We start from the raw sequence: 56611 nt of genomic DNA on the forward strand, positions 1-56611 counted from the left end.
CAACAGGCAGAAGAACAAGCCAAGCAGCAAGCCGAAGAGGCCAAGCGGGCTGCACAGGTGGAAGCCGAAAATGCCGCCGAGCAGCAGAAAGCCATAGAAGAAGAGGCAAACCGCAAGGCGGCGGAAGCCGCGAAGGCTGCAGAAGCTGAAGCTGCCAAGCAGGCGCAGGAAGCCAAGCGCGCCGCTGAAGCCGAGGCGCACAAGGCCGCCGAACAGCAAAAAGCCATAGAAGAAGAAGCAAAGCGCAAGGCAGCCGAAGAAGCGAAGGCCTCGAAGGCCGCCGCGGAACAGGCGGCAGAGGACGCAGCGAAGGCCAAGCGCGACGCCGAGGCTGAGGCCAACAAGGCAGCCGAGCAGCAAAAAGCCATAGAAGAAGAAGCGCGAAAGAAAGCCGCCGCCGAAGCCGATGCGGCAAAGGCTGCTGAAGGCGAAACCGCAAAGCAGGCCGAACAGGCAAAGAAGGCAGCCGAGGCTGAAGCTGCAAAGGCGGCAGAAGCCCAGAAGGCCGCCGAAGAAGAAGCGCGTAAGAAGGCCGAAAGCACGCAGAAGGCTGCCGACAAACAGGCCGAACAAGCAGCGGAAGACGCCAACAAGGCTGCCGATGAAGCAGCCAAACAGGCCGCGCCCGCAACCGCGGCACCCGCGACGGCCGAGCAGCCCGCAGCGACGCCCAATCAACCCGCGGCTGAAACTGCGCCCGCCAAGCCGGCTGACGCCGCGAGCCGCCAGCCGGCAGCACCAGCGCCTGCCGAAGCCGCGAAGCCGGCGCCGCAGGAAGCCTCGCCCCTCCCCGCCAATGCCGCGCCGGTGCTTGACAGCGACAAGCCCGCTCCAGCGGCCGAAGCAAAACAGAAGGGCGGCAAGCGCGGCAACAAGGCTGAGCAGGCCGGACAGCCTCCAGCTCCAGCCGAGCAACCTGTCGCCCAGCAACCGGCGGCACCCGCCGGACCTCCGCCGAAGACCGATGCCGACGTGCAGCAGGCAATCGCGCCCGTCAAGATCGAGCCCGTGCTCGTCGAAAAGGGCACCCGCACCAAGCAGGCGCGGCGCGACGAGCGGCCGGCCGATGTGCAGGTCATCAAGCAATATGACAACCGCGCCATCGTCGAGGTCGACAACAATATCTTCGTCGAAAGTTCCGACCGCCCGCGCATGAGCCGCAACGCCCACGACGTCTATTATGAAGACCTGCCGCGGCGGCGCACGCGCGAGACCATCGTCCGGGAGAATGGCGTGCAGATCGTTACGATCCGCAATCGCTACGGCGATGTCATTCAGCGCTCGCGCATTACCCCGGATGGTCGCGAAGTGCTGCTGACCTACGCGCCGGATTATGACCGGGAGGAGCGTGTTAACTGGCGCGATCCCGGCGACGACTTGCCGCCGCTGCGCCTCGACATTCCGGTGCGCGACTACATCCTCGATGCCGAAGAGGCGCCGGAAGAAGAAGTCTATGACTTCTTTGCCCGCCCGCCGGTCGAGCGCGTCGAACGCATCTATTCGGTCGATGAGGTCAAGCGCTCGGCGCGCATCCGCGACAAGGTGCGCCGCGTCGATCTCGACACGATCACCTTCGCCTTCGGGTCGGCCGAGATCGGGGAAGATCAGATCACGCGCCTGGATAGCGTCGCCAAGGCAATGGCGCAGACCCTGAAGAAGAACCCGGCCGAGACCTTCCTGATCGAGGGCCATACCGATGCGGTGGGTTCGGACCAGGCGAACCTCGTCCTTTCCGACAAGCGCGCCGAATCGGTGGCGCAGGCGCTCACCAACGTCTTCGACATTCCGCCGGAGAACATGGCAACGCAGGGCTATGGCGAGCGCTACCTGAAGATCAGGACGGAATCGCCTGAGCAGCAGAACCGCAGGGTTGCGATCCGCCGCATCACGCCGCTTGTCGCACCGGTCGCCAGCAACAATTGATTGCAAGGAGACCGTTGAAGCAAAAAAACCCGGGCGATTGCCCGGGTTTTTTGTCGCTGCGGGTTGAGTTCGCAACGTCGATTGCTATGTGTTGGCTAAACCCCTGGAGCATTTATTGGCTGAGCCCAGTTCGAGAAATTGGACCCACACTATGAAACGCATTGAAATACTTGTCGAAAATATCATTCTCGCCTCGCGTTGGCTGCTGGTGGTTTTTTACCTTGGCCTCGCTCTCGCGCTCGCAATCTATGCATTTTCGTTCGCCGGTAAGCTGATCGATTTCGTAGCCAAGGTCACCGTACTCGACGAGACCGACACAATCCTCAAAATGCTTGGCCTGATCGATGCTGCGCTGGTCGCGAGCCTCGTCGTCATGGTTATCATCTCTGGCTATGAGAACTTCGTGAGCCGCTTCGACCAGGCGGACGAGGTGCACTGGCTCGGCACGATCGACGCCGGATCCCTGAAGATCAAGGTTGCCTCGACCATCGTTGCCATCTCGTCGATCCACCTGCTCCAGGTCTTTCTGAACCTGACGCAGTTCTCAACTTCGCAACTGACCTGGTTTACGCTGATCCACCTGACTTTCGTGTTCTCCGCGCTGTTTCTTGCCTATATCGACAAGCTCATGGTGAAGGACAAGGGCGAGAAGAAGTCCGATGAGCCTTCGCTTTAGACCCAACAGCTTCTGCTAACACCACAAAAACAAGACGGGATGGGTTTGCACCCATCCCGTTTGCATTTCTAGCAGTTTTATACGCGGCTCAGCTGTCCAAGAACGAACGCAGCTTGCGCGAACGGCTCGGATGCTTGAGCTTGCGCAGCGCCTTTGCCTCGATCTGGCGAATACGCTCGCGCGTTACCGAGAACTGCTGGCCGACTTCTTCCAGCGTATGGTCGGTGTTCATGCCGATGCCGAAGCGCATGCGCAGCACGCGTTCCTCACGCGGCGTAAGCGAAGCGAGAACCCGCGTCGTCGTATCGCGAAGGTTGGCCTGAATGGCGGCGTCGATCGGCAGGAGCGCATTCTTGTCCTCGATGAAATCACCGAGATGCGAATCCTCTTCATCGCCCACAGGCGTTTCGAGCGAGATCGGCTCCTTGGCGATCTTCAGTACCTTGCGCACCTTTTCCAGCGGCATGGCAAGCTTTTCAGCAAGCTCTTCCGGCGTCGGCTCGCGGCCGATCTCGTGCAGCATCTGGCGCGACGTGCGGACGATCTTGTTGATGGTCTCGATCATATGCACCGGAATGCGGATCGTGCGGGCCTGATCGGCGATCGAGCGGGTGATCGCCTGACGGATCCACCAGGTCGCATAGGTCGAGAACTTGTAGCCGCGGCGATACTCGAACTTGTCGACCGCCTTCATCAGGCCGATATTGCCTTCCTGGATCAGGTCAAGGAACTGCAGGCCGCGATTGGTGTATTTCTTGGCGATCGAAATGACGAGACGCAGATTGGCCTCGACCATTTCCTTCTTGGCCAGAGCGGCCTCGCGTTCGCCCTTCTGCACCTGATTGACGATGCGGCGGAATTCCGAGATCGAAATGGCGGTTTCCTGCGCCATGTTCTGGATTTCCGTGCGAAGGTTCTTGATCGTGTCCTTCTCGTTCTTGGTGAACTCTTTCCAGCCACGGGTCGTCAGGTTCGAAACGGCCTTCAGCCAGTTCGGATCGAGCTCGTTGCCCTGGTATTCTTTGAGGAAATCCTCGCGACGCACGCCGTAGGATTCGGCAAGGCGCAGCAGGCGCCCTTCGTTCTGCACCAGGCGCTTGTTGATGTCGTAAAGCTGGGCAACCAGAGCCTCGATACGGTTCTGATTGAGCGAAAGCGACTTCACCGCCTTGATCAGCTGGTCCTTGAGCTCCTTGTAGCGGCGCTCCTGGCTCGGCGAAAGCGAACCGGAGGCGGCAAGGCGGTTCTCGACCTGCTGGTCCTGCAGCTTGCGCAGCTTCTTGTAGGTATCGGCGATGACGTCGAGCGTTTCCATGACCTGCGGGCGCAGTTCGGCTTCCATCGCGGCAAGCGACAGATTGGCCTCGTCATCCTCGTCGTCTTCTTCCTCGACAGGAGCGTCGCCACCGACATTGGTGATGTCGTCATCGTCGCGCGAGCGGCGCGACTTGTCGTTGCCGCCTGCGGGCCGTTCTTCTTCAACGCGTTCGATGACCGGAGCCTGCTTGGCTTCCGGACCGGCATAGGTCGTTTCAAGATCGATGATTTCGCGCAGCAGAATCTTCGACTCGTTGAGATCCTCACGCCAGATGATGATCGCCTGGAAGGTCAACGGGCTCTCGCAAAGGCCGGAGATCATCGTCTCGCGGCCCGCTTCGATGCGCTTCGCGATGGCGATTTCGCCTTCACGCGACAGAAGCTCGACCGTGCCCATCTCGCGCAGATACATGCGGACTGGATCGTCGGTGCGGTCGGTCGGTTCCTTCTTGGTCGTCGTCGGAGCAACGGCGGTGCCGGTCGCATCCGCAAGCTCACGGGCATCGCTCTCTTCATCGGCGCTGCTGTCGGCTTCCTCAGCGTCTGCGTCCTGCTCGTCATCCTCCACGACATTGATGCCCATGTCGCTGAGCATCGCCATCGTGTCTTCGATCTGCTCGGAAGTGACCTCTTCGGATGGGAGAACTGCATTGAGTTCGTCCATCGTCACATAGCCGCGCTTCTTGGCGAGCTTGATCATCTTCTTGACAGCGTCATCGGAAAGGTCGAGAAGCGGACCGTCCGGCGCGCCCTCGCGCTCGACTTCTACTTCCTCGTTTTCCTTTGCCTTCGTTGCCATATTCTATATCTCCAAGCGGCCTTCGCCTTGTTCATGCATGGTGGAACGGTGCGGCGGCACCCCGGTTCCCCTGCACCATCAAGCTATTGAATGTTCGAGTAGCCGAAATCCTGTTAATGTCGGATTAACCTTGTTATCCCGGTGATGGCGAGCACATTGGATATTTGCCGCATTTGCAGGATTTTCTGCTGGACCCGCAAACATCAACGCAATATCTACAATTCCGCGCAATCTGATTCCGTCATTATTGACCCACGTCAACCCCGACTCAACTGATTCGCGGTAAAAAAGCGAATCAATTCGGTCAAAACCCCTTGCCCGACCGTCCCGAGGGTATTCCGAACCCTTCGATCAGTGCTTCGGTTGCCTGCGCACTTCGGATGGCATTCTGAATATCGAGCAGCCGGTTGAGATTTTCGTCGGTGGCTTCCGTAGCCAATGCAGTTTCAGCGACTTTCAGCTCCTTATGTAGGGTGCTGGCGCGCTGATGCAAGTGAATGGCCTGTCTTAAAGCTTCAAGCGCGTCTTCTTCCGCCGCCTCCGCCGTCGCCGTCCACATGCGGGCGCGCCTTACCAGCGCTTCCAGCGCCTCGATCAGCGCGCCGTGGCCGGTCTCGGTCATCGCCTTGCGCATTTCACGGCCGTCCGCCACGTGATGTTCGGCCATGGCGTTCAGCATAGCGGTATGGAAGCGCTTCAGATCGGGATGGCTGAATTCAAGCCGCACGATCGTCTCGAAATCATCCTCGATAAGCCGGGGATGGTTGAACAATGTCATAAGGATGGCGGTCTCGCGTAAGGGTAGCGTAGCGGAGCTTGTCTTGACGAGAACCGAGCGCGCTAGGCTCTCCGACACCGCGAGCCGCCCATTGGGAGCCCCTCGCCCCCGCTGCCCGTAGCCGGCTTGCGGGCCGAAGCTGTTGCGGTTGCTTCCCGCTTGTCCGGACCCGCGACGCTCATTGCCTCGCGTATTGGCGCTGAAAAACTGCTGGATGCGGTCACGAACGTCCTGGGCATAATGCCGGCGCACATTCTCGTCACCGATAAGGCTCGTCATCTGCTTCAGCCGCGCCTCGAGTTCGGCGCGCCGTTCGGGCGTGTCGAATATGCCGCCGCTCGTTTCGCGCGCCCACAGCATATCCGCGAGCGGACGTGCATCGTCGAGCACGGCCTGGAATGCCTGCGGGCCGGACGCCTTGACGAGATCATCCGGGTCCTTGCCCTCCGGCAGCACTGCAAAGCGCAGCGAGCGTCCAGGCTTCAACGCCGGCAAGGCGAGATCGATCGCCCGGTGCGCCGCCTTGATGCCGGCATTGTCGCCGTCAAAGCAGAGCACAGGCTCAGGCGACATGCGCCAGAGAAGATCGAGCTGATCCTCGGTCAAGGCCGTGCCGAGCGGCGCGACCGCCTGGGCAAAGCCAGCCTGCGCCAGCGCAATGACATCCATGTAGCCTTCGACGGCAATCACGGCTTTTGCCGGTTGCCCGCTTTGCGGCTGCGCCGCCTTGCGGGCGCGCAGCGCATTGAACAGGACCTTGCCCTTGTGGAAAAGCTCGGTTTCATTGGAGTTCATGTATTTGGCAATGGCGTTCGGCGTCAGCGCCCGCCCACCAAAGGCAATGATCCGGCCACGCAGATCCTCGATCGGGAACATGATGCGGTCGCGAAACCGGTCGAACGAGACCGGTTTGTCATCCCCGTAAACGACGAGGCCGCAGGCCTCGATCTGCTCCTTCGTCGCCCCCTTCAGTGCGAGATGTTCTTTCAGCGCATTGCGGCTTTCCGGCGCGTAACCAAGGCGGTAGGCATGCTGCGTTGCCGCGCTCAAGCCCCGATCGCGCAGATAGGCGCGTGCCTTGGCACCGCTTGCTGCCTGCAAACGCTCCTCGAAGAATTGGGTCGCCATTTCCATGACGTCATAGAGGGTCGCGCGTTTTGCCTCGCGAATCTCCGATTCAACGTCGCGCGCGGGCATCGGAATGCCCACCATGTCGGCGACACGCTCCACGGCCTCCGGAAAGCTCAACCCCTCGAGTTCCGTCAGAAAACGGAAATGGTCGCCGGTCACCCCGCAGCCAAAGCAATGGTAGCGGCCCTTCCGATCCTCGCAATGAAAACTCGGCGACTTCTCCCCATGGAACGGGCAGCAGGCCCAGAAATCGCCCTTCGGCGCATTGGTCTTCTTGCGATCGAACGAAACCCGCGTGCCGATCACGCTGGAAATCGGTACGCGTTCCCTGATCTCATCGAGAAAGGATGGCGAAAATCGCATGCTGCTCTTCGTTCGTCAGATTGTAGGCAAGGTCGGATCGCTGCGAACCCGATGTGCAGACCATACTGCAACAAATAAGGTTTGGGCGGAAGGGCGGCAACCCCGTCATCCCCTGTTCATCGCGTTATGGTGATTCGGTACGATTTTGCGTAGCCGGCAAACTTCTGCCGGAGCGACACAAATCTGTCATCAAACTGATAAATTGTGCCAAATGCGACATGATTTTTCTTAGCCGGAACATATTTTTTTCGCTTTTACCGCGATATGTTATCTTAACAATCGGCTGCTAGATTCTTCTGGCTGCTATACCGCAATCTCCAACACGAATGGATTGCACCAAGTGAACGGTTCCTCGGTTTTGTTGCATTTGGCCGGCGCTGTAGCGCTGCTCCTGTGGGCAACGCGCATGGTCCGCACCGGTGTCGAGCGCGCCTATGGCGAGCGCATGCGCCGCAGCCTGCGCGGCGTTTTGCACAATCCCGTGCTTGCCGTGCTTTGGGGTTTGATGTTGTCGATCGCGCTGCAATCCTCGACCGCAGTCAGCCTCCTGGTCGGTTCCTTTGTCGGGTCCGGCATTGTCAGCGGGATTGCTGGTCTGATGGCAGTGCGCGGCGCCGAGGTCGGCTCGGCGCTCGTCGTCAAGATCCTGAGCTTCGACCTGACGCTGCTGGTGCCACTCTGCCTCGTCGCCGGCACGGTAATCTTTATGTCGACCGAGCGCAGCAACTGGCGGCAGATGGGCCGCATTCTCGTCGGTATCGGACTGCTGGTGCTGTCGCTCGAAATGACCGGGCAGGCCACCGAACCCTTGCGCAACAGCGAACTCCTGCCGGTCATCGTCAGTTACCTTAATACCGACCCGGTGACGGCTTTCCTTCTCGCGGCCCTCATGACCTGGCTTTTCCATTCGAGCATTGCGGCGGTGCTGCTCGTTGTCACCTTCGCCTCGCGCGGCTTGATCCAGCCGGAGCTTGGCATCGTCATGATCTGCGGCGTCAATCTCGGCTCGTCGTTCATCGCACCGATCCTCACCCGCAACGCCGCGCCGAAAGCCCGCATCGTGCCGATGGGCAATCTCCTGATGCGGGGGCTCGGCTCCATCGTCATCCTGACGCTCTATCTCGCCTTCCGTCCGCCCGTTGCCGTTCTTGGCAGCACCCCGGCCGACCAGGTGATCAACGGCCACATCCTCTTCAATGTCATCATTCTTCTTGCCGGGGTGCCGCTGTCCTCGCTCGTTCTTAAGGCAACGCGGGCGGTGGTGGCACTCAACGCACCGGCCGAGCCGCAAAAGCCCATCGACCATGTCGAACTCAGTGCGCTCGATGAAAGCGTGCTCGATACGCCAAGCCTTGCTCTTGCCAATGCAACACGCGAGACGGTCAGCGTCTGCGAAACGGTCGAGATCATGCTGCGCGGCATTATCGACCTTTACGAAAATCCCGACCAGGCACGGATCGATGAACTCTCGGCGCTCGATGACAAGGTCGACCGCAAGCACGCCGCCATCAAGCTCTACCTCGCCAAACTGACAACGCGGAAACTGTCGGATTATGAGGTGGGCCGGGCGCGCGAACTTCTCGGCGCCTGCGTCAAACTCGAACAGGTCGGCGACATCATCGTGCGCAACATGCTGGCGCTCGTGCAAAAGAAGATGGACCGCAAGCTTCAGTTTACCGATGAGGGCTGGCGCGAACTCAGCGATTTCCATGCAAGGGTTTTGACCAATGCGCGGATGGCGTTCAACGTCCTCGTTTCACGAGATCGCGAAACCGCGCATCAGCTGGTACTGGAAAAGGATCACCTGCGCGACGCCGAGAAGCAAACCAGCGACAGGCATTTCAACCGCCTGCGTGAAGGAACGACCCGCAGCCTCGAGACGAGTTCGATCCACCTCGATACCATTCGCGATCTCAAGCAGATCAACTCGCTACTCGCCGCAATGGCCTATCCCGTGCTCGAGGAACAGGGGCTCCTGAACACCACACGTTTGCGTGCGCTGCACAGCTGAGCAGATTTCTTTGGGCAACAGGATCAATAGTCGCGATGGACGTGCGTGTTAGACCCGATGAACGCACCCATGGCCGAACCGATCAATAGGCCGAGCAATATATTTCCCATCATTGCTTCGCCCACGCCTGCACCCACAGACAACCCTGCCAGTATTCCGATAATTGTCGACCACCGATGTTCTTTCATTGTCGCCTCCGTTATTTGCTCAACAACGTAGATGTAGGCGGCTGGTTCCATCCGACATTAACTATCACCTTCAGTTGATCGGTGTTGTCCACCTGAGGTTGTCGCTTCGAAAATGCAGGGCGAATGCTCCTTCGAATATCCTGAACCGGGCAACGAATAGCCGACGAATACATTGTTCCTGACTCGCCAGTTTCGGGAATTTGCTCGGATTATTGAAGTAATTTCAAACATTTGACTGCGTATATTTATTGATTGAGATTGCCGCCAGCATCCAACGTGGGGAGTTCGGAAATGGCGAATGTCACAGGTTCTGAGAATGTCGATGTGCTCAAGGGCACGGCCGACGAGGACACCATGTCCGGCCTTGCCGGCAATGACCGGCTGATCGGCAGCGCCGGTGAAGACCGCATTGATGGCGGCGAAGGACGCGACACAGTCGATTATCGCGGCTCGGAGGCTGGCATCAATGTCGACCTTGAGATCGAACGGCAGGCCGTAACGCCGGGGCTCAGCTATTCCAGCGGCGATACGCTGATCGATATCGAGAACGTGATGGGCTCGGCCCATGATGATTTCATCACCGGCAATGCGAAGGACAACGTTTTTACCGGGGGCGCAGGAGCCGACCGCCTTTTCGACAATTCCACCACCGACCATGATCGGGCGAGCTATACGACATCGTCCGAAGCTGTGGATGTCGACCTCCGCCGCACGGGCCAGCAGTTCGGCGGCGATGCCGAAGGCGACCGCCTGCACGGCATCGAGAATCTCAGCGGCTCGGCCTTCAACGATCGTTTGATCGGCGATGCCGGCAATAATGTGATCAATGGCGGCGATGGCGCCGATTTCATGGATGGCGGCTCCGGCACCGAGGACATTGCCGAATATACCGGCTCAAAGTCGGGTATCGATGTCGACCTCAACCGTATCGTCCAGCACGGCGGAGCAGCCGAGGGCGACCAGCTCATCGGCTTCGAAGGCGTTTATGGTTCGAAGTTCGATGACCATATCGTCGGTGATGCGGGCGACAACTTCCTGACCGGCAACGCGGGTAATGACACCATTGTCGGTGGCGGGGGTTTCGACCGCATCAATGCCGGCGAAGGCAACGACACAATCGAAATAAGTAGCCTGTCGAAGGTGTCCGGCGGCGCGGGCTTCGACACCCTCATCGTCAACGTGACCGATTATGATCGCTATGAGAGCCACAGCGACGGTTTCAAGGCCGTTTACCAGGCCTGGAATCACGGCGATATCCAGCTTTCAACTTCCGAATACCCCTATGCGTATCCTTCACACACGAAGTATGCGACGGGCATAGAGCGTCTCGAATTCTACGGCAGTAAGCACGGCGATCTAGCGGTCGGCACGGACAATGACGACAAGCTCATCGGCAATGACGGCGACGATCTTCTGGTAGGCGGCCGAGGCGCCGACCATCTCGAGGGTGGCGCTGGCAACGATACTCTCTATGCGGGCGTACAGGGCTTGCAGAACGACATTCCCAACGCCGGAGACTATCTCGATGGCGGTAGCGGAGATGACATTCTCAACGCAGGCAATTCATTTGCGTTCATCGACGGTGGTGAAGGCGACGACCTTCTGCGGCTCACGGTCACCGAGCGGGATGGCGGATATATCGACGTGCGCACCACCGGGCTGCAAGGCCAGCACATCTTCAACGTCGAGCATTTCGAGCTCTATGGCGCCCAGGGCGACGACGTTTTGATCGGCGGACGCCATGCGGATCTTCTGGAAGGCGGCGACGGCAACGATCTGCTGCGCGCCGGCTTCAGCAACGATACGCTGCATGGCGGCAATGGCGACGACATGCTCTATGGGGAAGACGGCAATGATGAACTCACCGGCGGAACCGGTGATGACGTATTGTCGGGCGGGGCCGGCGGGGACTATTTCATCTTCAACAGCATCGCCGGACAGGGCCATGATGTCATCACTGACTTCAATGGAGCCGAGGGCGACATTATCATCGTCCAGCGCGACCTTATTTCGACTTTGCATTCCTTCGAGGACTTCATGCACGCCGCCACCCAGACGGAGAACGGTGTGCTCGTCGATCTAGACGGCGACGGCGCTTCGACATCGAGCATCCTCATTGCCAATGCCTCGCTTGAAGATTTGACGCCGGACAACGTGTACGTCTGACAGACCTGACCTTGAAATCAAACAAGGGCGCCCGACGGCGCCCTTGCGTTACGCTACATCAACCCTGCGCAGCGACATCCGCCCGTCGTCTTCGACAACCACGTCGAGATGCCGATAATCGAACACCACGGCATGCGCGGTCTCGAGCGCATGCTTGTGGGTTGCCGTGATGACAAGCACATCCGCACCGGCCGCATCGCCGGCCAGGATGCCGGGCACCGCATCCTCGAAGACGAGACAATCGCCGATATCGACGCCGAGCTTTTTTGCTGCGAGCAGATAGCAATCCGGATTGGGCTTGCCGTTTGCGACATCTTCTGCGGCCACTATCGTCTGCGGAAGCGGAACACCCGCCGCCGCAAGACGCCGCCTGGCAAGATCGAGCGGCGCCGACGTGACGATGGCCCATTGGGCTTGCGGCAGCTTGCCAAGAAATTCAACGGCGCCCTTGAGCGCGAAGATGCCGCCGACGTCGTCCATCTCGGCCCGCGTGATCTTCAACGCTTCGGCTTCCGGGTCGACGCCCGGCAGGCCGAGCCGGCGCACCGTGTCGACAGCGCGCGCGCCATGCATCGTCGGCAGGAACGTGCGGACGTCGATCCCATGACCTTCGGCCCACTTCGCCCAGACCCGTTCGGCGGCGAGGGTCGAACTGATGAGGGTGCCATCCATGTCGAACAGGAAAGCGGAATAACTCTTTTCGAACACGGCTGTTGCTGGCACTCTGCACGTCCTTTCAACTGCAATCATTTTGCCTGAGTTGTAGTGCATTTCCGTCATTGATTGCCAGTCCACGATCAGGTCTCAGTGAATAGGGGAGCACGTCCATGCCTAACGTCGAGCAAGTGAAGCGGGGATTGCAGGAAGCCGAACTCAGGCTCCTGCATCATCTGCGTGCAGTTCGCCGTGAACATCGCAAGGAGAAGCCGGCCGATCGCGCGCAACTGACCCCGGGGCAGAAGATCGCCGACACGGTCGCCGCGACCATGGGTTCCTGGACGTTCATCATCATCCAGACGACGATCCTGTTCTTCTGGATCATCCTCAACATCACGGCATATGTGCGCAATTGGGACCCCTACCCCTTCATCCTGCTCAATCTTGCTCTCTCGTTTCAGGCAGCCTATGCGGCGCCATTCATCATGATGAGCCAGAACCGGCAGCAGGATATCGACCGCAAGGAAGCTGAAAACGACTACAAGATAAACATCAAGGCGGAACTCGAGATCGAGCTGCTGCACGAGAAGATCGAACTCCTGCATCAGAAAATCGACCAGATGCGCGAAAAGGAAGTTGTGACCCTTGCCGAGACCGTGCAGGAACTGGCCAAGTCACAGGATACGGCGGACAAATCGGAATGAGGCAGAAACGAAAAGGACCGCTGCGGGAGGAGGTGCAGCGGTCCTGATTGTAAATGTACCGCGGGAGGAGGTGCAGTACATTCCGGGTTGGGGTTTCTGGGAGGAGAAGAACCCAACGGTTTGAAGATAGTGTTCACCCGAGGATATTGCAATGCACAAAATTGCATGCGAGCCATGCAATCTGGAGCGTTGACCTGGATCCGCCACCGGGCAGCAAATGTGGATCACGTCGATGGATTCGATTAAATTTTTGACACGGCTTTGCGTCTATCTAGCGGTTGCGCCGGCAACCGTTACAGTGCCACGTTGCCTAAACCTCTGATTACGGAACGATTTATTCCATGACGAACATCACGACAATCGCTTCCACCATGACGGCGGCTTTCCTTGGCTCCTTCGTCGAGGTCGTCGAAGCCTTCACAATCATTCTCGCCGTAGGCGTATCGCGCAGCTGGCGGCCCGCCATAATCGGCACGGTTCTCGCGCTCGTCGTCCTTGCTTTGATCGTCATAGTCCTCGGGCCGCTCCTTGGCCTGATTCCGGTGGAACTGCTGCAGTTCGTCATCGGCACGCTGCTGATCCTGTTCGGCATGCGCTGGCTGCGCAAGGCGATCCTGCGCGCGTCGGGATTCATTGCCCTGCATGACGAGACGGAAGCCTTTGCCAAGGAAACAGACTTGCTCAAGCGTCAGGCCGCCGAGCGCCGCGCTGACTTCATCGCCGGCACGGCGGCGTTCAAGGCCGTCCTGCTCGAAGGCATCGAAGTGGTCTTCATCGTCATAGCCGTCGGCGCCGGACGCGGGATGATCGGTTATGCGGCGCTTGGCGCTGCTGCTGCGTGCCTGCTGGTGCTCGCCATTGGCGCAGCGGTGCATAAGCCGCTGGCGCGCGTTCCGGAGAACACGCTGAAATTCGTCGTCGGCCTGCTGCTGACCGCCTTCGGCGTTTATTGGACCGGAGAAGGCCTTGGCGCGCATTGGCCGGGAGCCGATCTTTCGCTCATCGCCATCTTCGTCGTTCTTGCACTATTCTCGCTGATGGCAGTGCGTCTGCTGCGCAGCTATAACGAAGGTCAGGTAAAGGCAGTATTCCGATGAGCTTTCTCGCCTCCGCGTCGAAGGAATTGATCGGCATGTTCATCGACGACGGCGCACTGGCGCTGCTGTCGATCCTGCTGATCGCTATTATAGCTGCAGCCGTGGAATTTGCGGGGCTGCCGGGTCTGACTGGCGGGCTGTTGCTGCTTGCCGGATGCATTCTCATTCTGGCAGAAAGCACCTGGCGCGCCGCCAGAGGGAAGCGGCCGTCAGACACTTGATGGCATGACTACAACCTGTGGCACTTGTGGGAGGGCACCATGGGAACTGATGCGATGCGGGACGTTTCAGCAGCGGGCGATTCGTGGCCCGTCGTGGTCGGTGCGATCGCCGCGCAGGTGATCGGCGGACTGGTGCCGCAAATGGCGCCCTTCCTTATCAGCGGAATGATGGACGGGCTTTCGCTTTCAGAGCGTGACGCAGGCTTTGTCGCCTTCGTGGAGTTCCTAACCCTTGCTGCCACTGCGATTCTAATTGCGCCTGTTCTGCCCCGGTTTTCCTATAGGAGCGTCTGCCTCGCCGCCGTTGCTTTGACACTGTTGGCGCAAGGAGCGTCGATCTTTAGCACTTCTCTCGGATCGCTCGCATTTCTTCGCGGCTTCGCGGGTGTCGGGGAAGGCGCAATCTACGCTGTGTCGCTTTCCATTGTCGCTTCCCGGTGCAGAAACCCGGATAAGGTTTACGGCTACTTTCAGGTCGTCTGGGCGCTTGGAAGCGTTGGGCTCTTCGCTATTGGCGGCCAACTCACCGCCGCATTCGCACATCGGGGCATTTTTGCATTTATCGCGGGGGTCACTCTCGCACTCTCCCCATTGCTGCTCCTCATTCCGAGCGACCGCGCCCGAAACGTGCACCGATATTCGGCGGCCGGGGTGGCGGCCCCGCCTTTGATCGGCGTCATGACGTTCACGGCCATCGTGCTTTATCTGGCGGCTTCCGCTGCGGTCTACACCTTCAGCGCGCCTCTCGGCGAGCGCGCCGGTCTCGACACATCGCAAGTGAGCTATGCGCTGACCATCGCATCGCTGATCGGGCTCCTGGGCGCTGGTGCCGCCACCGTTCTCAACTTGCGCTGGGGCCGGGCAATTCCGATCACAGGGTTTTGTATCGGTTTCGCCATCATCACAATTGCGCTCTGCTTCTCGCAAAGCGCGATTGTCTATCTGGTCGCTCTCATCGCGTCGGTGGTGATCTACTATTTTTCAATCCCGTATCTTTTTGGTCTTTCAGCAGCACTTGACCGCAGCGGCCGTTGGGCGGCAGCGGCGGGTTCGGCCTATCTGCTTGGCTTCGCAGCAGGCCCGCTGATCGCTGGTGCGACGATCACGGCCGCGGGCTACGCCGGACTCGCCGCGGCTTGCGTGGCAATCACCGCCGGGGCATGGGCGCTGGCGATGGCGGTCAATCGCCGCCTTCGCGAAACGACTGGTACTGGAACGACTGAAGCTCCGGCTTGAAACTGCCGTGCAGGTTCGAGCGCACGCGCTGCCGAAGCCGCCGCCGCATTGTTCAAAATGCCATGGCCGGTCGATGCGAGATTGCGAGGCGGCCAGCATCCGCAATTTTGGCAGGATAGGGCTGAGCTTCCACGGAATTGCGCACGCCTTCAGGCAGCGCCTCCCAGACGTGAACGAGTTCGCCGACTGATGTGAGCTTCATCTTGCGCATGACGTTGCAGCGGTGAAGTTTTACGGTGATTTCGCTGATGCCAAGGCAGAATGCGATCTGTTTGTTCAGACGGCCAATCGCGACCTCCTGCATCACCTGACGCTCGCGTGGTGTGAGCAGCGCAAATTTGCTCAGGTGGTCGGTAACGATCCGCGCCTGGGCGCGCTGCTTGGCATCGCGGTCAATTCCCGCGGCTATGGCATCGAGCAACGTCTGGTCGCGTACCGGTTTGGTGAGGAAGTCTACCGCTCCGGCCTTCATCGCCTGAACGGACATCGGGATGTCGCCATGGGCGGTAAGAAAGATAATCGGCTTTTCATCGCCGCTTTCCAGGAGCCGATGCTGGAGATCGAGACCGCTCACGCCCGGCATGCGCACGTCGGCGACAATGCATCCCGGCCGATCAGAAAGCTCGGCTTCGAGGAACTCTTGCGTCGAACCGAAGCTGATTGTGTCGAGGCCAACCGACTGCATCAGTTCGTCGAGTGCTTCACGGACCTTCGCATCGTCATCGACGAAGATAACCAATGGACGCTCCGCCCCGCCCCAATCGCTCACGGTCTGCGATCGATCGGGTACGGTATGCCCCAGGCTTACATTTGCATGATAGCTTATGCTCATTTTGGAGTCCCCTTTCCAGTCAGTGCATCGCCGATCGCTGCAAGCAACGCTTGCCCGTCGAAAGGCTTGCGGAAGAACCAGCCATGTTTGGGCTGCATTTGCTCTGCAAGTTCGTGCCTGCCAGTAATCAGGATCACAGGCAGGTCGGGGTGTTTGTCTTTCATCAAGCGCTGCAGTTCAAGGCCATCCATACCTGGCATGCCGATATCGGTAATCAGGCAATCGATTTCATGCGCAGCGTTGCTCTCCAACAGTTTCCTGGCGGACGAAAACGCCCGCACGACATGTCCCGCGGATTCGAGGAGATCCTCGAGCGAGTCGAGCAGGCGCTGATCGTCATCGACGATCGCAACTACAGACTTCTGGTTGTACATTCGCGCGAGCTTCCGGATCGTCTGGAATGAGTGACTGGGATGCGCAGCTTCTCGGCGATCCTCACCAGGTCGGCGAGCGACGCCGCTTCCATCTTGTGCATGATCTTGCTGCGGTGGATTTCGAGGGTAATCTCACTGATGCCGAGTTCCGCTGCCGCCTGCTTGTTGAGAAGGCCGCTGACAACGAGTGGCAATACTTCTCGCTCGCGCGGCGTAAGCTGCGACAGCCGGCGCATAAGCTCAGCCAGTTCGGCGCGCGTCGTACGTTGTTCACGGTCGCGCCGGATCGCCGCCCGCACTGCCGCGATCAGATCAACCTCCCCGACCGGCTTGGCAAGAAAGTCGACCGCCCCACCCTGAATGGCCCTTACCGATGACGGAATATCGCCATGGCCAGTGATAAACACGATCGGAGGATGCGCGTCACTCGATAGCTGCTTTTGAAATTCCAGGCCGTTGACGTCAGGGAGTTCGACATCGAGGATCAGGCACGCGGGAAGATCCGGCTTCCGACAGGCGACATAATCGGTGGCCGCAGCAAAGGTCTCGGTTCGCCATCCGAGCGATTCCAATAGCTCGCCGAGCGCCTCGCGTACGCGTGCGTCGTCATCGACCACGAAGACGATTTCATCGCGCGGGTTCATGGCGTCTCGCTCGCCGCCAACGGCAGCTTGAAGGCGACAGTCGCCCCGCGCATCTCGTTGTTGGCCATCCAGAGGCGGCCCCCGTGCGATTCGATGATAGAACGGCAGATTGCCAGCCCCATACCCATCCCATGCGGCTTGGTCGTAAAGAACGGCTCAAACACCCGCTCGGCGTCCTTGAAGCCCGTTCCGTCATCTCGAACCTCGATCCGAACGGCGTCGGGGCCGTCGAAACAGGAAAGGATTTGCAGCACATGCTGGCTATCATCCGCGGCCTCTATTGCTTCGACGCCGTTGCGGATCAAGTTTACGAGTACCTGCTGTATCTGGACGCGATCGAGCGCAACCGACGGCAGGTCGGGGGCAAGTTCCGTCCTGATGCGTACGTTCTTGGCCGCGGCCTCATCGACCATCAGTTGGCAGACTTCACTGGTCAACCGGTTGACATCTTCCGGCGACCTGGCATGCGGCGTTCGGCGGAAGAGCGCGCGCACACGGCTCACGACATCCGCGGCCGAATTCGCATCGCGGGTGATGCGCTCGGCCGTGATCTTGGCACGTTCGACGTTTGGAGGGGTCGCGGAAAGCCAACGATAACATGCATGGGAATTGGCGACGATGGCTGCCAGCGGCTGATTTACCTCGTGCGCGATAGACGCGGACAGTTCGGCCAGGCTCGCTGCCTGCGTCGCCTGGGCGAGCTTGTCGTATGCGCGTCGAAGCGCATCTTCTGCGTGCATTTGATCATCGATATCGTGACAGAGGCCGAACCACTGGACAATATTTCCGTCCTCATCGCGCAAAGGCTCAGCGCGACCGGACATCCAGCGATATACGCCATCCGACCGGCGCAGACGATACTTCATCGAGAAGCGCTCGCCCGTGCGCAGACAGCTCCCGAGAACGGCCTCCACCTCCCCGGCATCGTCGGGGTGGAAAATAGTATCAAACACCACCGCCAGTTGTTGCGTGTCATCCAAGTCCATCCCGAGGAAGTCCGCCATGCGTTTGTTGACGAGGGTGGTCTCTCCCTGCGGGGTCAGCCGCCAGAGATTGCTCGGGACCATGTCGACGAGCAGCGACAGTTCCCGCTCCCGATCGTGCAGCGCCTCCTGGGCCGTCACCAGGTCGTCGATGTCATGGCAAAGACCGTACCATTGAACGATGCGTCCGGTGTGGTCGCGAAGCGGCTCGGCGCGGCTTGACATCCAACGATAGAGCCCGTCGGTTCGGCGCAGGCGATACTTCAAGGAAAAGGGGACGCCGGTTGCGAGACTGTTGCGGAGCGTTTCGCCAAACTCCACTGCGTCTTGTGGATGCAGCACCGTGCTTATGAGCACGTCCAGTCGGCTCATTCCGGGTTTGTCGGTATCTGGAACGTCCAGACCCAGAAAATCGGTCATGCGCCTATTGAAGAATGTTGGTTCACCCTCGGGCGTAAGGCGCCAGAGGTGACTGGGAACCATATCAACGAGCAAGGAAAGCTCGCGCTCCCGATCGCGCAGCGCCTCTTCGGCCTGCATTTGATTGGCAATTTCCATCTGCATAATCGGCTGCTCCTCCCCGACAAAGAAAACCATCGGGCCGCCTACGCTTCCTATACCATTGACTATCGATTTCAGAGCTGCCGACGTCATACGATAGTGTAATCTAGCACTACGCTTATCGCACCTCATGGAAATCCATGATTGCAGAAGGTTGTGGCGAACCAAACGTTTTCGTCCGATCCAAAAGTTTTACAACAAAATGCGGGGGTTCCTCCAGAGCAAGGAGGCGCCCGTCAATGAATATGGCCGAATAAACGGCGACAAGCCGCCAGCGATCTACTGCACGAGGCCGAGATAAGTGACTGATGACGCTGTTAACTTGCCTTGGCAGATCGATGGCTCATCCCACCAGGGCGCCTCGCTAAAATCGCGTGACTTTGTGTTGCGATATGCCAATATCAACTTCGCTGGCAAACTTCGCCGCAGCGTGACACCCGATTATGTTCCCTTTCAAAACGGAAAGCCTCACCATGAATCTGGTCCCAGACAATCGCGTTCAGCAGAACCAATATTCAATGCCAAAGTTCGTACTGACAGTCGTCCTCATCATGGGGTTGGCCGGCTGCACAACGACGGAAAAGGACCTCAGCGTCGGCACTGCGGCGGGCGCGATAATCGGTGGTATTGCTGACGGCGGCAAAGGTGCGCTGATTGGCGCGGGCGTTGGCGCGCTTGGCGGCCTTTTGGTCCGCAACCTCCGCAACGGGTATTGTCAGTACCGAGACCGGAACGGCCGCATTTATACGGCGCGCTGCCGTTAGAGGGGCGACCCTTTCTCGAGACACAGGCGATGGCGACACTGAACCGGGTTCGTGCCGCAGTAGCCTGGTGCTTCTTACTCGTAGGGCCCGGGTTGGGGGCCGGAAAAGCCGCCGTTCCGGCTACGTCGTAACAAGGCCCCCGTCGACGGCAATGACCTGCCCCGTCATCCATGTGGCGCGCGGATCGGCAAGGTGCACGATCCACATGGCCACGTCGTCCGGCACCCCGCGCCGGCCGAGCGGGATTGCCTTGCGTTCCTGCTCAGTGACCGCAACGATTTCTTCAGGCGACAGGTTCATGCGATCACGCAGGAAATCGGATTCCACCGGCCCCGGAGCGATGGCATTGACGCGTATCCCCTGCGGGGCGAGTTCCAGTGCCCAGCAACGGGTGAGGTGCTCGACCGCCGCTTTGCTCGATCCATAGATGGAAAGCACCGCCGCTGCCTTGCTGCCGAATGTGCTCGACATGTTGATGATCGTGCCTTTGGTCTCCGCCAGGTGCGGGACTGCCGCCGCGGCAAGAAGCAGCGGTCCCGTCACATTGACGGCGAACACACTGGAAATGGTGTCGGCATCGCTCTCGATCAGCGGCCTGATTGCACCAGCTCCGGCATTGTTGACGAGAACATCGAGGCGTCCCCAACGTCTGATGGCAGCATCGACCGTCTGATGTGCTGCTGCCGGATCGGCTGCATCCGCCACAAGGCCCTCTATGTTGGGATTAGCGGCAGTGATTTCCTGGAGAACGCCAGGGCGGCGTCCGGTAATGAGGACTTTAGCGCCCTGCGCCGCAAATTGCTTGGCTGCCGCCAAACCGATGCCGCTGCTGCCACCAGTTATGATGACAACCTTGTCGTGAAAACTTTCCATCTAACACCTTCGATTATTGGCGACCCATCATCGACTTTGATGTCGGCAGCGACGCCCGGTTGCTGCCGACGCATCGCTCAGCTTCTTATGAACGCAAGCAGATCGGGGTTGATGACGTCCGCATTGGTCGTGCACATGCCATGGGGAAAGTCCTCGTAGACCTTCAGTGTGCCATGCTTCAAAAGCTTCACGGTCAAGAGCGCCGAATCGGCAACCGGAACGATCTGGTCGTCGTCGCCATGCATCACCAGCGTCGGAACATCGATCGCCTTCAGGTCGCCGGTGAAGTCGGTTTCGGAGAAGGCTTTTATGCAGTCATATTGAGCCTTCGCTCCGCCCATCATTGCCTGCCGCCACCAGTTTGCGCGCACGGGTTCAGACAAAGTCGCCCCCTCGCGGTTGAAGCCATAGAACGGGATGGGAAAATTCCAGTAGAAATCCGCACGGTTGGCAGCGAGTTGATGGCGCATTCCGTCGAAGACATCCAACGGGGTGCCGTTTGGGTTAGCTGCAGTTTTCACCAATATTGGTGGAACCGCGCCTATCAGGACGAGCTTTGCAACACGCCCCTTGCCATGACGCGCCACATAGTGGGCTGCCTCGCCGCCGCCGGTCGAATGGCCGACATGAATGGCATCGCGCAGATCAAGAGCCTTTGCGAGCTGAGCGAAATCATCGGCATAGGTATCCATGTCATTGCCGGTCGCCGTTTGGGTCGAACGCCCGTGGCCGCGACGATCATGGGCGATGACCCGGTATCCCTTGTCCAGGAAGAAGAGCATCTGCGTATCCCAATCGTCACTGGAGAGCGGCCAACCGTGATGGAAGACGATGGGCTGTCCCGTTCCCCAATCCTTGTAGAAGATTTCTGTCCCGTCCTTGGTTTTCAGCATTCCCATAGTGTAGTTCCTTTCTGTCTGGTTCGCGGTCATAGGTGAAACCCGCTTTGCGCTGAACGCCGTCGACGGCATGGCAGCAAAGACTGTCGCGCTCGCCGCAAGCAGCAGGACGTCGCGGCGGGATGCTTCGATCGCTTCAATCGGAGTGGGTTCTTTCATGGAGTTCTCCTCGATGGATTGGGCCGGACAGGTTGGATGCTCGCCTGCCAATTCGTCGGCTGCAGGAAGAAACCGGAAAAACTCCTGCATTCATCATCCCTGTCGCGTCCGGTTAACACGGCTCGCACTTGAAAAATTAGCGGCTGAGTCGAGCTCCTGCATCCCATCCATAGGTTTGGATGGCTCATACCGAGGGTGACATTGAGCAGTTTGAAATTGAGGGTCGCGGCGGTTCGGTTAGGCGCGATCGGCCTCGATCAGCGATCGTTTGCCGAAACGGGCGACCAGGGCCGCGCGGCTCCTGGCATTGCGGGATGGTTCACCTGAACGAAAGAATAGGATCGCTCCCCATCCGGTACGATAGCGAACGCGCCTGCGAGGGTCATGATGGGCGCGCAGATCATTTTTAAGGAGGACCCGAAATGTCGCCCCGCTTCATGCCATTCAAAACTGCTCCCGAACTCATTGAAGCTCTTACCAAAGTGGAGAAGGTCCTCGCCACCGGCGGGCTCGAGCCCAGCCTGGGGGAACTCGTCAAGCTGCGCGCTTCCCAGATCAACGGCTGCGCCTACTGCATCTACATGCACGTGAGTGACGCCCGCGCGCGCGGCGAAACAGAGATGCGGTTGTTCATGCTCGATGCATGGCGCGAATCTTCGCTCTACACCGATCGCGAGCGCGCGGCCCTCGCGTGGACCGAGTCCCTGACCAGGGTTGCGAAGACCGGTGCCCCAGATGAGGATTATGCCCTTGTGAAAGACCAGTTCAATGAAGGCGAACTCACCTATCTCACGATAGCGATCGGCATGATCAACCTCTGGAATCGGCTGCAAGTTGGTGCCCGCGCCGCGCACCCCGTCCACGCTGCGACGGCGGCCTGACCATGCTTTGCAGATGCCACCCCGGACCACAGAGGGACAATCGATGAGCAATCCCGTCAAGGACAATGTTGCTGACAGTCGCTACGAGATACCGATTGCCGATGGAGCAATCGCCGCCGCCTACTACAGGATTGAGGATAACGCGGTGGTATTGATTCATACCGAAGTGCCATTCGAATATTCGGGCCAAGGCATTGCCTCGAAACTGGCCGCGGGCGTGTTCGAACTCATTCGTGCGAGCGGACGGAAAGTCGTGCTGAAGTGCCCTTTCATGGCAAGGTTTTCGGCCAATCATCCCGAATACCGTGATCTCGTTGCAGGCTGATTCCGACTGCTCCGTCACGACCTATAGTGCTGAAAAAGCCTTCGCTTCATCGCGAAGGCTTTTTCGTTGCGGTATCAGCCCAACACCGAAGCTAACGCTGGCGCGGGGTGGCTGCCTAAACTTCCGGATAGGTCGCCTAAACCCGGTGACTAGAGCGCTAGGCCCCGTGCACGATGGAATGATTTTCCCTCTCCAATCATTGTCGAAAGCGGTCAACCAATCCGAACACTCACTTTCGACAGGAGAATTGCCATGAAGATCGTTCTTATCGGCGGAACGGGACTAATCGGCTCCAAGACTGCGGCGCGCCTGCGCAGCAAGGGCCACGATGTCCTGGCCGCCTCGCCCAACACCGGCGTGAACACCATTACCGGCGAAGGGCTGGCGGAGGCCCTGGTCGGCGCTGAAGTGGTGCTCGATCTTGCAAACTCGCCCTCCTTCGAAGACAAGGCGGTCCTTGAATTTTTTCAGACGTCGGGGCGCAATCTGCTCGCAGCCGAAACCAAGGCCGGCGTAAAGCACCATATCGCCCTCTCGATCGTTGGAACGGAGCGATTGCCGGAGAACGGATACTTCAAGGCCAAGCTCGTTCAGGAGAAGCTCATCAAGGAATCTTCGATCCCTTACACGATCGTGCATTCCACGCAGTTCCTCGAGTTCCTCAAGGGTATCGCCGACACAGGAACGGTAGGTAAGGTTGCCCGGATTTCACCGGCCTATTTCCAGCCTATCGCAGCCGATGACGTTGCCGATGTGATGGCGGCCGTTGCGGTCGGAAAACCGATCAACGGCATGATCGAGATTGCGGGACCAGAGCGCGTCCGGATGAACGATCTCGTTGCCCACTACCTCAAGGAAATCAACGATCCGCGGACAGTCGAGGCCGACACCCATGCGCTCTACTTCGGGTCCGAGCTGAATGACCAGTCGCTCGTACCCGGCGACGGCGCACGGATCGGCAAGATCGGCTTCCGAGATTGGCTGCGCCAATCGCAGCTGGCGCCGGCGAAGTAGCAATTGAGCAACGGGAAGGAATTTCCCGTGATTCCTTCCAATTCCACAAGCTGAAGGGAAACCAAAATGATCAGAACCATCTTGTTATCGGCGATCATCGTCGCCGGAAATGCAGCGGGCGCCTTGGCTCACGATGCCGGCAAGGAATCGAAAGTCACGCTTGTCTACGAACATGAGCTGCCGAATGTGCCGGGCAAGAGCATGAAGGGCGTACTCGTCGAGTATGGTCCGGGCGGATCGTCCGCTGCACATACCCATCCCGATTCCGCCTTCATCTATGCAACGGTCCTTGAGGGAGCCGTCACGAGCAAGGTCAATGACGGCCCGGCAAAAATCTACAAGGCGGGCGAAAGCTTTTCGGAATATCCCGGCGACCGCCATGCTGTCAGCGAGAATGCCAGCACGACTGAACCGGCCAAGCTGCTTGCGGTATTCGTCGTCAATACCGACGAGAAGGATCTGGTGCTGCCCTACCATGAATAAACAGGTTGCCAAGGGTGAGGCATGAACATCGATCCAACCATTGCGGACATGATGTCCTCGCCAATCATCAACGCCGGCTGGGTCGCCCTGGCCGGTGTTGCTGCCACACGCGCGCTCGTGCGCCGTCATTCGATCTTGAAACTGATTGCGCAGATTGCGTTTTTCATAGCGCTGACAGGAATACTGCTCGCCAACGGCATCCTGCCCTATGACATCGATCCTGGCCGCGGCTCGGCGGTCGAGACGGTCGTTCTCGCACTCGTCAAAATCGTGTGGTGGATGAATGTCGCATGGGCGCTTGTTGCCTTTGTCAGGTTGTTTCTCGTGCTGGAACATACGCCGCGCGAGGCACGCCTCATCCAGGATATCGTTGTCGGGCTGATCTATCTCGGCACCGCTTTGTCGATCGTCGCATTTGTATTCGGTGTGCCCGTCGGCACCTTGCTTGCAACATCCGGTATCTTTGCGATCATTCTTGGCCTTGCCCTTCAGAACACTTTGAGCGATGCCTTCTCCGGAGTGGCGCTCAACCTCGGACGGCCGTTCGTCCTCGGCGACTGGATCAAGCTCAGCGATGGCACGGAGGGTCGCGTCGTTGAGAGCAATTGGCGCGCAACCCACCTCTTGACCTCCGGCAATAATATCGCGGTTCTGCCAAACGGCTTTCTTGCCAAACTTGGACTAACGAATGTCAGCCATCCGAACGAGACGCACGGCATTCCATTGTCGTTGAGAATAGCGCCGACCAAACCGCCCGCAGCAGCCATCGAATGCATGGAGATGGTCCTCTTGAGCTGCAATTCGATCGTCAGGGATCCGCCTCCGCTGGTTGCCTTGCGGGGGCTCGATGCCGCGGCAATCGAGGTCGATCTCCTGTTCCGCGTATCGAGCCTGGCTTACAGTATCTCGGCCAAGAATGAATTGATTGACCTCGTCTACCGTCATACGCGCTCGGCAGGATTGATCTTGGCGAGCCCCGCCTCGTCACCGAGTTTGGGAGGAGCAAGCTCCGCCATCCCTGACGCGCCAAACTCGCCCGCCAGGGAACTTCTCGAATCGGTACCATTCTTCGCAGCACTTTCGGGCGAAGAGCGACAGGCCCTGGCCGATGCGGGTTCGAGCAGGATTTACCGAAAAGACGAGATCGTCGCACGCCAAGGGCAGACACTGGGTTCGTTAATGTTTGTCCAACGCGGAGTGCTTCTCCTCACCCGGCAGGGTCAGCACGGCGAAGACGAGATCATGCGCCTGGCTCCAGGCGACTTCTTTGGCGAGGATGCTCTACTTCCCGGAACCGCAGAACCCGGAACCATGACCGCAATTGCGTCAACAGTAATCTTTGAGTTGGACAAGAAGCATTTGGCCCCCCTCTTCGAAGAGCGGCCTGACATGGCCGGCGATCTTGCGGCGATGCTGGCGGGTCGATTTGAAATGGGCCTTCGCGACGCACATTCGACGCGGGACCGAACGCACCGCCGCTCGGTGACCGAAATGCTGAAATCCATGGAAACTGCATTCCTGGCGCCTAACGGCGGCCCCTAACGCAACTCTGAAAGGAAGCAACGATGAAAATCACGGTCATGGGAGCAAGCGGCCTCATAGGCACGCGTCTCGTCGAAAAACTTCGGCAAGCAGGCATGGAAGTGGTGGGCGCATCCCCTTCTCTCGGCGTCGACAGCGTGACGGAAGAAGGCCTGCGGGGAGCGATCAACGGCGCTGAGGTCGTCATCGATGTCACCAACACCACCTCGTTCGGCGACGATTCGGCATTGGGCTTCTTCAAGGCATCGACCCGGAACCTCCTCGCCGCGGCGGCAGATGCAGGCGTCAGCCATTACCTCGCACTCTCCGTGGTCGGAACGCCTCGCCTGGTGGAGAGTGACTATTTCCGCGCGAAAATGGTGCAGGAAAATCTTATCCGAGCCGCACGCAGGCCCTATACCATCCTGCATTCCACACAGTTTTTCGAGTTCATCAACGGGGTGATCGAGATGAGCGCCAAGGGCGATGAGTTCCAGCTCCCCTCGGCCCTCGTTCAACCGATCGCTGCCGACAATGTCGCCGCAATTCTGGCCGAACTGGCGATGGCAGCGCCGCGCAACGATACCGTGGAGATAGGCGGACCTGAACGGTTCGGTCTCGACGAAATTGCGCGTGTCCAGCTCGCCGCCGATGAAGACCGGCGCGAGGTCATCCGCGATGACAGAGCGCGCTACTATGGTGTCGAACTTAACGACGACACGCTTCTTCCGCTGAAGGGATCGCGCCTTGGCTCGCTGCGCTACGGCGACTGGCTATACCGCTCCATGGCGAATTGACGAGGCAATCCACTTCAGCCGCTCGAAGAAGCGCTGATGAGATCGGAGCCAATCGGCCTCGACCTATACAAAATACAACTGGAAATTTATAACACAACCTTGTATGGGTTGTGTTATGAAGAAGCCCAGGATTGAACAACCCTCGAAAACGGCAGACGGCGGTGCTGCCGGCCGAGTGAGTCTGTATGGGGCCGCGGTTGAGTATGGCATTCACTGCATGCTCTGGCTTATCGAGCCGCGTGCGAAGCCGGTCAGCAGCCGCGATCTTGCCGAGTTGCAGGGCGTGCCGTCCGCATTGATGTCGAGAATCATGCCCAAGCTTGAAAAGGCGGGGCTGGTCACATCGATCAGCGGCATCAGCGGCGGTTACCGGCTCGCCAAGGCGCCGCAGGACATCACGGTCCTCGAGGTTGTCGATGCGATCGATGGCGGCAAGGGCGTCTTTGACTGCAGGAATATCCGCAAGAACTGCGTTTTGTTCCGCGGCAATGCCCCCACCTGGATCACGAGTGGCGTTTGCGGGGTTCACGCCGTCATGCTGCGGGCCGAGAAAAGCATGCGCAATGAAATGAGCCGGACAAGCTTGCTGGACCTGGCAATGGGTTTCGGCGAGCTGGCCCCCGCTGATTTCGGACCAAATGTCGGTCAGTGGCTGGATGACCGCGCATCCAATCGCGAAATTGCCCGCATTTCGGCGGTCAGGGACAGTTCACGAAAGCGACGGCGCAGTACCAACGAGTGATCGTTGACGAACAACAGTTTGACTCCTTGCAACGCACTGGATGGACAAGATGAATCTTTCGACGGGGACCTTAGTGACTGCCAAACCAACTTATCCCGATCAAAATCCGATCGTCCTTGTTGTCGACGATGACGAATCGCTCCGGCTTTCGATTTGCGATCTTCTGGAATCTGTCGGTATCGAAGCCGCCGGTTTCGCCTCGACGCAGGCGCTGATGGACGCAGACCTCCTCGACCGGCCGGGCTGCATGATACTCGATGTCCGCATGCCTGGCGTCAGCGGGCTGGATTTTCAATCGCGCCTTGCCGCAAGTGGCATTTCAGCATCCATTATTTTCCTCACCGGCTACGGCGACATACCGATGACGGTGCAGGCGATGAAGGCGGGGGCGATCGAGTTCCTCACCAAGCCCGTGCGCGAACAGACGTTGCTCGACGCGGTGAACAAAGCCATCGAAATCGACAAGGAAAGACGCGCCGCGCAACTCACCAAAGACGCCAATATCGCGCTCTACGCGACGCTCACGCCGCGCGAACGGCAAGTCATGGAAGCTGTGGTGCGGGGAGCCTTGAGCAAGCAGATCGCCTTTGAGCTGAACATATCGGAAATTACCGTCAAGCTCCACCGAAGCAGCGTGATGCGCAAGATGAAAACCTCGTTCGTCACCCAACTGGTGCACGCCTGGCAGTCCATACCATCGGACATACGCAATGACTATGCGGCCTAGTCTTTGGTATGGCTGTGATGAGACCGGGACTCAGCAGATACTAAAATCGAGTTGTCACAGTAGGTTGCGCGAAAGTATTCATTTTGGCCCCAGTACCAGTTATTGCAGTCGTCGACGACGACGCAAGCGTCCGCGAGGCCTTGGCGGAATTACTCGAGGTGTTCGACTTCAAGTGCCGGGCGTTCGAAAGCCCCGAAACATTCCTGGCAGCGCATGCCCCGGGGCGGTTCGACTGCCTGATCACAGACCTTCACATGAAAGCTATAAGCGGGCTTCAATTGCAGCAGAAGCTTGCCGAGGTCGATCCCGGCTTACCCATCGTCTTCATTTCGGCACACTCGGACCCCGCAGCAAGGTCGAGGGCGCTTCACTGTGGGGCAATCGCCTTTCTGAACAAGCCGATCGACGACAATGTGCTCTATCGGCACATCATATCCGCCCTCAATCGTGGTTCGAAGGAGTAAGATCGATCACGAACGACACCGCCAGCCGGTGAATTGAAACGCAATCGACCATCGCGTCAGAAAACGGAGGTCGCAGATGGAACTCGCAGATTACGCGACCGACAGTGCAATTCGCTACGATCTCGAAGGCACAATTCATTACTGCAACCCCGCGACGACAACCCATTATGGATGGGTTGTCGCGACCATGATCGGCCGGCATTTCCAGGATCTCATGCCGGAGCCTGACCAGGGCACCGTGCTTTGGAATCATCTGTTGAAGAACGGGCATTGGGACGGCGCGTTGCAGCGGCTCTCGCATTCTGGCGCGGTAGTCGAGGCCAATATCCGGTTGGCACTTCGCAAAGACGGTTTGGGCAATCCACTGGATGTTGTCGAATTTTCCACGGTGCAAGCCAATGCCGCCGTCTCGCTGCCTCATAGCACGGCGTTGGGGACGGCAGCCTGCTGGCAATTCAACCTGAGACGTGCCCTGCCCCTGTTTGCCCCCGTCAATGCACCGGCGAACCGGGATCCGAGCGCCGATGAATGGTGTCCAGATCGATTGGATACGCTCCTCACCGCCATCCAGATAACGGATGTCAATGACGAAGCCATACGCCTGTTCGGGTTGCCGGAAGATCGTGACCGGGTGATCGACCGACCTGTTGCCAGCCTATGGCCCGAGCAAAGCCGCGCAGCACTTGGAGATTTGCTCACCGCCCTGGTTGCAAAGACCGACGCGGAGCCGGAGATACGGGAAATTCCCGTCGTTGGCCGATTGCAGCAAGTCGTTCTGACGGGTTGGCGAGCGACCGACCCGCGGTGCCCCGATACAGTCTTCGTCCGCGTCAAAGCCGTATTGAACGCGCCAAACGCGCTGATCGAACTGGAAGCGAGCCAGAGTCGATATCGCAACCTGATCTCCTATCTGCCCATCCCGGTCTGGCAGATCGACGCCCGCGCCGCAGGGCGTATTTTCGACCGCCTGAGGGAGGGCGGCCTCGACGACATGGCTGCCTATTCAGAGGAACACCCCGATCTCGTCGATCTTACCTGCGAACTTGTGCAGGTATTCGACGTCAATGATGATGCCATGTCTCTCTTCGGGAGCAAGGAACGTTCGGACTTTACCGGTCCGGTCGGCTATCTGTTTGCGGGCACGCCCGGCGCCGCGCGGCGCGTTATGCTGGCGCATTTTTCCGGCGCGCGGAACCACGTCGAAGAACTCAAGGTGAAGACGTTCGATGGCCGCGTGATTGACGTGCTGCTGTTGGTGACCTTCCCGGTTCCCGGCGAACGGCTCGATACAACGATCATCATCATGATAGACAACACGGCGCGCCTTGAGGCGGAAGCAAAGCTGCGCAGGATCGAGTCGGATTTCTCGCACGCATCGCGGCTTTCGACCTTGGGCGAAATGACCACGTCGATCGCGCACGAGATAAAGCAGCCGCTCGCGGCAATCCTGATGAATGCCCAGACGAGCCTGCGATATCTGAGGAAAGCCGAGCCCAATCTCGACAAGGCAGATCAACTGACGTCTCGCGTTGTCGATAGCGCCCAGCGCGCCAGCGATATAATCGGTCGGATCCAGGACATGGCGCGCAAGCGTGCGCCGTCCTACGCCTTGCTTGGTTTGAACGACGTCGTGCGCCAATGCCTGATCTTTCTTCGCCACGAAAGCGAAGACAAGGATGTGGTGATCAAATCCAGTCTTGAGCCGAACCTGCCGTTGATCGATGGCGATCGAATTCAGTTGCAGCAGATCATCGTCAATCTGATCGTCAACAGCATCCAGGCCATGAAGTCGGCACCGAAAACCCGACGCGAGATTTGCCTCGAGACCAGCCTGGACGACAACGATCAGGTTGTTTTCTCGATCCGGGATACGGGCACGGGCATCGCCGTCAATCACATGGAACGGATATTCGACGGTTTCTTCACGACAAAGGAGGGCGGCCTCGGCATAGGACTTGCCATATGCCAGTCGATCGTCAAGGCCCACGGCGGAACGATCGAGGCTTTCAATCATCCGGACGGCGGAGCTGTATTTCGCTTCGCGATCCCGTCCAAAAGCGCTTTCAAAGCATCCGGCAATCCGGCTTCTTCCGAGCAAGCGGCATCAGAAAATCGCCCCTATTGATCGGGCAGTGCGGCGCCCTCTCAAGAGAGCCCGATGAAGGAGCACGGTCTCGGTCACTGTTACCGTAACGTACTTCAACTGGCACGGATAACTTGGCAATGACCTCCCGAACCTAATGCCGCCCCACGCGGCATCGTTGGAAAGGCCGACTCATGTTCAGATTTTGCCACGCACCGCTAGCCGCGCTGCTCATCGCCGGCGCCTCGCCTGCCTTGGCGCAGCAACAGCCGCCAAAGTTTGTCGCCAAAGTTCCGGCGGATATCCAAACGCCAAACGCGGTGCAGACGCGCATTGGCGAACTGAAGTTCTCCGACGGGCTTCCCAGCGACGAAACCGTACGGAAGGTCTATGACAACATCGATTTCTCGCGCGGTGTCGAGGCTTTCCTCTCAGGCGTGCCGGCCGCGTCGGTGCACGCGGCGTGCAACGGGCTGAAGAGCATCGGCGTCAACCCAAACGAGGCGGTATCGATCAGCGAAGACCTTCTTGATGCGCGCTCCCTGTTCCTGACAGCCAATTCGACCACGGTATATGTGTTCTTCTGCATCGACCTGAAGGACGGTCCCGTCGTCGTCCAAGTACCGCCGGGTGTTCTTGGACCTGTGGACGACGCCTATTTTCGCTATGTCACAGATGTCGGCCTGATCGGCCCGGATAACGGCAAGGGCGGCAAGTATCTGTTCGTCGGTCCGAACCAGGAAGGACAATTGCCGGATCAAGGCTATTTCGTCACCAGGACGCCGACCTTTACCAATCTCATCTTCTACCGGGCATTCGTAAAGGACGGCGACATCGCCGGAGCGGTAAAAAGCGTCAAGGCACATGCCCGGGTCTATCCGCTGGCGACGGCCGAAAATCCGCCGGAAACCATATTCGTCAACAGTTCCGGCAAGCAGTTCAACACGATCCACTCCAACGATTTCGAGTTCTATGAAGAAATCAATGAGGTTATCCAGGCCGAGCCGGGCGATGCGTTCGATCCGGAGATTGTCGGTCTGTTCGCTTCCATTGGCATAAAGAAGGGCAAGCCATTCGCGCCTGATGCACGGATGAAAGCCATTCTCACCGACGCTATTGCGGTGGGCAACGCGACGGCGCGGGCGATGGTGTTTGCTCCACGCGACGAGCGCGCCAAATTCTATCCCGACCGCCAGTGGAATAACGGGTTCATCGGCAACAGCTACCAGTTCCTGAACGATGGAGAACGCATGCTCGATCCGCGTACCATGTTCCATTACATGGCAACCGGAATAACGCCGGCCATGGCCGCCGCGAAGCCCGGCACCGGATCAGCTTACGCCTTTGCCGTTCGCGATGCGGCGGGGACATTTCTTGATGGCGGAAAGACCTACAAGATCACGCTCCCCGCGCCGATACCCGCCGGCCAGTTCTGGTCTTTCACAGCCTACGACAATCAGACCCGCTCCATGCTCGAAACAGACCAGAAACTGGCAGGTATCGACAGCAATAATCCCGACATCAAGAAGAACGAAGATGGATCGGTGACAGTATGGTTTGCGCCGAACGCGCCCGCCGGGCACGAAAGCAACTGGGTGCAGACCGTGCCCGGCAAGGGCTGGAGTTCCATCTTGCGCCTGTACGCACCGTTGGAACCGTGGTTCGACAAGAGCTGGAAGCCCGGCGATTTCAAATTGGTGAACTGATCTGCCGAGGATGCAGGCAGGTTTCGCCCGTCAGGCCGGGACTGCCTCGTCGGCCCACACCTTGAATTGCGTCAGGACATTGGGACCGAAGACGTTCGTGAGCGGGACGTCCGCAGCATCGCGCCCATGCGCAACCTTGATGCGACCAATGCGCGGCGCGTTGTTTCGTGGATCGAATGCATGCCACTCTCCGCCGAGGAACACCTCCATCCATGCACAGAAATCCATCTCCGAATGCGGCGGTGGCACCCCGATATCGGTTATATATCCGGTGCAATAGCGTGTCGGTATGTTGAGACAGCGGCAAAATGCGACCGCTAGGTGCGTAAAGTCCCGGCAGACGCCGATGCCCTCGCCAAATGCACCGCTCGCCGTTCGGGTCGGATTGGAATATGCGTAACCGAATTTGATATGCTGGTGCACGTAATCGCAGACGGCCTGAACGCGCTGCCAGCCCAGCGGGAATTGTTCGAACAGCCGCCAGGCCTGATCGCTCAACAAGTCCGTCTCGCAATAGCGGCTACCCATCAGGTAGACCAGCACCTCATCGGGAAGATCCTGAACCAGATGCTGCACGGCACCGAGGTGGACCGGATCGGGGGAGCCGCTGTCGTTGACAACAGCATTCGTGCTTAAACTGAATTGGCCCGCTGGCGCCAGGATACGATTGCACCAGTTTCCAAATTGATCGTGGTAGCCATGGGCATGGATCATTGGTGCTGTCTTGAACGTCTCTATGCCGATGAGATCGTCAACGCGCGAGTGATGAACATTCAGTATGGCGATAATCGGTGTTTCCTGCGGAAACTCGAAGGTCAGCTTGCATCCGACTTCAATCTTCATTCGTGGCGCTCCGGGCTAAAATCGAAAACAATAAAAGCAGACGACCGATGTATCGCAGTGGCCTGCGCCTGATCATAAATTACGTTGGAAGAACGTCCACTCCGGCAAGCAACAGACGGAGTGGCTCAGTGCATCCTACATGGTTTTTTGCCAATGACGCCTAAAAATTGCGCACGATGACAATTTGCCCATCTTGAAGCTTTGACCTTTCAAATCCCGATGGCGCGCGAGCCCACCTTCTCCTCATAAAACCCTGAAACTGCGATGAGTTCCCGGCCACAATGCAAGTCGCACACGGTACTCGAGCACAGCTACTGCAGCAATTCCTTGACTAGGGCGCTTGCCTTGCTGAAGTCCATCTGGCCGGCATATTTCTCCTTGAGCGCGTTCATCACCTTGCCCATATCGCGCAGGCCGCTTGCTTCGGTTTGCGTGATGACCTGCGATGTAGCGGCGCGTATTTCGGCCTCGCTCATCTGCTTTGGCATGAAGTCGCGGATAATCTCGATTTCGCCGAGCTCCTGCTCGGCAAGCTCCTGGCGGCCGCCATCTTCGTAGAGCTTCGCCGATTCCTCGCGCTGCTTGATCATCTTGGCAAGGATGGTGCTGATCTCCTCGTTCGTCACCGGCTCCTTGCCCGTTCCCCGGTTGAGAATGTCGCGATCCTTGATAGCCGCCATGATCAGGCGCAACGTCGGAACCCGGCGCTTGTCCTGTGCCTTGACGGCGGCGGTGAGTGCTTGTGCGATCGTATCGCGCATATTCGTCGTCTCCTGTTTGCGAGCAACCTAGACGTGGAGCCAGCCGTATACAATTGGTGTCAATCCCGACGCCTGGAGAATTCACCAGGAGTCTTCGCGTTCCAATTGACCGCGGGCGCGGCTTTGTCTATGGAGTGGGCCTTAGCCAGACTATTATTGTTGTTGCTGCGGTGGAGAGCTTTCCGGCCACCGCGTTCAGTCACGTCATATGGACGCATGGACGGCATTCTTCAATGCCCCGCAACGACAAGGACAACAACGACGCAAGCCCACGCCAGGAGTGCCGCATGAACCCCTCGACAACGACAGACGCTGCAGCCCAGACGAGCCCCAAGACCGCCGGCTGGACGCAAGCAAAGCCGACGGCAGTTCTCGTCCTCGCCGATGGCACGGTCATCGAAGGCAAGGGCCTCGGCGCCACCGGCAGTTGCGAGGCGGAGGTCTGCTTCAATACCGCACTCACCGGTTATGAAGAGATACTGACCGACCCTTCCTATGCGGGTCAGATCGTAACCTTCACCTTTCCGCATATCGGCAATGTCGGCACCAACAAGGAAGACATCGAGGATTTGACGCCCGCCAACCGGGCTGGCGCTGTCGGCGCGATCTTCAAGGCGGACATCACCGCCCCGTCGAGCTATCGTGCCGCCGACAACCTTGATCATTGGCTGAAAGCGCGTGGCATCATCGCGCTTGCCGGCGTCGATACCCGCGCGCTTACCGTTCTCATCCGCGAAAAAGGGATGCCGAACGCCGTGATCGCCCACGATCCGGACGGCAAGTTCGACATCCCGGCGCTGAAAGCACGCGCCGCTGCATGGCATGGCCTTCTCGACCTCGATCTCGCCAAGGACGTCACGTCCGGCCAGAGTTCGGTCTGGACCGAGAAGCCATGGGTCTGGAATGAAGGCTTCGCCGAACAGTCGGCGCCGGAATTCCACGTGGTTGCCATCGACTATGGCATCAAGCGCAATATCCTTCGGCTCATTGCCGGGCTTGGCGCGAAGGTCACCATACTTCCGGCAACGGCCACGGCGGACGACGTTCTCGCCCACCAGCCTGACGGCATTTTCCTTTCGAACGGCCCGGGCGATCCGGCCGCAACCGGAAAATATGCGGTCCCCGCGATCAAGCAACTGATCGAGACCGAAATTCCGATGTTCGGCATTTGCCTCGGCCACCAGATGCTGGCGCTCGCGCTGGGTGGCGACACGCAAAAGATGCACCAGGGCCACCACGGCGCCAACCATCCGGTACGCGACGATACCACCGGCAAGGTCGAGATCGTCTCGATGAACCATGGCTTTGCGGTCGACACCAAATCGCTGCCCGCTGGCGTCGAAGAGACCCATGTCTCACTGTTCGACGGCAGCAATTGCGGCTTGCGCGTCACCGGCCGCCCGATCTTCTCGGTCCAGCATCACCCGGAGGCCTCGCCCGGTCCGCAGGACTCGCACTATCTCTTCCGCCGCTTCTTCAATCTCATTCGCGCGCGCAAGGGTCTGGAACCGCTGCCGGAGCGGGACCAGGCGGCCTGATCAGGGCACGTCCCGTCCCGTAGCAGCTTTCAGGATTTCGAACCATTGCTGGCGGTCGAGTTCGATGTCGAGCGCCCGAGTCATTGCTGCGAGACGATCGAGGTTTAAGCTGCCAAGCACTGGGATAAGCCTCGCCGGGTGGCATAGCAGCCAGGCGATCGCGATGGCGGAGATGTCCTCCACGCCAATTTTCGCTCCCACTTCGCCCAGGACATCACGAACGTAGATTTCACGCTGCCCGTTACTGCTGAAGAGCTTGCCGCCGCCAAGTGGGGACCAGATCATCGGCGCGTAGCGCAACCGTTGCGCATGGTCGAGGCTGCCGTCAAATAACGGCGATGTTTGAAGCAGCGACATTTCGATCTGGTTCGTCACCAGTGGAACCGACAAACGCGATGCCAACAGGTCGAATTGCGATGGCGAGAAATTCGAGACGCCGACAGCGCGAACCTTCCCTGCTTTTACGACGCTTTCCAGACCTGAGGCCGTCTCGTCTGCATTCATGAGAGGGTCGGGACGATGGATCAGCAAAATATCGAGATAGTCGGTGTGGAGATTGGTGAGCGAGCGTTCGACAGAGGCCCTGATATGCGCGGCGCTCGTATCGTAGTGTTTGAGACGATTGTCCGGGCGGGCATTTGATTTCAGCATGATATCGCATTTGCTGATCAACTCTATCGTGTCCCGGGGACCGCCCCAATCTTTAAGCCCCTCTCCGAAAGCTTGCTCGACTCCGTAGTTGCCGTAGATGTCCGCATGGTCAAAGCTCGTTATTCCGAGGTCGATTGAACCCTGAATGAGCCGCGCAACGTCGGAGGCACTTGGTTTCGAAGTTCCGTCCAAGAGCCGCCATCCACCGAGGACAATCCTCGACAGGCTGAGCCCTGCTCCATTCAGCGTAACGCGCGATCCTTGGGACATTCTCTCACCTCACCTTCCAACGGCGCCCATTTTCTAGAGCAAATGTGAAATGGTGAAAATGGCGGAAGATAAATTCGCTTGCGCAGGAAACTACCGAGTTCGCTCTTGACATAAAAGATAATGACTGTACCAATCCCTCAAGATTTTACCTTTCGGTACAAAAAGGAACCGATTATGTCAGAGCAACGTCCGCCGCTGCCGCCATTCACACGCGGAACAGCGATCTTAAAAGTTCGTGCGGCTGAAGACGGCTGGAATAGCCGCGATCCGCAGCGGGTCTCCCTCGCATATACGCCCGACAGCTCGTGGCGCAATCGCTCCACCTTCATCAGCGGACGCGACGAGATCGTTGCCTTTCTCACCGCAAAGTGGGTGCGCGAGCTCGATTATCGCCTGATCAAGGAGCTTTGGGCGTTTACAGACAACCGGATCGCCGTTCGCTTCGCCTATGAATATCACGACGATTCGGGCAACTGGTTCCGTGCCTATGGCAACGAGAATTGGGAGTTCGACCAGAACGGGCTAATGCGCGAACGCTACGCATCAATCAATGACCTGCCGATTAAGGAATCGGAAAGGAAGTTTTTCTGGGAGCGCTCGAAGCCTCGTCCGGCGGACCATCCCGGGCTAACCGATCTCGGTCTGTAGGCTATGGCCAAAACCGTTGCCGAACGCTCCGACATCGTTCCAGTTCTTGCCGAAATCTTCCGTGAATATGGCTTCGAGGGTGCAAGCCTTGCCATCATCGGTGAACGCACCGGCCTCGGCAAGGGCAGCCTCTACCACTTCTTTCCTGGTGGCAAAGAGGAAATGGCAACGGCGGTGCTTGCCGAAATTGATGCCTGGTTCGAAGCGAATATCTATCGGGTCTTGCGGGAAGGCGCTGATCCCCGCGCAGCCATTGAAGCAATGTGCCGCGGCGTGAACGGATATTTTCACTCGGGACGGCGCGTGTGCCTTGTCGGCGCATTTGCTCTCGACAACGTCCGCGATCGGTTCGGCAATCGGATCAGCGCCTACTTTTCCGATTGGCAGGCGTCACTGGCCGCGGCCCTCGTCAAAAGTGGTTGCAGTGCGGTCGACGCGGAAGATCTTGCCGAAGAGTCCCTAGCCGGCATCCAGGGCGCGCTGGTATTGGCCCGGGCCCGTGGGGATGCTTCGGTGTTCGAGCGCGCCATGATCCGGATCGAACGAAGGCTCCTCGCCTGAGCTACTGCACTTCGTTGGGCGCAAGCGCGCCCGGTGCAAGCGCGCCATCTTTTGCGGGTGAACGCTTTTCGACGCGCAGGATAAAGACGATGACGGCAACAAGCACGAACAGACCGCCAAGCACGTAGGCGGCGCCGGCAAATTTCACCGGCGCGTCCGCCGCGGTGAAAACCGCGAAAATCTGCGTGAAGATCAGCGGCCCGATAATATTGGTTATGCTGAAAAGGCTCGTCATCGCGCCCTGCAACTCGCCCTGTTCGGAGGCCGGCACCTTGGCCGATGCGATGCTGCGCATGGCCGGGTCGGCCAGACCTTCTAGGCACGTCGCGATGATCACCGCATAGACCATCCAGCCCTGCCAGGCGCTCGCATAGCCGAAGAAGCCGAGCATGGCGAAGGTCAGGCCGATGACCGCGGTTCGCCATTCGCCGAACTTCGTGACGACGCGCGGCAATACCAGCCCCATAACGAGGGCGCTGCAGAGGCCATAGACGCCGAGCGAAAGGCCGATATCGCTTTCGCTCCAGCCATAGCGAAAACTTCCGACATAGGCCCATACCGACGGGTATGCCATATGCCCGAGCGTAAGCATGAAAAAGGCAAGTCCGATAGCGAGGATGCCCTTGTGCTGGCGCATCTGTCTCAGCGCGCCAATCGGATTGGCGCGCTTCCACTCGAATGCCCGGCGGTTCTTGATCGCGAGTGTTTCGGGCAACATGAACCAGGCGACGACGAAATTGACGAATGAGATTGCGGCGGCGCCAAAGAAAGGAACCCGCGGGCCGAATTCACCGAGAAAGCCGCCTATGATCGGGCCGAGGATGAAACCAATGCCGAAGGCGATGCCGAGCAGGCCGAAATTTCGGGCGCGGTCCTCGTCGGTGCTGACATCGGCGATGTAGGCTGAGGCCGTCGCGTAACTGCCGCCGCTTATCCCCGCGAGAATTCGTCCGAGCAACAAAATCGCGAAGTTAGGTGCAAGCGCGCAGATCAGATTGTCGAGTGAGAAGGTGATGATGGATATCAACAGGATTGGCCTGCGGCCGAACCGGTCGCTCAGATTTCCAATAAGCGGCGCAAATGCAAACTGCATGCCCGCGTAAACGAAGAGCAGCCAGCCGCCGTAGATTGCCGCCTGTCCGACGTCCGTGCCCGTGAGTTCTTCCAGATATTCGGGGAGAACGGGAATGATGATCCCAATGCCGATGATGTCGAGCAGGAGGATCGTAAAAACGAGAATAAGGCCGCGTTTGGCAAGGACCGGATCGATCATCGGAAAACTCACAACCAGCCCTCATATGCGCAGCGGAGGCGCAAAGGGCGCATTTTCAGTCGTCAGGCGCGAAACAATTCGTGAACATGAACAGGAAATGGCGCAAAATGCCATCGATTTCTGGCTGAAAGCGGGCTTGCTCCTGACAACTGCTGCCAAATGCTAGCGCACGTAGCGCGTCGGCACAGCAGTTGTAGTCTTCAGGATCTCCATCGAAACCGACGCTGAAATATCGAAGAACTCTACCCTTTCGACCAGCGTCCGATAAATGCCGTCATAGGCCTCGACCCGGGGCAGCACAAGTTTCAGGATATAGTCGATCGTACCGGTCATGCGATGCACCTCGACGATTTCGGGAATGTCGTTGATCGCCTTGCGGAATTGTTCGAGCCATTCGGCGGAATGGCGTGCAGTGCGGACGATGACAAACATCGTCGTCGGCAATCCCATCAGCGGACGATCAAGGAGGACCACGCGTCGCGCGATGAACCCCTCCTCTTCGAGGCGCTGGATGCGGCGCGAGCATGCCGATACCGAAAGGTTCACCCGTTCAGCGAGTTCAGATACGCCGAGGGACGCGTCATTCTGCAGCAAATCAAGGATTTTCCGATCACGATCGTCGAACATTGATTAAACGGAGCCCATTTCTTGCACGCTGGACATATAATACGCTGATTTTTTGCAAAGCCGCAACCAAAAGGCGCCAAGTTTGCGAAGCTTTTGCGTGTGCTCCCGACTATCCTTTGCTCAAGTCACAAAGCAAGGGGTTGGTATGCGCACTATTGGATTGATTGGCGGCATGAGCTGGGAAAGCACCGCTGTTTATTATCGCCAGATCAATGAGATGATCCGTGAGCGGCTTGGCGGGCTGGTCTCGGCAAAGATTGCCATGCAGTCGCTCGACTTCTCCGAAGTCGTTGCCTTGCAGAAAGCCAACCGTTGGGACGATGCCGCTGTGCTCCTCTCCGGTGCGGCCCAGCACCTCGAAGCTGCCGGCGCTGATTGTGTGCTCATCTGCACCAATACCATGCACCTCGTCGCCGAACCCGTCGCAGCATCTGTTCGCGTGCCGCTTATCGATATCCGCACCGAAACCGCGAAAGCGCTGGCTGCCGCAGGCAAAAGCCGGCCGCTGCTGCTCGCTACCCGCTATACGATGGAACACGGCTTCTATGCCGAATTCATGCGCGATTACTTTGCTATCGAGGTCATGGTGCCGAACGAGATCGATCGCGCGAAGGTTCATTCTGTGATCTTCGATGAACTGTGCTGCGGCATCGTCAAGGATGATTCCCGTCATGCGCTCGAAAAGATCGTGCAGCGCGGCAAGGAAGCCGGCGCCGATTGCGTCATCCTTGGCTGCACTGAAATCTGCCTGTCACTGACCGACGACAATCTGGCCCTGCCGGTATTCGACTCGACAACGATCCACTCTAGAGCGGCCGTCGCCCATGCGCTCGGCCTTGACCGGATCAGCGATCAAGAAGCCATCTAGCGGAGTGCCTCCCGCTACGGGAGGCAACCGGCTGCATCAGATCTTGCTGTTGAACGTATCGCAGCTATCGAGCTTGCCGCTGTCGAATCCGCGCTTGAACCAGGTCGCGCGTTGCTGCGAGGTGCCATGGTTGAAGCTCTCCGGTACGACATAACCCTGCATTTTGCGTTGCAGCGTATCGTCGCCGATCTTCTGCGCGGCATTCAATGCTTCTTCCAAATCGCCCGTTTCGAGAATGCCCTTCTGCTCGGTGAAGTGACCCCAGATGCCGGCAAAACAGTCGGCCTGGAGCTCGACGCGAACAGACATGGCATTGGCATCTGCCTCGCTCATGTTCTGCCGCATCTGGTTGAACTTGGGCAGCACGCCGATCAGGTTCTGCACATGGTGGCCGACTTCGTGGGCAAGCACGTAGGCCTGGGCGAAGTCGCCCGATGCGCCGAACTTCTTGTCCAGTTCGTCATAGAAACTCAGATCGATGTAGAGCTTGCGATCACCGGGGCAATAGAACGGGCCGGACGCCGCACTGGCAAAACCGCAGGCGGACCGCACCTGCCCGTTGAAGAGCACCATGGTGGGCGCCGGATAAGTCTGGCCCTCTGCCTGGAAGATGCCGCTCCAGACGTCCTCAGTCTCGGCAAGGATCGTCCGGACGAACTGGGTCATCTCGTCATTGCTCTTGACGGACGTGTCGCCGCCCGAGGGCGACTGGGTCTGGCTCGGCGAAAGCGTACCGCCATCTTCGCCAGAACCGACGAGGATCTGCATGGGATCGATATTGGTGCAGAACTTCAGGAACAGGAAAATCGCCGCGAGAATGACGATGCCTGAAAAGCCGCCGCCGCGCGCCGTGCTGAAACCGCCGCCTGTCGGCAACCGAAACCCGCCGCGCCCGATGCCTCCGGGAAAGCCGCCGTCGCCCTCGCCGCGTTGATCCTCAACATTGTCACTTTGCCTGCGGCCTTGCCAACGCATGTCCATCTCCCCAAAGCCGACGAACCGGCCGATATGCTGCACTATCAACAGTATAGTGCGATATTTGTTTCACGCATGCGGCTATTTTTCAACGCAGAGGCGCCGACGACACATAATCAACTTTCATGACCGATTGATGCAGCGGCAAGGCCGAGCCGCAAACATGCCCCAAACTGCGGCGAAAAAGCACGAAATGCCGCGTTTTTGGGGTTACGTAATGCGATTCCTTTGCCTATAAGGCAGCCTTAGCCTCGCATCTGGAACTTAAGTGTCTGTCCGTACGGTCGAAACCCGTGCGGTTTTTTGTGCAGCACGCTATGGATAGGAACCGACCATGCCAAAACGCACCGACATCAAATCTATTCTGATCATCGGCGCTGGCCCGATCATCATCGGTCAGGCATGCGAGTTTGACTATTCCGGCACGCAAGCCTGCAAGGCGCTGAAGGAAGAAGGCTACCGGGTCATCCTCGTCAATTCCAATCCGGCGACGATCATGACCGATCCGGAGCTTGCCGACGCCACCTATATCGAGCCGATCACCCCGGAAGTCGTCGCGAAGATCATCGCCAAAGAGCGTCCGGACGCGCTGCTGCCGACCATGGGCGGCCAGACCGCGCTCAATACCGCGCTTTCGCTGCGCCGCATGGGCGTTCTCGATCGCTACAATGTCGAGATGATAGGCGCCGATGCCGCCGCTATCGACAAGGCCGAGGACCGGGCGCTTTTCCGCGAGGCGATGGCCAAGATCGGCCTCGAAACACCGCGCTCGATGCTGGCCAATGCCACGGACGTCAAGGATCACGACCGCCGCCTGCACCAGGAGCAGCGCGAGGCGGTGAAAGCGAAATTTTCCGGCGCGGAACTCGACGCCGCGCTCGACAAGCTCGAGACCGAATGGCAGCTCGGGGAAGGCGACCGCAAGCAGCGTTATGTCTCGCATGCACTCGGCATGGCCGGGGCCGCGCTTGACCATGTCGGCCTCCCGGCAATCATCCGTCCTTCCTTTACCATGGGCGGCACCGGTGGCGGCATCGCCTACAACCGTACCGAGTTCTATGAAATCATCGGCAGCGGCCTCGATGCCTCGCCGACGACCGAGGTGCTGATCGAGGAGTCGGTGCTCGGCTGGAAGGAGTACGAGATGGAGGTTGTTCGCGACAAGGCGGACAATTGCATCATCATCTGCTCGATCGAGAACGTCGATCCGATGGGCGTCCATACCGGCGACTCGATCACCGTTGCCCCTGCTTTGACCTTGACCGACAAGGAATACCAGATCATGCGCAACGCCTCGATCGCGGTGCTGCGCGAGATCGGCGTCGAGACCGGCGGCTCGAACGTCCAGTTCGCCGTCAACCCGGAAAACGGGCGGCTGATCGTCATCGAGATGAATCCGCGCGTGTCGCGCTCCTCGGCGCTGGCATCGAAGGCGACGGGCTTCCCCATTGCCAAGGTCGCAGCCAAGCTCGCAGTCGGCTACACGCTCGACGAACTCGAAAACGACATTACCGGCGGTGCGACGCCGGCATCGTTCGAACCGTCGATCGATTATGTCGTCACCAAGATCCCCCGCTTTGCCTTCGAGAAATTCCCTGGCGCCGAACCGATCCTGACAACGGCAATGAAGTCGGTCGGCGAAGTCATGGCGATCGGACGCACCTTCAAGGAATCGCTGCAGAAGGCGCTGCGCGGCCTTGAAACCGGCCTGACCGGCCTCGACGAAATTACGATCCCCGGCACCGGCGAGGGCAACGACAACAATGCGATCCGCGCCGCCATCGGCACGCCCACGCCGGATCGGCTGCGCATGGTGGCGCAGGCGTTGCGGCTTGGTCTTTCCGTCGAGGAGGTGCACGAGGGCTGCAAAATCGACCCGTGGTTCCTCGAACAGATGGCGGAAATCATTGCCACCGAAGAACGGGTGCGCGAGCACGGCCTGCCGCAGGACGCGCAGAACCTGCGCATGCTGAAGGGCATGGGCTTTTCCGATGCGCGTCTCGCCAGTCTCGCCAAGGTCGAGGCTTCCGATGTCACCAAGCTTCGCAACAAGCTGGACGTTCATCCGGTCTACAAGCGCATCGACACGTGCGCTGCCGAGTTCGCCTCGCCGACCGCCTACATGTATTCGACCTATGAAGTACCTTTTGCCGGAGCGCTCGCCTCGGAGGCCGAGGTCTCCGATCGCAAGAAAGTCGTCATCCTCGGCGGCGGCCCGAACCGTATCGGCCAGGGTATCGAATTCGACTATTGCTGCTGCCATGCTGCTTTCGCGCTGCGCGATGCCGGCTACGAAGCCATCATGATCAACTGCAACCCCGAGACTGTATCGACCGACTACGACACCTCGGACCGGCTCTACTTCGAACCTTTGACGGCTGAAGACGTCCTTGAAATCCTGCGCACGGAACAGAGCGCCGGAACGCTCCATGGCGTGATCGTCCAGTTCGGGGGCCAGACGCCGCTCAAGCTCGCCGATGCGCTGGAGAAAGCCGGTATCCCGATCCTCGGCACGTCGCCGGACGCGATCGACCTTGCAGAGGACCGCGACCGCTTCCAGAAGCTTCTCGTCAAGCTTGATCTGACCCAGCCGAAAAACGGTATCGCCTATTCGGTTGAGCAGGCCCGCACCATTGCCGGCGAACTCGGCTTCCCGCTTGTGGTACGCCCCTCCTACGTTCTCGGCGGACGCGCCATGCAGATCATCCATGACGAGCGGTCGCTGCAGAGCTACCTTCTCGACACGGTTCCCGAACTCGTGCCTGAGGAAATCAAGCAGAAGTATCCCAATGATAAAACCGGGCAGATCAATACGCTCCTCGGCAAAAACCCGCTGCTTTTCGACCGCTATTTGACCGAGGCCATCGAGGTCGATGTCGACTGCCTGTGCGACGGCAAGGACACCTGGGTTTCCGGCATAATGGAGCACATTGAGGAGGCCGGCATCCATTCCGGCGACAGCGCCTGCTCCCTGCCCGTCCACTCCCTCTCCGCTGAAACCGTCGCGGAACTCGAAAAGCAGACGGCGGCGCTTGCCAAATCGCTCAATGTCGTCGGCCTGATGAACGTGCAATATGCCATCAAGGACGACACGATCTATGTGCTAGAGGTGAACCCCCGCGCGTCTCGTACAGTGCCCTTCGTCGCCAAGACCATCGGAACGCCGATTGCCAAGGTCGCAGCACGGATAATGTCGGGCGAAACGCTGGATCAGGCGCTTGCCAATTATGGCGGCAAGCCGGCAACGACAGGCCGCAAGCACATCGCCGTCAAGGAAGCGGTGTTCCCGTTCGCGCGCTTCCCCGGCGTTGATACGCTGCTTGGGCCAGAGATGCGCTCGACCGGTGAGGTCATGGGTCTCGACTATGACTACGCGCTGGCCTTTGCCAAGTCACAGCTCGGTGCCGGTGTCGATCTTCCGCGCGATGGAACGCTGTTCGTTTCTGTCCGCGACGACGACAAGCCGGGTATACTTTCGGCCGTCAAGCGTCTCTCGGGGCTCGGCTTCAAAATCATGGCGACCGGCGGCACGGCCCGTTTTCTTTCGGAAAACGGCGTTGCGGCCCAGAAGATCAACAAGGTTCAGGAAGGCCGCCCGCATGTCGAGGACGCCATCCGCAACCGGCAGGTCCAGTTGGTCTTCAACACCACGGACAGCGCCAAGGCGATCTCGGACTCCAAGTCTCTCCGCCGCGCAACGCTGATGCAGAAGGTGCCATATTACACCACCCTCTCGGGTGCTGATGCGGTCGCCGAAGCAATCGCGGCATTGAAGGCGGGTTCGCTTGAGGTCAGGCCGCTGCAGGATTATTTCGTTTGACAGTCTAGGCCGGGCTGGTGGCACCGCTACTTGCCTGGCAGGACAATGCACAGTAAAATGACTATAGGCATCTGACTATGGTCACAAATATGAGCAGACAGGTATCCAAATCCGAATTCAAGGCAAAGGCGCTTGAATATTTTCGGCAGGTTGAAGCGTCTGGCGTTGGCCTTGTCGTGACCGACCATGGCAAGCCGGTGCTTGAGGTGCGCCCTTATCGCGGCGGAACCGAACGCAGCGCAATGGACGTGTTACGTGGCTCGGTCATTCAGTACGATAAGCCAACCGACCCGGTCGGCGACGATGACTGGGCCGAGGCGCAGTGATCGTACTGGACACACATGTCCTGGTTTGGTGGGTGAGCGGCGATCCCGCCTTGAGCAGGACGGCACGTAACGTGATCCAAGAGCAGCAAGTGAGTGGCGAGATCATTATCTCGGCCATCTCAGCTTGGGAAATCGCCATGCTGGTCGATCGAGGACGGCTGGTGCTTTCGATGGATGTCGATTCCTGGCTAAGCGCAGTCGCGCGAATCGAGCGAATGCGCTTTGTCGCCGTAGATCGCGAGATCGGGGTAAAATCGGTGACATTGCCCGGCGACTTTCACAAGGATCCGGCTGACCGCATGATCGTCGCCACGTGTCATGTCTTGAGCGCGCCGCTGGTCACAGCCGACAGCAAAATTCAGGAATACGCGCACATCACCACAATCTGGTAGCGCTACACCCCTTCGATCCCTTCGTTCTCGAGGCCGTGGCCCGACGGGTCGCTGACGAAGTGCAGCACCTTGGCGAAGAGCTTTTCGTCCTTGTCCTCCCGCCCGATATGCACCACGGTCGACTTGGCGAGATGGTTGCGCAAAACCTTCATGACCCGCTCATGCGCAGCAGGTTCCATGGCGTCGAGGGCCTCATCGATCACCACCCAGCTTGGTTCGTGCAATTTGAGGCGGGCAAAGGCCAGCGATTGCTGTTCGTCGTCGCTGAGTTCCCTGTCCCAGCGCGCGCGGAAATCGAGCATTGATTCAAGCCGGGTCAGGCCGAGCTCATGAAGGGCCGATACCAGTTGCTCGTCGGAAAAGGCTTCCTCGCCTTGCGGATACGACATCGCTCCCCGCAGGCTGCCGGGCGGAAAGTAGGGCGAACGCGGCATATAGAGGATCGAGGTGTTCGCCGGCAGGCTGACCGTTCCGGCACCCCACGGCCAGAGGCCGGCAATGGCGCGGAACAGCAATGTCCGGTCGATCCCCGCTTCGCTGGTTATCAGGACGCGCTCGCCTTCCTTGACGATCGCCTTCTTTTCCTTCAGCCGAACCGTTGCCCTGGGCGCGGTGATTTTAAGCGATTCCAGGACGATCTGGTTGGAATCCGTCTCGGTGAATTTGATGCGCTGGTCAACACTATTCATGAGGTCGGTCGCCTGAACAGCCTGGCGGAATGACGTAACGCGCAAAAGCGTGGCGCGCCAATCGGCAATGGCGCCGAAATTGTTGACGAACCATTTCAACGCGTCATGCACCTGATTGAACGCGCCGATTGCAGCCATCAAGCCGCCAAAGGACAGGTTACCGGCAAAGTAGACTGGCGCTGCAACGAGGATCGGTGCAACGATTGTGATCCAGCCGTAACCGGAAGTGACCCAGGTCAGTTGGGTCAAGGCGGTGACCAGCAGGCGGATTGCGCCAAGCAGTCGGTCGATATCGAAACCGAGCCGGCGATTCTCGTCGGCCTCACCACGATAGAGCGAAATCGCATCGATATGTTCGTTGACCCGCATCAGCGAGAAGCGCAGTTCCGATTCCTTCTGGTATCGGTCGGCATTGAGATGGATGAGCCGGCGTCCGACGAGCCAGCTGATCCACGAAGCGATGCCGGCATAGAGAAATGCTGCCCAGACCATGTAGCCAGGTATGGAAAAGCTGTAGCCCGCCACGTTGAAGACGAAGCCGCTGGAAAACGTCCACAACACGCCGACGAAGCTGATCAGCAATATCGACGCCTGCAACAGCCCGAAGCCGAGATCGGTCGACATTTCGGCGAGGTGGCGGGCGTCCTCATGCAGGCGCTGGTCGGGATTGACGCCGATCGGACCAGAATTGGAGAGCTTGAATGCCCGTCTTGGTTGCAGCCATTCGCCGACGAGATCGCGCGTCAGCCCCTCGCGCAGTTTGAGGCGCGCCATCTGGTTGAGCCAGGTCTGCGCCACGTTGAGCACGAGCAGCACCGAGGCAATGGCGAAGAACACCATGAGCTGATCGACGAACGCCGAAAAATCGCGGCGCGACAGGGCATCATAGAACGGCACGTTCCAGCGGTTGAGAAGGACCTGCCCCGCCGAGGTGACGATGATAATGGCGAAGACGCCGAGGATGAGGAGAATAAGGCGGTTACGAACCGGCGAAATCCAGTAGATATTGCCGATGACGCGAAGCTGCGCCCAGAGACCCGCTTCCACTTCGCCCGCGACGGAGGTGGGCGTGGATCGGTTCGGTTTCTGCTCCGCCATGAGTTTCCCCTGTGGGCGACCGCGAGTCGGCCTTGTTCTACCTTCTAACACACGTCGGATAATGCGCTGAAATGCAAGACGGAATGTAGGGGCAAAATTTACGCGCGCAAGCGCTGCGCGGTAACCTCGATGGCAGGCCATTTTGAATCCGGCTTGTTTTGGGCCGGAATCTGTCATATGTATCCGTCATCGATTTTATCGGTCGAGTGACTTTGCGACCTGCGTAACCCGTTGCGCTTCCTGATGAACTCCATTGCATAGGTTCGATTCCCTGGGCTGCATATGTGCATGCTGCCTGTCTTATACATCTGAAAGGAATTTCCCATGGCTACGGGAACAGTGAAATGGTTCAACAGCACTAAGGGCTACGGTTTCATCCAGCCTGATACCGGTGGTGCCGACGTATTCGTCCATATTTCCGCTGTTGAACGCGCAGGTCTGCGCGGCCTCAATGACGGTCAGAAGGTCAACTACGAGATCGTTCAGGACCGTCGTTCGGGCAAGTCGTCCGCTGACAACCTCAGCGTCGCGGGTTGATGCCGCAAACCGGGAATCGTTCGATTTCTGAAGCACAGAATTGAGAAAGGCGGGTTCACCCCGCCTTTTTCGTTTTATATCAAGAGATTCGTCGGTCCGCCGGACTCAACTTCTAAGCGAGTTCAACAACAACTTTACCGAACGGTCCCCGATCAAGATGATCAAGCGCAGCGTTGAGCTCAGCCAACGTGTAGCTGGCCTCGATGATCGGCTTCACGCCTGAAACGTCATAGGCCCTTACCAGATCTTCAAGTCCCCGCCGATGGCCGACCTGAAGACCTTCGACGATCAGTCGCTTGCGGGCGAATGCGCCAAAGCTCCCGGACACATCCAGCCCTTCGAGAATGCCAATAAGGGAGATGCGCCCCGCGACGGCAGCCGCCTCGAGCGATTTGCCAAGATGGGCGCCGCCCACGGTTTCGAGAATATGATCGGCGCCGTGATCGCGCGTCAGGCGATGAACGGCGGCCACCCAATTCTCTTTCTTGCGGTTGATGCCGTGGTGGGCGCCGCGTTCGCTCGCGCGAGCCAGCTTCTTGTCGTCCCCTGAAACGACGATGATTTCGGCCCCGTGCATCAGGCCGATTTGAAGCCCGAACAGCGAAACGCCGCCGGTGCCAAGAATGAGGACAGTCTGTCCCGCCCGCAATTGTCCACGCTCGACAAGCGCCGTCCACGCGGTCAGTCCAGCGCAGGGCAGCGTGCTGGCCTCGCTGTGCGTAAGGGTGGCAGGGCCTCGCACCGCCCAGTCTTCGTGGAGAACGACATACTCGGCAAGAACCCCCTGCACCGTGCCCCCTAGCGTGCGCCCGTTGGGCTCTCTCGCGGTCCCCGGGCCGTCGCCATCTATCCAATCGGGAATAAACGTGGAGATGACGCTGTCGCCCACGGCAAAGCGCGTCACGCCGTCGCCGACCCCGGCGACGATGCCGGAAAAGTCGGAAGCAGGCACCACCGGTTCCGTCAGCGGATCGGGCAAGCCGAAACCGTCATCGATCAGGAGCTTGTCACGATAGTTCAACGACGCGGCGAAGACCTTGATCAATATTTCGCCGGGCCCTGGTTGCGGAACCGGTACCTCCGCCAACTTTAGATTTTCCCTGCCGGCCGCGGTCAATTGCCAGCGTCGCATCGTCGTTGTCATGGATACACCTTTCTATCGCACCCGCCTCCGGGTTGAGGTGTCGACCATATATGCGCCGCGAGCACAACAGTTGCGCCAATCAGCATCAATATTGTATCGCTACTGTCTACAATGAGGATCAAGGACGTTGAACAAACTCGCCGGCATTCAGGAATTTGTTGCAGTTGTCGACGCGGGCGGATTCTCGGCAGCGGCCGAACGTCTGCACATGTCGAGGTCTGCGGTGGGCAAGACCGTGGCACGCCTTGAGCAGCGGCTTGGCGTGAGGCTCTGCCATCGCACAACCCGGGCATTTGCGCTGACTGCAGAGGGGCACGCCTTCTACGAGCGCTCGCTGCGCGTCCTCGCTGAAGTCGAGGCGGCCGAATTTGCTCTGACCTCGGAAATGGCCGAGCCAGCCGGCCGCATGCGGATCAGCGTACCGGCAATCTTCGGCCGGCGCTGCGTGGCGCCGGTCGTCTTCGATCTCGCCCGGCAATATCCGCGACTGCGATTCGACGTCTCCTTCACCGACCGGACCGTGGACCTTATCGAAGAGGGTTACGACTTGATCGTGCGCAACACCGTGCTTCCGGACAGGGCTGGATTGAGCGCACGCCGTATCGCCCGCCAGCGCATGGCCATCTGCGCGTCGCCGGACTATCTCGCCGCGCGCGGGACGCCGGGTACACTCGATGACATCGCTGCACACGATGCCATCACCTATGGCCGCGACGGAAATGCCCGCCCCTGGCTGTTCCCTGACGGGCGCGGCGGCACCTTCGCTGCCCCGACGCGAAGTTTGCTCATCGTTGACGATCTTGAGGCTGCGGCGGATGCTGCCGCGAGCGGTCTTGGCCTCGTATGGTCGCCGTGCTGGCTGATCCGCGATCACGTTCGCGCAGGCCGTCTGGTTCAGGTGTTGACCGGGCTTGAGCCTCTGATCTTCGACACATTCGCGGTATGGCCGACCGCCCCCTTCATGCCCGCCCGCCTGCGCGTCCTCGTCGACGCTTTGGCGAGCCGCCTTCCGGGCATGACCGGCGCAGACCGCGAGATCAAGTGACTAGGGCGAGTGGGATGGTTCTTACGGAATCCACGTGATTGGCACGTGTCCTTCGTCTGCAGCAACCCGGCTCAGCCATTTTGCAATCGACGGGTAGGCTGAAAGATCGTAGCCGCCGCGATTGGCTTCGTGTGTATAGGCGTAGAGGGCGATGTCGGCTAGACTCATGCTGCTGCCCACCAGGTATGGCGTTTTCTGCAGCTGCGTTTCCATGACGAGGAGCGCCTTGTTTCCCCCCTCTAGTGTTGCGGCGAGCCGCTCTGGCGTCGCCTCCTTGGCCCGTTCCGGATAGACGAACAAGGCCTTTCTCACGGCGATGTTCGGTTCATGCGTATACTGCTCGAAGAACAGCCACTGATACATCAGCGCCCGCTCGTACGGGTCCTCGGGAATGAAGCGGCTGCCTTCGCCAAGGTGCAGCAGGATTGCGTTTGATTCTGCGATGAACCGCCCGTCGTCGAGCTCGAGCAGGGGCACCTTTCCATTCGGATTTTTCGCCAGATATTCAGGCTTGCGCGTTGAACCGTCGACGGAAGACACATGGATATGCTCGAACGGCATCGCCAATTTCGCCATCAAAAGCCGTGGCTTGTAGCAGTTTCCGGATTCGGGCTGTGAGTAGAGTTTCGGCATATGGATGGTCTCCTGTAGCAGGCGAATATTTTCGCTCCTTCGCGCAATGTCCAATCATTTTGCTTGAAGGATGGGACAAGCGAAGCTGGTGCTTCGCCAGTTCGATGTCACACCCTGCATAGAAAGTGAGCGATGAAAAGCCTTCAGGGCATGCTTTTGCTTGCGATTCGCCCTCCATTGCGACATACGAACCCCGCAACCGCCCGGCGGTTATCAACCCTCGTTTCTGGAGAACGACAAAATGGCATTCCTCGCAGACGCCCTTTCCCGTGTGAAGACTTCCGCAACCATTGCGATCACCCAGAAAGCGCGCGATCTGAAAGCCGAGGGCCGTGATGTCATTTCCCTATCGGTCGGCGAGCCGGACTTCGATACGCCCGATAATGTCAAGGAAGCAGCAATTGCCGCCATCCGCCGCGGCGAAACCAAATATACGCCCGTCGCGGGCATACCGCAGCTTCGTGAAGCGATCGTGCGCAAATTCAAGCGCGAGAACGAACTCGAATACAAGGCCAACCAGGTTATCGTCAGCACCGGCGGCAAGCACGTCATCTATAACGCGCTGCTTGCGACGCTCAATCCAGGCGATGAAGTGATCTGCGTTGCGCCCTATTGGGTAAGCTACCCGGAAATGGTGGCGCTTTGCGGCGGCACCCCGGTGATCGTCTCCGCGCTGCAGAAGAACGAATTCAAGTTGCAGCCCGAGGATCTCGAGCGTGCGATCACGCCGAAGACCAAGTGGATCATCATGAATTCGCCTTCGAACCCCTCGGGCGCGGCCTATACGTGGGACGAAATGAAGAAGCTGACGGATGTGCTGATGCGCCATCCGCATGTATGGGTGCTGACCGACGACATGTACGAGCACCTGACCTATGGCGACTTCAAGTTTGTCACGCCGGCGCAGGTCGAGCCGAACCTCTACAACCGCACCCTGACGATGAACGGCGTTTCGAAGGCCTATGCCATGACCGGCTGGCGCATCGGCTACGCCGCCGGCCCGCTCGAACTGATCAAGGCAATGGACATGGTCCAGGGCCAGCAGACTTCCGGGACGAGTTCCATTTCGCAGTGGGCGGCCGTGGAAGCGCTTGATGGAACGCAAGAACATTTGCCGGTGTTCAAGAAGGCCTTCGAAGGACGTCGCGACCTGATCGTCTCGATGCTGAACCAGACCAAGCTCCTCGAATGCCCCAAACCCGAAGGCGCATTCTACGTCTATCCGTCCTGTGCGGCCGCAATCGGCAAGACCGCGCCGTCGGGCAAGGTCATCGAAACTGACGAGGATTTCGTCAGCGAATTGCTGGCGACCGAAGCTGTCGCGGCCGTACATGGCTCGGCATTCGGGCTCGGCCCGAACTTCCGCATTTCCTATGCAACCTCCGACGCCAACCTCGAAGAGGCCGGCAAGCGCATTCAGCGCTTCTGCGCCAGCCTTCGCTGATTGATAAGATGAGGGGGGGCCACAGGGCCCTCTTTCACTCCTGGAACATTGTGCACAACGTGCTCAGCGTAGCCGTCAGCGTGTTCGGTGATACGCCACCCAGCTTCTTTACCAGCCGCTGCTTGTCAATCGTGCGAAGCTGGTCAAGGAGGACAAGGCCATCCTTGCCTTGAAAGGTTACGGCAACACGAAATCCGGCCGGACGGCTCCCGGTCGTCATGGGCGCCGCTATGACCGTTCGCAAGTGGTCGTGCATTTCCGGCGGCGAGATAATGAGGCAGGGGCGGGTTTTCTTTATTTCGCTGCCAATCGTCGGATCAAGATTGATGAGCCAGACGTCGCCGCGGCTTACCATTTAAGCTCGCCATCAGCTTCATTGGGAAACTCCGGCCACAGAAGCTCATCATCTCCTGCTGCGGCGACCCGTTTCGCATCCTCGGCCCAGCGCGCGCGCGGCGTGCCAGGTACCGGAGAAATGACGATGCGTCCGTCCTCCACCACAAGATCAACCTCGTCACCCGGTTTCGATCCAATCTCGACTAGGAAGGGTTTTGGTATGATAATCCCTGAAGAATTGCCCATCTTTCGAAGCGAGCTGCGCATGTGAAATATCCTTGTTGCAACATTGTTGTAACTTAATTTGAGCCTTTTAGCAAACATGTTCCAATCACGCCATTGTGTGAGAACGACCCACGATTACTGGCTATTTTGCACCCCGAAACCGACATAACGGAGTGGTCATGGCCATAATAATTCGCAAGCCCGCCTGGGCGATTTCCGACGCCTTGGCGACCCCTGAAAGGGCATTTCTCGATCGCAGGGACATTTTGAAGGCCTGGGGCCTCGGAGCGCTGGCGCTTGCCGCGAGCGCCAACCTGCCGAAAACCGTGCGGGCTGCAACTTTGCCTGCGGGCAACCCGGCGCTCTACCCCGCGAAACAGAATGCGGCTTATAAACTCGACCGCAGCCTGACGCCGGAAGAGATCAATTCGAAGTACAATAATTTCTATGAGTTCGGTGGCGATAAGGACATATGGACCGAGGCGCAGACCCTCGTCACCAATCCATGGGACATTGAAATCGGCGGCATGGTGGAAAAACCCGTCACCATCGCCTTTGCCGAACTTGAGGCAAAAATGCCGCTGGAGGAGCGTCTCTACCGGCACCGCTGCGTCGAGGCATGGTCGATGACCATACCCTGGACCGGCTTCTCGTTGGCGAAGCTTGTGGAACTGGCAAAGCCGACCGCCTCGGCGAAATATATTCGCTTCGAGACATTCTACGATCCGGCGATGGCGAGCGGCCAGAATGGCTTCCTCTATACCTGGCCCTATGTGGAGGGGGTAACCATGGCGGAGGCGGCCAACGAACTCGCCTTCATGGTGACGGGCGCCTATGGCAAGCCGCTGCTCAACCAGTTTGGCGCGCCGCTTCGCCTTGCCCTGCCGTGGAAATATGGATTCAAATCGATCAAATCGATCCGCAAGATCAGCTTCACCGACAAGCAGCCGGTAAGCTTCTGGGAAGGGCTCGCCTCGAACGAATATGGATTCTGGGCCAACGTCAATCCGGATGTAGCGCACCCGCGCTGGAGCCAGGCGCAGGAGCGTGTGTTGCACACGGGCGAGACCGTGCCGACGTTGCTATTCAACGGGTATGGCGAACAGGTGGCTGGATTATATGCGGGGATCGAGGGTGAAGAACTCTATCGCTAAAAAGCATCCCCCTGAAAAGAAAAGAGGCCGGACAAATGCCCGGCCTTAAGTTTTGAAGGTGCCGTTTCCGGCTAAAACCTCCAGAGGGGAACACTTGCGGGCGCGCAATGGGAGGAGGAGACGCACCGGCAAGTGATGTGGATATGAAGGTTTTGGCCGTTTCTCGCAACATCCAATTGTGCATTGCACCCATGCATCTGATGCATAGCGCGCCAATCCGCTTAAGAATTCATCATTTTTGCATATTGAAATTGCAATGCCGAACGATTTGTCCGGCCGAAAACTTCGCAGCCCGCCGCCATGCTTCGTCGGTATCGCCGCGATAGGTGATGAAGTCGCCGCAGACGGCGCGGCTGTCCCGCACGTCCAGCACGGAGTATCGCAGCCAGCCGATGAGCGTGCTGGTTTTCTGCACGGCGCCAATGACGACATAGGTCGCGCCGTTCTGCCTCGCCATTGCGGAGAGCGCTGCAAATCCCGGGTCGGTCGCGGTGCATTGGCCGTCCTGGCATGGCAACGGCACCAGTTTGAACTTGCCTTGCTCCGCCAGTTGCCGGCGCAGATAGTCGGCAAGCTCCCTCAGCCGCCTCTGATGGTCGGCGGACTGGTCCCGGGGCTCACCGGACGTATCGACGAAATCGAAATTGGCGGAGGCGATCAGCGTTTGTGTTTCTGCATCGCTGTGACCAGAGGCCAGGAGCAGACTCAAAAACGCAATCGATATGCGAGCAACTGCAGGCATGACACACCGTGCCGGCGAAATGGCCGGTCCGTTCGAAGGTGCCTCACGATGGACTATAATTCGCCTGCGAAGAAAGGATAGTCTAATACGCCCAGGTGCGCGCCTTGGAAAACAGGAAATCGCGGAAAACATGCAGCTTTGCGGCGTTCTTGATGCCCTCCGGATAGCAGAAGAACGTATCGAAGGACGGCAATTCCATCTCGGGCAGAAGCCGAACAAGGGTCGAGTCCTTCTCCACCATATAGTCCGGCAATACACCGATGCCGACGCCTTTCTGGATGGCACGCTTGATCGACAAAAGGTTGTTGATCTGCAGTACCGCCGGCCTAAGGTTCCCATCCGATCGGCCGATGACCTCCAGCCAGTTCAGATTGGTGAGATAGGAGGGCGCAGGTTCGCCGAAGCTGATGATGCGATGCGAATCGATTTCGTCGATGCTTTCGATCTTGCCATACTTGGCAATATAGCCCGGCGCCGCATAGACGTGCATGTGCACGGTAAAGAGGCGGCGCTGGATAAGGTCGGGCTGTTGCGGCTGGCGCAGGCGAATGGCGCAATCGGCATGGCGCATCGTCAGATCGAGTTCCTCATTGTCGAGGAGCAGTTGCAACTGGACTTCAGGATAGAGTTCGATGAACTCCTGTACGCGCTCGATAAGCCAGCCTGAACCGAGGCCGACCGTCGTCGTCACGCGAAGCTTTCCGGAAGGCCTGTCCTTGCTTTCGGTGAGCCGCGACCTGACGTTTTCAAGCTTCATGAGAACTTCGTGGGCGGTGCGATAAAGTACCTCGCCCTGTTCGGTCAGGATGAGACCCCGTGCATGCCTATGAAACAGCGGCACGCCGACATCCTGCTCCAGTGCGCTGACTTGACGGGAAATAGCCGATTGCGACAGGTGCAATGTCTCGGCAGCATGGGTGAACGACCCAGCTTCTGCCGCAGCATGAAATATTCGCAACTTGTCCCAATCAAGCGACATCGCGCAGTTTTCTCCCCACTCCGGCCGCGCCATCGCGGCCAGCTCCATTTGACCCATTGCCCCCAAAATCATGTTTGATTGTCTGGGGTTGGGCCACTCAACATTCCACCGCAGCCCCGCGTGCCATCACGCGCGGTGCGCGAAGGTTATTCTTATTCAGCAGCTTCGCGTACTGGTTCCTGAGCGGCCAGCCAGCGTTCGGCTTCAAGTGCTGCCATGCAACCCATGCCTGCTGCAGTTACCGCCTGCCGGTAGATGTCGTCCGTGACATCGCCGGCAGCAAAGACGCCGGGAACATCGGTTGCCGTGGAATCCGCCGCCGTCCACAGATAGCCGTTCGGCTTGTGCTTGAGCTTGCCCTTGAAGAGCTCGACGGCCGGCGCGTGACCGATGGCAACGAAGACGCCATCTGTCTCAAGATCAGTGGTTTCGCCAGTCTTGATGTTCTTCAGGCGCACGCCCGAGACCGATGCCGGCAGCGGCGCCTTGGCTTCGGTGCCCGTGATCTCGTCTATGACATTGTCCCAGATGACGGTCACGTTTTCTTTGCTGAACAGGCGATCCTGCAAGATTTTCTCGGCTCGGAACTGGTCGCGGCGGTGAACGATGGTCACCGACTTGGCAAGATTGGCAAGGTAGAGCGCTTCCTCGACGGCAGTATTGCCGCCGCCTACGACGACCACATCCTTGTTGCGATAGAAAAATCCGTCGCAGGTGGCGCAGGCCGAGACGCCAAAGCCCATGAAGGACTGTTCGGTCGGAATTCCGAGCCACTTTGCCTGTGCGCCGGTGGCAATAATCAGCGCATCGCAGGTGTATTGCGTTCCACCGTCCCCGACCAGGCGGAAGGGGCGCACCGACAAGTCGACCTCGGTGATGATGTCATGCGCAATTTCGGCCCCGACATGTTCGGCCTGAATGCGCATCTGCTCC

The 56611-nt window shown here is 58.9% G+C and carries 54 protein-coding genes and 1 pseudogene (2 of these 55 running past the window's edge); 31 read left to right on the plus strand and 24 right to left on the minus strand.

Annotated features, from left to right (window positions below; genetic code table 11):
* A protein-coding gene (locus tag HQ945_RS11535; RefSeq protein ID WP_174208092.1) for an OmpA family protein crosses the window boundary here: on the plus strand, positions 1–1923 show its 3' portion. It extends 219 nt beyond the left edge of the window; the window shows 1923 of its 2142 coding nt (coding positions 220–2142); the start codon falls outside the window, past its left edge; its stop codon occupies positions 1921–1923.
* Between the two features lie 151 nt (positions 1924–2074).
* Positions 2075–2599 carry a TIGR00645 family protein gene (locus HQ945_RS11540; protein ID WP_081815992.1) on the plus strand — a complete coding sequence of 175 codons (525 nt, stop codon included), beginning with the start codon at positions 2075–2077 and terminating at the stop codon, positions 2597–2599.
* 88 nt (positions 2600–2687) lie between these two features.
* Here the strand turns inward: HQ945_RS11540 and rpoD are convergent, their stop codons facing one another.
* Together rpoD and dnaG are read right to left on the minus strand one after the other, a co-directional pair.
* Positions 2688–4715 (minus strand): RNA polymerase sigma factor RpoD, encoded by a 2028-nt coding sequence (gene rpoD / locus HQ945_RS11545; RefSeq protein ID WP_027233342.1) that lies wholly within the window; start codon positions 4713–4715, stop codon positions 2688–2690.
* Between the two features lie 304 nt (positions 4716–5019).
* Positions 5020–6987, minus strand: a complete 1968-nt coding sequence (gene dnaG, locus HQ945_RS11550) for a DNA primase (protein ID WP_174208093.1) — start codon at positions 6985–6987, stop codon at positions 5020–5022.
* A gap of 340 nt (positions 6988–7327) precedes the next feature.
* Here dnaG and HQ945_RS11555 point away from each other — a divergent pair, with 340 nt between their 5' ends.
* On the plus strand, positions 7328–8998 hold the full coding sequence (locus tag HQ945_RS11555; protein WP_174208094.1) for a Na/Pi symporter: 1671 nt from the start codon (positions 7328–7330) through the stop codon (positions 8996–8998).
* A gap of 23 nt (positions 8999–9021) precedes the next feature.
* On the opposite strand, the gene HQ945_RS11560 is transcribed toward HQ945_RS11555, so the two are convergent.
* Positions 9022–9186: a hypothetical protein gene (locus tag HQ945_RS11560; protein WP_153668500.1), complete on the minus strand. Its 165-nt coding sequence runs from the start codon at positions 9184–9186 to the stop codon at positions 9022–9024.
* Between the two features lie 291 nt (positions 9187–9477).
* Here HQ945_RS11560 and HQ945_RS11565 point away from each other — a divergent pair, with 291 nt between their 5' ends.
* Entirely contained in the window at positions 9478–11352 is a 1875-nt protein-coding gene (locus HQ945_RS11565) for a calcium-binding protein (RefSeq protein ID WP_174208095.1), read from the plus strand.
* Between the two features lie 48 nt (positions 11353–11400).
* Here the strand turns inward: HQ945_RS11565 and HQ945_RS11570 are convergent, their stop codons facing one another.
* Positions 11401–12075, minus strand: a complete 675-nt coding sequence (locus HQ945_RS11570) for an HAD-IA family hydrolase (protein ID WP_174208096.1) — start codon at positions 12073–12075, stop codon at positions 11401–11403.
* Between the two features lie 104 nt (positions 12076–12179).
* On the opposite strand from HQ945_RS11570, the gene HQ945_RS11575 reads away from it, so the two are divergent.
* The 4 genes from HQ945_RS11575 (at position 12180) to HQ945_RS11590 (ending at position 15267) form a co-directional block, all read left to right on the plus strand.
* On the plus strand, positions 12180–12713 hold the full coding sequence (locus HQ945_RS11575; RefSeq protein ID WP_027233347.1) for a DUF1003 domain-containing protein: 534 nt from the start codon (positions 12180–12182) through the stop codon (positions 12711–12713).
* A 341-nt stretch (positions 12714–13054) separates the two neighbouring features.
* Entirely contained in the window at positions 13055–13810 is a 756-nt protein-coding gene (locus HQ945_RS11580; protein WP_027233348.1) for a COG4280 domain-containing protein, read from the plus strand.
* Positions 13807–14031, plus strand: a complete 225-nt coding sequence (locus HQ945_RS11585; RefSeq protein ID WP_113282133.1) for a hypothetical protein — start codon at positions 13807–13809, stop codon at positions 14029–14031. The genes HQ945_RS11580 and HQ945_RS11585 overlap by 4 nt, the downstream gene beginning before the upstream one ends.
* A 39-nt stretch (positions 14032–14070) precedes the next feature.
* Positions 14071–15267 (plus strand): MFS transporter, encoded by a 1197-nt coding sequence (locus HQ945_RS11590; RefSeq protein ID WP_246272645.1) that lies wholly within the window; start codon positions 14071–14073, stop codon positions 15265–15267.
* A gap of 52 nt (positions 15268–15319) precedes the next feature.
* On the opposite strand, the gene HQ945_RS11595 is transcribed toward HQ945_RS11590, so the two are convergent.
* The 4 genes and pseudogenes from HQ945_RS11595 to HQ945_RS11610 form a co-directional block, all read right to left on the minus strand.
* Entirely contained in the window at positions 15320–16099 is a 780-nt protein-coding gene (locus HQ945_RS11595; protein WP_174208097.1) for a response regulator transcription factor, read from the minus strand.
* A complete protein-coding gene (locus HQ945_RS11600; protein WP_113282131.1) occupies positions 16096–16473 on the minus strand; it encodes a response regulator transcription factor in 378 nt (125 codons plus the stop codon). The genes HQ945_RS11595 and HQ945_RS11600 overlap by 4 nt, the downstream gene beginning before the upstream one ends.
* Positions 16452–17117, minus strand: coding sequence for a response regulator transcription factor (locus HQ945_RS11605; RefSeq protein ID WP_113282130.1), 666 nt, complete (start codon positions 17115–17117; stop codon positions 16452–16454). The genes HQ945_RS11600 and HQ945_RS11605 overlap by 22 nt, the downstream gene beginning before the upstream one ends.
* A pseudogene (locus HQ945_RS11610) lies at positions 17114–18661 on the minus strand (PAS domain-containing sensor histidine kinase); the annotation flags it as partial. The pseudogene HQ945_RS11610 and the gene HQ945_RS11605, both read right to left, overlap by 4 nt.
* Positions 18662–19179: 518 nt before the next feature.
* On the opposite strand from HQ945_RS11610, the gene HQ945_RS11615 reads away from it, so the two are divergent.
* Positions 19180–19425, plus strand: coding sequence for a YMGG-like glycine zipper-containing protein (locus HQ945_RS11615; RefSeq protein WP_027233352.1), 246 nt, complete (start codon positions 19180–19182; stop codon positions 19423–19425).
* Positions 19426–19545: 120 nt separating this feature from the next.
* Here the strand turns inward: HQ945_RS11615 and HQ945_RS11620 are convergent, their stop codons facing one another.
* Both HQ945_RS11620 and HQ945_RS11625 read right to left on the minus strand, forming a co-directional pair.
* Positions 19546–20298 (minus strand): SDR family NAD(P)-dependent oxidoreductase, encoded by a 753-nt coding sequence (locus HQ945_RS11620; RefSeq protein WP_091944414.1) that lies wholly within the window; start codon positions 20296–20298, stop codon positions 19546–19548.
* Positions 20299–20375: 77 nt separating this feature from the next.
* The gene (locus HQ945_RS11625) at positions 20376–21197 is read right to left on the minus strand and encodes an alpha/beta fold hydrolase (RefSeq protein WP_027233354.1); all 822 of its coding nucleotides are present in this window, start codon (positions 21195–21197) and stop codon (positions 20376–20378) included.
* 581 nt (positions 21198–21778) lie between these two features.
* Between HQ945_RS11625 and HQ945_RS11630 the strand changes: the two genes are divergently transcribed.
* The 11 genes from HQ945_RS11630 (at position 21779) to HQ945_RS11680 (ending at position 32099) form a co-directional block, all read left to right on the plus strand.
* Positions 21779–22237, plus strand: coding sequence for a carboxymuconolactone decarboxylase family protein (locus HQ945_RS11630; RefSeq protein WP_027233355.1), 459 nt, complete (start codon positions 21779–21781; stop codon positions 22235–22237).
* 43 nt (positions 22238–22280) lie between these two features.
* Complete coding sequence (locus tag HQ945_RS11635) at positions 22281–22562, plus strand: GNAT family N-acetyltransferase (RefSeq protein WP_027233356.1); 282 nt, start codon at positions 22281–22283, stop codon at positions 22560–22562.
* Between the two features lie 252 nt (positions 22563–22814).
* Positions 22815–23576, plus strand: coding sequence for an SDR family oxidoreductase (locus tag HQ945_RS11640; RefSeq protein ID WP_113282129.1), 762 nt, complete (start codon positions 22815–22817; stop codon positions 23574–23576).
* A 66-nt stretch (positions 23577–23642) separates the two neighbouring features.
* The gene (locus tag HQ945_RS11645; RefSeq protein ID WP_091923748.1) at positions 23643–24059 is read left to right on the plus strand and encodes a cupin domain-containing protein; all 417 of its coding nucleotides are present in this window, start codon (positions 23643–23645) and stop codon (positions 24057–24059) included.
* Positions 24060–24080: 21 nt separating this feature from the next.
* On the plus strand, positions 24081–25601 hold the full coding sequence (locus HQ945_RS11650; protein WP_113282127.1) for a cyclic nucleotide-binding domain-containing protein: 1521 nt from the start codon (positions 24081–24083) through the stop codon (positions 25599–25601).
* A 23-nt stretch (positions 25602–25624) separates the two neighbouring features.
* Positions 25625–26377: an SDR family oxidoreductase gene (locus HQ945_RS11655; RefSeq protein ID WP_113282126.1), complete on the plus strand. Its 753-nt coding sequence runs from the start codon at positions 25625–25627 to the stop codon at positions 26375–26377.
* Between the two features lie 115 nt (positions 26378–26492).
* Complete coding sequence (locus tag HQ945_RS11660; RefSeq protein ID WP_175584996.1) at positions 26493–27119, plus strand: RrF2 family transcriptional regulator; 627 nt, start codon at positions 26493–26495, stop codon at positions 27117–27119.
* Positions 27120–27159: 40 nt separating this feature from the next.
* Positions 27160–27846 (plus strand): response regulator transcription factor, encoded by a 687-nt coding sequence (locus HQ945_RS11665; protein ID WP_081815995.1) that lies wholly within the window; start codon positions 27160–27162, stop codon positions 27844–27846.
* A gap of 83 nt (positions 27847–27929) precedes the next feature.
* The gene (locus HQ945_RS11670) at positions 27930–28310 is read left to right on the plus strand and encodes a response regulator transcription factor (protein WP_027233363.1); all 381 of its coding nucleotides are present in this window, start codon (positions 27930–27932) and stop codon (positions 28308–28310) included.
* A gap of 76 nt (positions 28311–28386) precedes the next feature.
* Positions 28387–30435 carry a PAS domain-containing sensor histidine kinase gene (locus HQ945_RS11675; RefSeq protein ID WP_113282124.1) on the plus strand — a complete coding sequence of 683 codons (2049 nt, stop codon included), beginning with the start codon at positions 28387–28389 and terminating at the stop codon, positions 30433–30435.
* Positions 30436–30587: 152 nt separating this feature from the next.
* Positions 30588–32099 (plus strand): DUF1254 domain-containing protein, encoded by a 1512-nt coding sequence (locus HQ945_RS11680; protein ID WP_113282123.1) that lies wholly within the window; start codon positions 30588–30590, stop codon positions 32097–32099.
* A gap of 30 nt (positions 32100–32129) precedes the next feature.
* Here HQ945_RS11680 and HQ945_RS11685 read toward each other — a convergent pair whose 3' ends face one another.
* Both HQ945_RS11685 and HQ945_RS11690 read right to left on the minus strand, forming a co-directional pair.
* Positions 32130–32942, minus strand: a complete 813-nt coding sequence (locus tag HQ945_RS11685; protein WP_091923758.1) for a transglutaminase-like domain-containing protein — start codon at positions 32940–32942, stop codon at positions 32130–32132.
* A 311-nt stretch (positions 32943–33253) separates the two neighbouring features.
* On the minus strand, positions 33254–33703 hold the full coding sequence (locus tag HQ945_RS11690; protein WP_027233366.1) for a GatB/YqeY domain-containing protein: 450 nt from the start codon (positions 33701–33703) through the stop codon (positions 33254–33256).
* Positions 33704–33990: 287 nt separating this feature from the next.
* Here HQ945_RS11690 and carA point away from each other — a divergent pair, with 287 nt between their 5' ends.
* Entirely contained in the window at positions 33991–35241 is a 1251-nt protein-coding gene (gene carA, locus HQ945_RS11695; RefSeq protein WP_027233367.1) for a glutamine-hydrolyzing carbamoyl-phosphate synthase small subunit, read from the plus strand.
* Here carA and HQ945_RS11700 read toward each other — a convergent pair whose 3' ends face one another.
* Entirely contained in the window at positions 35242–36162 is a 921-nt protein-coding gene (locus HQ945_RS11700) for an aldo/keto reductase (protein ID WP_113282122.1), read from the minus strand.
* A 174-nt stretch (positions 36163–36336) separates the two neighbouring features.
* On the opposite strand from HQ945_RS11700, the gene HQ945_RS11705 reads away from it, so the two are divergent.
* Together HQ945_RS11705 and HQ945_RS11710 are read left to right on the plus strand one after the other, a co-directional pair.
* The gene (locus tag HQ945_RS11705; RefSeq protein WP_113282121.1) at positions 36337–36810 is read left to right on the plus strand and encodes a nuclear transport factor 2 family protein; all 474 of its coding nucleotides are present in this window, start codon (positions 36337–36339) and stop codon (positions 36808–36810) included.
* A 3-nt stretch (positions 36811–36813) separates the two neighbouring features.
* On the plus strand, positions 36814–37371 hold the full coding sequence (locus tag HQ945_RS11710) for a TetR/AcrR family transcriptional regulator (protein ID WP_113282120.1): 558 nt from the start codon (positions 36814–36816) through the stop codon (positions 37369–37371).
* Position 37372: 1 nt separating this feature from the next.
* Here HQ945_RS11710 and HQ945_RS11715 read toward each other — a convergent pair whose 3' ends face one another.
* Both HQ945_RS11715 and HQ945_RS11720 read right to left on the minus strand, forming a co-directional pair.
* Positions 37373–38644, minus strand: coding sequence for a TCR/Tet family MFS transporter (locus tag HQ945_RS11715; RefSeq protein ID WP_113282119.1), 1272 nt, complete (start codon positions 38642–38644; stop codon positions 37373–37375).
* Positions 38645–38806: 162 nt separating this feature from the next.
* Positions 38807–39271: an Lrp/AsnC family transcriptional regulator gene (locus HQ945_RS11720; protein ID WP_027233372.1), complete on the minus strand. Its 465-nt coding sequence runs from the start codon at positions 39269–39271 to the stop codon at positions 38807–38809.
* Positions 39272–39416: 145 nt separating this feature from the next.
* Here HQ945_RS11720 and HQ945_RS11725 point away from each other — a divergent pair, with 145 nt between their 5' ends.
* Positions 39417–40139 carry an aspartate/glutamate racemase family protein gene (locus HQ945_RS11725; RefSeq protein ID WP_113282118.1) on the plus strand — a complete coding sequence of 241 codons (723 nt, stop codon included), beginning with the start codon at positions 39417–39419 and terminating at the stop codon, positions 40137–40139.
* A 36-nt stretch (positions 40140–40175) separates the two neighbouring features.
* Here HQ945_RS11725 and ypfJ read toward each other — a convergent pair whose 3' ends face one another.
* Positions 40176–41114, minus strand: a complete 939-nt coding sequence (gene ypfJ / locus HQ945_RS11730) for a KPN_02809 family neutral zinc metallopeptidase (protein WP_091944374.1) — start codon at positions 41112–41114, stop codon at positions 40176–40178.
* A gap of 334 nt (positions 41115–41448) precedes the next feature.
* On the opposite strand from ypfJ, the gene carB reads away from it, so the two are divergent.
* From carB to HQ945_RS11745, 3 genes are all read left to right on the plus strand, one after another.
* Positions 41449–44934, plus strand: coding sequence for a carbamoyl-phosphate synthase large subunit (gene carB / locus HQ945_RS11735; RefSeq protein ID WP_174208099.1), 3486 nt, complete (start codon positions 41449–41451; stop codon positions 44932–44934).
* 89 nt (positions 44935–45023) lie between these two features.
* Positions 45024–45260, plus strand: a complete 237-nt coding sequence (locus HQ945_RS11740; protein WP_139217691.1) for a type II toxin-antitoxin system Phd/YefM family antitoxin — start codon at positions 45024–45026, stop codon at positions 45258–45260.
* Positions 45257–45652, plus strand: coding sequence for a type II toxin-antitoxin system VapC family toxin (locus tag HQ945_RS11745; RefSeq protein WP_091944371.1), 396 nt, complete (start codon positions 45257–45259; stop codon positions 45650–45652). The genes HQ945_RS11740 and HQ945_RS11745 overlap by 4 nt, the downstream gene beginning before the upstream one ends.
* 2 nt (positions 45653–45654) lie before the next feature.
* On the opposite strand, the gene HQ945_RS11750 is transcribed toward HQ945_RS11745, so the two are convergent.
* The gene (locus tag HQ945_RS11750) at positions 45655–47439 is read right to left on the minus strand and encodes an ABC transporter ATP-binding protein/permease (RefSeq protein ID WP_174208100.1); all 1785 of its coding nucleotides are present in this window, start codon (positions 47437–47439) and stop codon (positions 45655–45657) included.
* 324 nt (positions 47440–47763) lie between these two features.
* Here HQ945_RS11750 and HQ945_RS11755 point away from each other — a divergent pair, with 324 nt between their 5' ends.
* Positions 47764–47976, plus strand: coding sequence for a cold-shock protein (locus HQ945_RS11755; protein ID WP_027233379.1), 213 nt, complete (start codon positions 47764–47766; stop codon positions 47974–47976).
* A 112-nt stretch (positions 47977–48088) separates the two neighbouring features.
* On the opposite strand, the gene HQ945_RS11760 is transcribed toward HQ945_RS11755, so the two are convergent.
* Positions 48089–49120 carry a zinc-dependent alcohol dehydrogenase family protein gene (locus tag HQ945_RS11760; protein WP_174208101.1) on the minus strand — a complete coding sequence of 344 codons (1032 nt, stop codon included), beginning with the start codon at positions 49118–49120 and terminating at the stop codon, positions 48089–48091.
* Positions 49121–49247: 127 nt separating this feature from the next.
* On the opposite strand from HQ945_RS11760, the gene HQ945_RS11765 reads away from it, so the two are divergent.
* Positions 49248–50165, plus strand: coding sequence for a LysR family transcriptional regulator (locus HQ945_RS11765; RefSeq protein ID WP_174208102.1), 918 nt, complete (start codon positions 49248–49250; stop codon positions 50163–50165).
* 21 nt (positions 50166–50186) lie between these two features.
* On the opposite strand, the gene HQ945_RS11770 is transcribed toward HQ945_RS11765, so the two are convergent.
* Positions 50187–50798 carry a glutathione S-transferase family protein gene (locus HQ945_RS11770; RefSeq protein WP_027233382.1) on the minus strand — a complete coding sequence of 204 codons (612 nt, stop codon included), beginning with the start codon at positions 50796–50798 and terminating at the stop codon, positions 50187–50189.
* Between the two features lie 241 nt (positions 50799–51039).
* Between HQ945_RS11770 and HQ945_RS11775 the strand changes: the two genes are divergently transcribed.
* Positions 51040–52242: a pyridoxal phosphate-dependent aminotransferase gene (locus HQ945_RS11775; RefSeq protein ID WP_091923786.1), complete on the plus strand. Its 1203-nt coding sequence runs from the start codon at positions 51040–51042 to the stop codon at positions 52240–52242.
* 34 nt (positions 52243–52276) lie between these two features.
* Here HQ945_RS11775 and HQ945_RS11780 read toward each other — a convergent pair whose 3' ends face one another.
* Together HQ945_RS11780 and HQ945_RS11785 are read right to left on the minus strand one after the other, a co-directional pair.
* Positions 52277–52597 (minus strand): type II toxin-antitoxin system PemK/MazF family toxin, encoded by a 321-nt coding sequence (locus HQ945_RS11780; protein WP_174208103.1) that lies wholly within the window; start codon positions 52595–52597, stop codon positions 52277–52279.
* Complete coding sequence (locus tag HQ945_RS11785) at positions 52591–52845, minus strand: AbrB/MazE/SpoVT family DNA-binding domain-containing protein (RefSeq protein ID WP_153668465.1); 255 nt, start codon at positions 52843–52845, stop codon at positions 52591–52593. The genes HQ945_RS11780 and HQ945_RS11785 overlap by 7 nt, the downstream gene beginning before the upstream one ends.
* 137 nt (positions 52846–52982) lie before the next feature.
* Here HQ945_RS11785 and msrP point away from each other — a divergent pair, with 137 nt between their 5' ends.
* Entirely contained in the window at positions 52983–53957 is a 975-nt protein-coding gene (gene msrP, locus HQ945_RS11790) for a protein-methionine-sulfoxide reductase catalytic subunit MsrP (protein ID WP_174208104.1), read from the plus strand.
* A gap of 232 nt (positions 53958–54189) precedes the next feature.
* Here msrP and HQ945_RS11795 read toward each other — a convergent pair whose 3' ends face one another.
* The 3 genes from HQ945_RS11795 to trxB all read right to left on the minus strand — a co-directional run.
* Positions 54190–54666, minus strand: a complete 477-nt coding sequence (locus HQ945_RS11795) for a DUF2380 domain-containing protein (RefSeq protein ID WP_174208105.1) — start codon at positions 54664–54666, stop codon at positions 54190–54192.
* Positions 54667–54781: 115 nt separating this feature from the next.
* A complete protein-coding gene (locus HQ945_RS11800; protein ID WP_027233385.1) occupies positions 54782–55678 on the minus strand; it encodes a LysR family transcriptional regulator in 897 nt (298 codons plus the stop codon).
* A gap of 152 nt (positions 55679–55830) precedes the next feature.
* On the minus strand, positions 55831–56611 hold the 3' portion of the coding sequence (gene trxB, locus HQ945_RS11805; RefSeq protein ID WP_174208106.1) for a thioredoxin-disulfide reductase. 194 nt of this gene lie beyond the right edge of the window; 781 of the gene's 975 nt are visible here — the last part of the coding sequence; the start codon falls outside the window, past its right edge; it ends in the stop codon at positions 55831–55833.

The sequence above is a fragment of the Phyllobacterium pellucidum genome (assembly GCF_013327855.1).
Taxonomy (GTDB): Bacteria; Pseudomonadota; Alphaproteobacteria; order Rhizobiales; family Rhizobiaceae; genus Phyllobacterium; species Phyllobacterium pellucidum.

Excerpts from the sequence above, each read along its gene's own strand:
- HQ945_RS11540 (WP_081815992.1), top strand. The coding sequence starts at position 2,075 with ATGAAACGCATTGAAATACTTGTCGAAAATATCATTCTCGCCTCGCGT.
- rpoD (WP_027233342.1), bottom strand. The coding sequence starts at position 4,715 with ATGGCAACGAAGGCAAAGGAAAACGAGGAAGTAGAAGTCGAGCGCGAG.
- dnaG (WP_174208093.1), bottom strand. The coding sequence starts at position 6,987 with ATGCGATTTTCGCCATCCTTTCTCGATGAGATCAGGGAACGCGTACCG.
- HQ945_RS11560 (WP_153668500.1), bottom strand. The coding sequence starts at position 9,186 with ATGAAAGAACATCGGTGGTCGACAATTATCGGAATACTGGCAGGGTTG.
- HQ945_RS11565 (WP_174208095.1), top strand. The coding sequence starts at position 9,478 with ATGGCGAATGTCACAGGTTCTGAGAATGTCGATGTGCTCAAGGGCACG.
- HQ945_RS11575 (WP_027233347.1), top strand. The coding sequence starts at position 12,180 with ATGCCTAACGTCGAGCAAGTGAAGCGGGGATTGCAGGAAGCCGAACTC.
- HQ945_RS11580 (WP_027233348.1), top strand. The coding sequence starts at position 13,055 with ATGACGAACATCACGACAATCGCTTCCACCATGACGGCGGCTTTCCTT.
- HQ945_RS11585 (WP_113282133.1), top strand. The coding sequence starts at position 13,807 with ATGAGCTTTCTCGCCTCCGCGTCGAAGGAATTGATCGGCATGTTCATC.
- HQ945_RS11590 (WP_246272645.1), top strand. The coding sequence starts at position 14,071 with ATGGGAACTGATGCGATGCGGGACGTTTCAGCAGCGGGCGATTCGTGG.
- HQ945_RS11595 (WP_174208097.1), bottom strand. The coding sequence starts at position 16,099 with ATGAGCATAAGCTATCATGCAAATGTAAGCCTGGGGCATACCGTACCC.
- HQ945_RS11600 (WP_113282131.1), bottom strand. The coding sequence starts at position 16,473 with ATGTACAACCAGAAGTCTGTAGTTGCGATCGTCGATGACGATCAGCGC.
- HQ945_RS11605 (WP_113282130.1), bottom strand. The coding sequence starts at position 17,117 with ATGAACCCGCGCGATGAAATCGTCTTCGTGGTCGATGACGACGCACGC.
- HQ945_RS11615 (WP_027233352.1), top strand. The coding sequence starts at position 19,180 with ATGCCAAAGTTCGTACTGACAGTCGTCCTCATCATGGGGTTGGCCGGC.
- HQ945_RS11620 (WP_091944414.1), bottom strand. The coding sequence starts at position 20,298 with ATGGAAAGTTTTCACGACAAGGTTGTCATCATAACTGGTGGCAGCAGC.
- HQ945_RS11625 (WP_027233354.1), bottom strand. The coding sequence starts at position 21,197 with ATGGGAATGCTGAAAACCAAGGACGGGACAGAAATCTTCTACAAGGAT.
- HQ945_RS11630 (WP_027233355.1), top strand. The coding sequence starts at position 21,779 with ATGTCGCCCCGCTTCATGCCATTCAAAACTGCTCCCGAACTCATTGAA.
- HQ945_RS11635 (WP_027233356.1), top strand. The coding sequence starts at position 22,281 with ATGAGCAATCCCGTCAAGGACAATGTTGCTGACAGTCGCTACGAGATA.
- HQ945_RS11640 (WP_113282129.1), top strand. The coding sequence starts at position 22,815 with ATGAAGATCGTTCTTATCGGCGGAACGGGACTAATCGGCTCCAAGACT.
- HQ945_RS11645 (WP_091923748.1), top strand. The coding sequence starts at position 23,643 with ATGATCAGAACCATCTTGTTATCGGCGATCATCGTCGCCGGAAATGCA.
- HQ945_RS11650 (WP_113282127.1), top strand. The coding sequence starts at position 24,081 with ATGAACATCGATCCAACCATTGCGGACATGATGTCCTCGCCAATCATC.
- HQ945_RS11655 (WP_113282126.1), top strand. The coding sequence starts at position 25,625 with ATGAAAATCACGGTCATGGGAGCAAGCGGCCTCATAGGCACGCGTCTC.
- HQ945_RS11660 (WP_175584996.1), top strand. The coding sequence starts at position 26,493 with ATGAAGAAGCCCAGGATTGAACAACCCTCGAAAACGGCAGACGGCGGT.
- HQ945_RS11665 (WP_081815995.1), top strand. The coding sequence starts at position 27,160 with ATGGACAAGATGAATCTTTCGACGGGGACCTTAGTGACTGCCAAACCA.
- HQ945_RS11675 (WP_113282124.1), top strand. The coding sequence starts at position 28,387 with ATGGAACTCGCAGATTACGCGACCGACAGTGCAATTCGCTACGATCTC.
- HQ945_RS11680 (WP_113282123.1), top strand. The coding sequence starts at position 30,588 with ATGTTCAGATTTTGCCACGCACCGCTAGCCGCGCTGCTCATCGCCGGC.
- HQ945_RS11685 (WP_091923758.1), bottom strand. The coding sequence starts at position 32,942 with ATGAAGATTGAAGTCGGATGCAAGCTGACCTTCGAGTTTCCGCAGGAA.
- HQ945_RS11690 (WP_027233366.1), bottom strand. The coding sequence starts at position 33,703 with ATGCGCGATACGATCGCACAAGCACTCACCGCCGCCGTCAAGGCACAG.
- carA (WP_027233367.1), top strand. The coding sequence starts at position 33,991 with ATGAACCCCTCGACAACGACAGACGCTGCAGCCCAGACGAGCCCCAAG.
- HQ945_RS11700 (WP_113282122.1), bottom strand. The coding sequence starts at position 36,162 with ATGTCCCAAGGATCGCGCGTTACGCTGAATGGAGCAGGGCTCAGCCTG.
- HQ945_RS11705 (WP_113282121.1), top strand. The coding sequence starts at position 36,337 with ATGTCAGAGCAACGTCCGCCGCTGCCGCCATTCACACGCGGAACAGCG.
- HQ945_RS11710 (WP_113282120.1), top strand. The coding sequence starts at position 36,814 with ATGGCCAAAACCGTTGCCGAACGCTCCGACATCGTTCCAGTTCTTGCC.
- HQ945_RS11715 (WP_113282119.1), bottom strand. The coding sequence starts at position 38,644 with ATGATCGATCCGGTCCTTGCCAAACGCGGCCTTATTCTCGTTTTTACG.
- HQ945_RS11720 (WP_027233372.1), bottom strand. The coding sequence starts at position 39,271 with ATGTTCGACGATCGTGATCGGAAAATCCTTGATTTGCTGCAGAATGAC.
- HQ945_RS11725 (WP_113282118.1), top strand. The coding sequence starts at position 39,417 with ATGCGCACTATTGGATTGATTGGCGGCATGAGCTGGGAAAGCACCGCT.
- ypfJ (WP_091944374.1), bottom strand. The coding sequence starts at position 41,114 with ATGCGTTGGCAAGGCCGCAGGCAAAGTGACAATGTTGAGGATCAACGC.
- carB (WP_174208099.1), top strand. The coding sequence starts at position 41,449 with ATGCCAAAACGCACCGACATCAAATCTATTCTGATCATCGGCGCTGGC.
- HQ945_RS11740 (WP_139217691.1), top strand. The coding sequence starts at position 45,024 with ATGAGCAGACAGGTATCCAAATCCGAATTCAAGGCAAAGGCGCTTGAA.
- HQ945_RS11750 (WP_174208100.1), bottom strand. The coding sequence starts at position 47,439 with ATGGCGGAGCAGAAACCGAACCGATCCACGCCCACCTCCGTCGCGGGC.
- HQ945_RS11755 (WP_027233379.1), top strand. The coding sequence starts at position 47,764 with ATGGCTACGGGAACAGTGAAATGGTTCAACAGCACTAAGGGCTACGGT.
- HQ945_RS11760 (WP_174208101.1), bottom strand. The coding sequence starts at position 49,120 with ATGACAACGACGATGCGACGCTGGCAATTGACCGCGGCCGGCAGGGAA.
- HQ945_RS11770 (WP_027233382.1), bottom strand. The coding sequence starts at position 50,798 with ATGCCGAAACTCTACTCACAGCCCGAATCCGGAAACTGCTACAAGCCA.
- HQ945_RS11775 (WP_091923786.1), top strand. The coding sequence starts at position 51,040 with ATGGCATTCCTCGCAGACGCCCTTTCCCGTGTGAAGACTTCCGCAACC.
- HQ945_RS11780 (WP_174208103.1), bottom strand. The coding sequence starts at position 52,597 with ATGGTAAGCCGCGGCGACGTCTGGCTCATCAATCTTGATCCGACGATT.
- HQ945_RS11785 (WP_153668465.1), bottom strand. The coding sequence starts at position 52,845 with ATGCGCAGCTCGCTTCGAAAGATGGGCAATTCTTCAGGGATTATCATA.
- msrP (WP_174208104.1), top strand. The coding sequence starts at position 52,983 with ATGGCCATAATAATTCGCAAGCCCGCCTGGGCGATTTCCGACGCCTTG.
- HQ945_RS11800 (WP_027233385.1), bottom strand. The coding sequence starts at position 55,678 with ATGTCGCTTGATTGGGACAAGTTGCGAATATTTCATGCTGCGGCAGAA.